General features: G+C 59.2%; 59 protein-coding genes and 3 tRNA genes (1 of these 62 running past the window's edge). 33 read left to right on the top strand and 29 right to left on the bottom strand.

Going from position 1 to position 53561, the window contains the following annotated elements; all coding sequences use genetic code 11:
- A protein-coding gene (locus tag ACVWZJ_RS04705; RefSeq protein ID WP_238376855.1) for a VOC family protein crosses the window boundary here: on the bottom strand, positions 1–213 show its beginning. Its footprint begins 447 nt before the window's first position; the window shows 213 of its 660 coding nt (coding positions 1–213); it begins with the start codon at positions 211–213; its stop codon lies beyond the left edge, outside the window.
- 97 nt (positions 214–310) lie between these two features.
- Between ACVWZJ_RS04705 and cobJ the strand changes: the two genes are divergently transcribed.
- A complete protein-coding gene (cobJ, locus tag ACVWZJ_RS04700) occupies positions 311–2206 on the top strand; it encodes a precorrin-3B C(17)-methyltransferase (RefSeq protein ID WP_457394922.1) in 1896 nt (631 codons plus the stop codon).
- Positions 2207–2222: 16 nt separating this feature from the next.
- Here cobJ and modB read toward each other — a convergent pair whose 3' ends face one another.
- Positions 2223–4010 (bottom strand): molybdate ABC transporter permease subunit, encoded by a 1788-nt coding sequence (modB, locus tag ACVWZJ_RS04695; protein ID WP_457394920.1) that lies wholly within the window; start codon positions 4008–4010, stop codon positions 2223–2225.
- A 37-nt stretch (positions 4011–4047) separates the two neighbouring features.
- Positions 4048–4809, bottom strand: coding sequence for a molybdate ABC transporter substrate-binding protein (gene modA, locus ACVWZJ_RS04690; protein ID WP_457394917.1), 762 nt, complete (start codon positions 4807–4809; stop codon positions 4048–4050).
- Between the two features lie 258 nt (positions 4810–5067).
- Between modA and ACVWZJ_RS04685 the strand changes: the two genes are divergently transcribed.
- Positions 5068–5277 (top strand): TOBE domain-containing protein, encoded by a 210-nt coding sequence (locus ACVWZJ_RS04685; protein WP_011430671.1) that lies wholly within the window; start codon positions 5068–5070, stop codon positions 5275–5277.
- 28 nt (positions 5278–5305) lie between these two features.
- On the opposite strand, the gene ACVWZJ_RS04680 is transcribed toward ACVWZJ_RS04685, so the two are convergent.
- From ACVWZJ_RS04680 to ACVWZJ_RS04615, 14 genes are all read right to left on the bottom strand, one after another.
- Positions 5306–6958 carry a helix-turn-helix domain-containing protein gene (locus ACVWZJ_RS04680; RefSeq protein WP_414419367.1) on the bottom strand — a complete coding sequence of 551 codons (1653 nt, stop codon included), beginning with the start codon at positions 6956–6958 and terminating at the stop codon, positions 5306–5308.
- Between the two features lie 343 nt (positions 6959–7301).
- The gene (locus tag ACVWZJ_RS04675) at positions 7302–7559 is read right to left on the bottom strand and encodes a hypothetical protein (protein ID WP_011432066.1); all 258 of its coding nucleotides are present in this window, start codon (positions 7557–7559) and stop codon (positions 7302–7304) included.
- 94 nt (positions 7560–7653) lie between these two features.
- Entirely contained in the window at positions 7654–7923 is a 270-nt protein-coding gene (locus tag ACVWZJ_RS04670; protein ID WP_238376962.1) for a ferrous iron transport protein A, read from the bottom strand.
- Between the two features lie 137 nt (positions 7924–8060).
- Complete coding sequence (locus tag ACVWZJ_RS04665) at positions 8061–8360, bottom strand: 2Fe-2S iron-sulfur cluster-binding protein (protein WP_414373907.1); 300 nt, start codon at positions 8358–8360, stop codon at positions 8061–8063.
- A gap of 42 nt (positions 8361–8402) precedes the next feature.
- Positions 8403–8768, bottom strand: a complete 366-nt coding sequence (gene nifW / locus ACVWZJ_RS04660; protein ID WP_099883832.1) for a nitrogenase-stabilizing/protective protein NifW — start codon at positions 8766–8768, stop codon at positions 8403–8405.
- The gene (locus ACVWZJ_RS04655; RefSeq protein ID WP_414351585.1) at positions 8765–9028 is read right to left on the bottom strand and encodes a CCE_0567 family metalloprotein; all 264 of its coding nucleotides are present in this window, start codon (positions 9026–9028) and stop codon (positions 8765–8767) included. Before ACVWZJ_RS04655 ends, nifW begins: the two co-directional genes overlap by 4 nt.
- Before the next feature lie 66 nt (positions 9029–9094).
- Entirely contained in the window at positions 9095–9550 is a 456-nt protein-coding gene (locus tag ACVWZJ_RS04650) for a NifX-associated nitrogen fixation protein (protein ID WP_414390674.1), read from the bottom strand.
- A 2-nt stretch (positions 9551–9552) separates the two neighbouring features.
- Positions 9553–9972 carry a nitrogen fixation protein NifX gene (gene nifX / locus ACVWZJ_RS04645; protein ID WP_414342057.1) on the bottom strand — a complete coding sequence of 140 codons (420 nt, stop codon included), beginning with the start codon at positions 9970–9972 and terminating at the stop codon, positions 9553–9555.
- Positions 9973–10046: 74 nt separating this feature from the next.
- Positions 10047–11384, bottom strand: a complete 1338-nt coding sequence (gene nifN, locus ACVWZJ_RS04640; protein ID WP_011432072.1) for a nitrogenase iron-molybdenum cofactor biosynthesis protein NifN — start codon at positions 11382–11384, stop codon at positions 10047–10049.
- Positions 11384–12778, bottom strand: coding sequence for a nitrogenase iron-molybdenum cofactor biosynthesis protein NifE (gene nifE, locus ACVWZJ_RS04635; protein ID WP_011432073.1), 1395 nt, complete (start codon positions 12776–12778; stop codon positions 11384–11386). Before nifE ends, nifN begins: the two co-directional genes overlap by 1 nt.
- Positions 12769–13128, bottom strand: coding sequence for a Mo-dependent nitrogenase C-terminal domain-containing protein (locus ACVWZJ_RS04630; RefSeq protein ID WP_011432074.1), 360 nt, complete (start codon positions 13126–13128; stop codon positions 12769–12771). The genes nifE and ACVWZJ_RS04630 overlap by 10 nt, the downstream gene beginning before the upstream one ends.
- 3 nt (positions 13129–13131) lie before the next feature.
- Positions 13132–13356: a DUF2949 domain-containing protein gene (locus ACVWZJ_RS04625; RefSeq protein ID WP_011430659.1), complete on the bottom strand. Its 225-nt coding sequence runs from the start codon at positions 13354–13356 to the stop codon at positions 13132–13134.
- A 42-nt stretch (positions 13357–13398) separates the two neighbouring features.
- Positions 13399–13944, bottom strand: a complete 546-nt coding sequence (locus tag ACVWZJ_RS04620) for a ferritin-like domain-containing protein (RefSeq protein WP_011430658.1) — start codon at positions 13942–13944, stop codon at positions 13399–13401.
- A gap of 54 nt (positions 13945–13998) precedes the next feature.
- Positions 13999–14292, bottom strand: a complete 294-nt coding sequence (locus ACVWZJ_RS04615) for an Asr1405/Asl0597 family protein (protein ID WP_011430657.1) — start codon at positions 14290–14292, stop codon at positions 13999–14001.
- Between the two features lie 771 nt (positions 14293–15063).
- Between ACVWZJ_RS04615 and nifB the strand changes: the two genes are divergently transcribed.
- From nifB to ACVWZJ_RS04550, 13 genes are all read left to right on the top strand, one after another.
- Entirely contained in the window at positions 15064–16500 is a 1437-nt protein-coding gene (nifB, locus tag ACVWZJ_RS04610) for a nitrogenase cofactor biosynthesis protein NifB (RefSeq protein WP_414332068.1), read from the top strand.
- Positions 16501–16525: 25 nt separating this feature from the next.
- Positions 16526–16819, top strand: a complete 294-nt coding sequence (gene fdxB, locus ACVWZJ_RS04605) for a ferredoxin III, nif-specific (RefSeq protein ID WP_414373898.1) — start codon at positions 16526–16528, stop codon at positions 16817–16819.
- A 39-nt stretch (positions 16820–16858) separates the two neighbouring features.
- On the top strand, positions 16859–18058 hold the full coding sequence (gene nifS, locus ACVWZJ_RS04600) for a cysteine desulfurase NifS (protein ID WP_457394910.1): 1200 nt from the start codon (positions 16859–16861) through the stop codon (positions 18056–18058).
- 59 nt (positions 18059–18117) lie between these two features.
- The gene (nifU, locus tag ACVWZJ_RS04595) at positions 18118–19056 is read left to right on the top strand and encodes a Fe-S cluster assembly protein NifU (RefSeq protein ID WP_457394907.1); all 939 of its coding nucleotides are present in this window, start codon (positions 18118–18120) and stop codon (positions 19054–19056) included.
- Between the two features lie 255 nt (positions 19057–19311).
- Positions 19312–20190 carry a nitrogenase iron protein gene (gene nifH / locus ACVWZJ_RS04590; RefSeq protein ID WP_011430651.1) on the top strand — a complete coding sequence of 293 codons (879 nt, stop codon included), beginning with the start codon at positions 19312–19314 and terminating at the stop codon, positions 20188–20190.
- A 95-nt stretch (positions 20191–20285) separates the two neighbouring features.
- Positions 20286–21749: a nitrogenase molybdenum-iron protein alpha chain gene (nifD, locus tag ACVWZJ_RS04585; RefSeq protein WP_457394904.1), complete on the top strand. Its 1464-nt coding sequence runs from the start codon at positions 20286–20288 to the stop codon at positions 21747–21749.
- Positions 21750–21814: 65 nt separating this feature from the next.
- Positions 21815–23350, top strand: a complete 1536-nt coding sequence (nifK, locus tag ACVWZJ_RS04580; protein WP_457394901.1) for a nitrogenase molybdenum-iron protein subunit beta — start codon at positions 21815–21817, stop codon at positions 23348–23350.
- Positions 23351–23603: 253 nt separating this feature from the next.
- Positions 23604–24791 carry a homocitrate synthase gene (nifV, locus tag ACVWZJ_RS04575; RefSeq protein ID WP_011432084.1) on the top strand — a complete coding sequence of 396 codons (1188 nt, stop codon included), beginning with the start codon at positions 23604–23606 and terminating at the stop codon, positions 24789–24791.
- On the top strand, positions 24781–24930 hold the full coding sequence (locus ACVWZJ_RS04570) for a hypothetical protein (RefSeq protein ID WP_011432085.1): 150 nt from the start codon (positions 24781–24783) through the stop codon (positions 24928–24930). The genes nifV and ACVWZJ_RS04570 overlap by 11 nt, the downstream gene beginning before the upstream one ends.
- The gene (locus ACVWZJ_RS04565) at positions 24927–25190 is read left to right on the top strand and encodes a nitrogen fixation protein NifZ (protein WP_011430646.1); all 264 of its coding nucleotides are present in this window, start codon (positions 24927–24929) and stop codon (positions 25188–25190) included. The genes ACVWZJ_RS04570 and ACVWZJ_RS04565 overlap by 4 nt, the downstream gene beginning before the upstream one ends.
- Positions 25187–25387, top strand: coding sequence for a putative nitrogen fixation protein NifT (gene nifT, locus ACVWZJ_RS04560; protein WP_011430645.1), 201 nt, complete (start codon positions 25187–25189; stop codon positions 25385–25387). The genes ACVWZJ_RS04565 and nifT overlap by 4 nt, the downstream gene beginning before the upstream one ends.
- 152 nt (positions 25388–25539) lie before the next feature.
- A complete protein-coding gene (locus ACVWZJ_RS04555; RefSeq protein WP_011432086.1) occupies positions 25540–26769 on the top strand; it encodes an L-lactate MFS transporter in 1230 nt (409 codons plus the stop codon).
- Between the two features lie 141 nt (positions 26770–26910).
- Positions 26911–26994, top strand: a tRNA-Leu gene (locus ACVWZJ_RS04550).
- Here ACVWZJ_RS04550 and ACVWZJ_RS04545 read toward each other — a convergent pair.
- The gene (locus ACVWZJ_RS04545) at positions 26995–29178 is read right to left on the bottom strand and encodes a glycosyltransferase 61 family protein (protein ID WP_457394897.1); all 2184 of its coding nucleotides are present in this window, start codon (positions 29176–29178) and stop codon (positions 26995–26997) included.
- A gap of 193 nt (positions 29179–29371) precedes the next feature.
- Between ACVWZJ_RS04545 and ACVWZJ_RS04540 the strand changes: the two genes are divergently transcribed.
- Entirely contained in the window at positions 29372–32065 is a 2694-nt protein-coding gene (locus tag ACVWZJ_RS04540) for a phycobilisome rod-core linker polypeptide (protein ID WP_011432088.1), read from the top strand.
- Positions 32066–32117: 52 nt separating this feature from the next.
- Here the strand turns inward: ACVWZJ_RS04540 and ruvB are convergent, their stop codons facing one another.
- Both ruvB and psbA read right to left on the bottom strand, forming a co-directional pair.
- Positions 32118–33254, bottom strand: a complete 1137-nt coding sequence (ruvB, locus tag ACVWZJ_RS04535; protein WP_011430641.1) for a Holliday junction branch migration DNA helicase RuvB — start codon at positions 33252–33254, stop codon at positions 32118–32120.
- A 140-nt stretch (positions 33255–33394) separates the two neighbouring features.
- The gene (psbA, locus tag ACVWZJ_RS04530) at positions 33395–34459 is read right to left on the bottom strand and encodes a photosystem II q(b) protein (RefSeq protein WP_011432036.1); all 1065 of its coding nucleotides are present in this window, start codon (positions 34457–34459) and stop codon (positions 33395–33397) included.
- A gap of 98 nt (positions 34460–34557) precedes the next feature.
- On the opposite strand from psbA, the gene tsaB reads away from it, so the two are divergent.
- From tsaB to ACVWZJ_RS04495, 7 genes are all read left to right on the top strand, one after another.
- Positions 34558–35265 (top strand): tRNA (adenosine(37)-N6)-threonylcarbamoyltransferase complex dimerization subunit type 1 TsaB, encoded by a 708-nt coding sequence (tsaB, locus tag ACVWZJ_RS04525; protein WP_011432090.1) that lies wholly within the window; start codon positions 34558–34560, stop codon positions 35263–35265.
- 36 nt (positions 35266–35301) lie between these two features.
- Entirely contained in the window at positions 35302–35859 is a 558-nt protein-coding gene (efp, locus tag ACVWZJ_RS04520; RefSeq protein WP_011432091.1) for an elongation factor P, read from the top strand.
- Positions 35860–35928: 69 nt separating this feature from the next.
- The gene (gene accB, locus ACVWZJ_RS04515; RefSeq protein WP_011432092.1) at positions 35929–36402 is read left to right on the top strand and encodes an acetyl-CoA carboxylase biotin carboxyl carrier protein; all 474 of its coding nucleotides are present in this window, start codon (positions 35929–35931) and stop codon (positions 36400–36402) included.
- A gap of 394 nt (positions 36403–36796) precedes the next feature.
- The gene (locus ACVWZJ_RS04510) at positions 36797–37726 is read left to right on the top strand and encodes a metallophosphoesterase family protein (RefSeq protein WP_011432093.1); all 930 of its coding nucleotides are present in this window, start codon (positions 36797–36799) and stop codon (positions 37724–37726) included.
- Positions 37727–37802: 76 nt separating this feature from the next.
- Positions 37803–38549: a phosphoadenylyl-sulfate reductase gene (locus tag ACVWZJ_RS04505; RefSeq protein ID WP_414398981.1), complete on the top strand. Its 747-nt coding sequence runs from the start codon at positions 37803–37805 to the stop codon at positions 38547–38549.
- A 3-nt stretch (positions 38550–38552) separates the two neighbouring features.
- Positions 38553–38867, top strand: coding sequence for an antibiotic biosynthesis monooxygenase family protein (locus tag ACVWZJ_RS04500; RefSeq protein WP_414344235.1), 315 nt, complete (start codon positions 38553–38555; stop codon positions 38865–38867).
- Between the two features lie 115 nt (positions 38868–38982).
- Positions 38983–39054, top strand: a tRNA-Val gene (locus tag ACVWZJ_RS04495).
- A gap of 110 nt (positions 39055–39164) precedes the next feature.
- On the opposite strand, the gene ACVWZJ_RS04490 is transcribed toward ACVWZJ_RS04495, so the two are convergent.
- Positions 39165–40106 (bottom strand): phosphoribulokinase, encoded by a 942-nt coding sequence (locus tag ACVWZJ_RS04490; RefSeq protein ID WP_011432096.1) that lies wholly within the window; start codon positions 40104–40106, stop codon positions 39165–39167.
- Between the two features lie 285 nt (positions 40107–40391).
- Between ACVWZJ_RS04490 and ACVWZJ_RS04485 the strand changes: the two genes are divergently transcribed.
- Both ACVWZJ_RS04485 and ACVWZJ_RS04480 read left to right on the top strand, forming a co-directional pair.
- Positions 40392–41159 carry a PspA/IM30 family protein gene (locus ACVWZJ_RS04485; protein WP_011432097.1) on the top strand — a complete coding sequence of 256 codons (768 nt, stop codon included), beginning with the start codon at positions 40392–40394 and terminating at the stop codon, positions 41157–41159.
- Positions 41160–41408: 249 nt separating this feature from the next.
- Positions 41409–41873 carry a pentapeptide repeat-containing protein gene (locus tag ACVWZJ_RS04480; RefSeq protein WP_011432098.1) on the top strand — a complete coding sequence of 155 codons (465 nt, stop codon included), beginning with the start codon at positions 41409–41411 and terminating at the stop codon, positions 41871–41873.
- Positions 41874–41885: 12 nt separating this feature from the next.
- Here the strand turns inward: ACVWZJ_RS04480 and cysQ are convergent, their stop codons facing one another.
- The 5 genes from cysQ to rpsP all read right to left on the bottom strand — a co-directional run bounded on the left by cysQ (position 41886) and on the right by rpsP (position 45444).
- Complete coding sequence (cysQ, locus tag ACVWZJ_RS04475; protein WP_457394889.1) at positions 41886–42713, bottom strand: 3'(2'),5'-bisphosphate nucleotidase CysQ; 828 nt, start codon at positions 42711–42713, stop codon at positions 41886–41888.
- Positions 42714–42728: 15 nt separating this feature from the next.
- The gene (gene hisF / locus ACVWZJ_RS04470) at positions 42729–43490 is read right to left on the bottom strand and encodes an imidazole glycerol phosphate synthase subunit HisF (RefSeq protein ID WP_457394886.1); all 762 of its coding nucleotides are present in this window, start codon (positions 43488–43490) and stop codon (positions 42729–42731) included.
- Between the two features lie 61 nt (positions 43491–43551).
- Positions 43552–44655 carry a Get3/ArsA fold putative tail anchor-mediating ATPase NosAFP gene (locus tag ACVWZJ_RS04465; RefSeq protein ID WP_457394883.1) on the bottom strand — a complete coding sequence of 368 codons (1104 nt, stop codon included), beginning with the start codon at positions 44653–44655 and terminating at the stop codon, positions 43552–43554.
- A complete protein-coding gene (locus ACVWZJ_RS04460; RefSeq protein ID WP_414341712.1) occupies positions 44652–44912 on the bottom strand; it encodes a KH domain-containing protein in 261 nt (86 codons plus the stop codon). Before ACVWZJ_RS04460 ends, ACVWZJ_RS04465 begins: the two co-directional genes overlap by 4 nt.
- Before the next feature lie 52 nt (positions 44913–44964).
- Complete coding sequence (gene rpsP, locus ACVWZJ_RS04455) at positions 44965–45444, bottom strand: 30S ribosomal protein S16 (protein ID WP_011432103.1); 480 nt, start codon at positions 45442–45444, stop codon at positions 44965–44967.
- A 246-nt stretch (positions 45445–45690) separates the two neighbouring features.
- Here rpsP and ACVWZJ_RS04450 point away from each other — a divergent pair, with 246 nt between their 5' ends.
- Positions 45691–46137 carry a TerB family tellurite resistance protein gene (locus tag ACVWZJ_RS04450; protein WP_414350341.1) on the top strand — a complete coding sequence of 149 codons (447 nt, stop codon included), beginning with the start codon at positions 45691–45693 and terminating at the stop codon, positions 46135–46137.
- Positions 46138–46259: 122 nt separating this feature from the next.
- Here the strand turns inward: ACVWZJ_RS04450 and ACVWZJ_RS04445 are convergent, their stop codons facing one another.
- Positions 46260–46655, bottom strand: a complete 396-nt coding sequence (locus ACVWZJ_RS04445; protein WP_414341707.1) for a metal-sensing transcriptional repressor — start codon at positions 46653–46655, stop codon at positions 46260–46262.
- Between the two features lie 114 nt (positions 46656–46769).
- On the opposite strand from ACVWZJ_RS04445, the gene sds reads away from it, so the two are divergent.
- Complete coding sequence (gene sds, locus ACVWZJ_RS04440; protein WP_041436149.1) at positions 46770–47741, top strand: solanesyl diphosphate synthase; 972 nt, start codon at positions 46770–46772, stop codon at positions 47739–47741.
- A gap of 28 nt (positions 47742–47769) precedes the next feature.
- On the opposite strand, the gene lepB is transcribed toward sds, so the two are convergent.
- Complete coding sequence (gene lepB, locus ACVWZJ_RS04435; protein WP_041436160.1) at positions 47770–48456, bottom strand: signal peptidase I; 687 nt, start codon at positions 48454–48456, stop codon at positions 47770–47772.
- Between the two features lie 161 nt (positions 48457–48617).
- Here lepB and ACVWZJ_RS04430 point away from each other — a divergent pair, with 161 nt between their 5' ends.
- Positions 48618–48974: a hypothetical protein gene (locus tag ACVWZJ_RS04430; RefSeq protein ID WP_011432108.1), complete on the top strand. Its 357-nt coding sequence runs from the start codon at positions 48618–48620 to the stop codon at positions 48972–48974.
- Positions 48975–49005: 31 nt separating this feature from the next.
- Here the strand turns inward: ACVWZJ_RS04430 and ACVWZJ_RS04425 are convergent, their stop codons facing one another.
- Complete coding sequence (locus ACVWZJ_RS04425) at positions 49006–50052, bottom strand: ATPase, T2SS/T4P/T4SS family (RefSeq protein WP_414332177.1); 1047 nt, start codon at positions 50050–50052, stop codon at positions 49006–49008.
- 168 nt (positions 50053–50220) lie between these two features.
- Between ACVWZJ_RS04425 and ACVWZJ_RS04420 the strand changes: the two genes are divergently transcribed.
- The 5 genes from ACVWZJ_RS04420 to ACVWZJ_RS04400 all read left to right on the top strand — a co-directional run bounded on the left by ACVWZJ_RS04420 (position 50221) and on the right by ACVWZJ_RS04400 (position 53544).
- Entirely contained in the window at positions 50221–50940 is a 720-nt protein-coding gene (locus ACVWZJ_RS04420) for a pyridoxine 5'-phosphate synthase (protein ID WP_011432110.1), read from the top strand.
- Positions 50941–50954: 14 nt separating this feature from the next.
- Positions 50955–51587: a DUF3318 domain-containing protein gene (locus ACVWZJ_RS04415; protein WP_011432111.1), complete on the top strand. Its 633-nt coding sequence runs from the start codon at positions 50955–50957 to the stop codon at positions 51585–51587.
- A gap of 12 nt (positions 51588–51599) precedes the next feature.
- Positions 51600–52433: a biotin--[acetyl-CoA-carboxylase] ligase gene (locus ACVWZJ_RS04410; RefSeq protein WP_011432112.1), complete on the top strand. Its 834-nt coding sequence runs from the start codon at positions 51600–51602 to the stop codon at positions 52431–52433.
- A gap of 17 nt (positions 52434–52450) precedes the next feature.
- The gene (locus ACVWZJ_RS04405; RefSeq protein ID WP_148202680.1) at positions 52451–53380 is read left to right on the top strand and encodes a M23 family metallopeptidase; all 930 of its coding nucleotides are present in this window, start codon (positions 52451–52453) and stop codon (positions 53378–53380) included.
- Between the two features lie 83 nt (positions 53381–53463).
- Positions 53464–53544, top strand: a tRNA-Leu gene (locus tag ACVWZJ_RS04400).
- Positions 53545–53561: the final 17 nt, after the last annotated feature.

Raw genomic sequence — 53561 nt, 5'->3', positions numbered from 1 at the left:
GCCGTAGTAGTACTGCAGGGGCAGCTCCGCTTCCGGCAGTTTCAACACCTTCTCGTAAAACCCTCTGGCCTGCTCCAAGTCCGGCACGATGATGGTGTGGACGCGGGGAGCGCCGCTTAAGAATGTCCACATGGCCCCCCCATAGGCCGATAGCAGCAAAAACATCAGCCCCTTCGTGGAGAGCAAAACCTCCAGGGGGATTAGGGGCAGCATCAGTCCAGGTGGGATGACCATCGGCACTTGTCCCTTCGCGGGTGGCTCTATGTCCAGTATAGGATCCGGGGAGAATCCTGGCCTTGGCCCACGCTCGATGAAGCTTGCTCTGTTTGCCCCCAGCCCGCGCGCCCGCCGGTTGGCCAACTCTCTGATCCCGCTCTTGGGCAAGGAGGTGAGCTGCTGGAGCAAAGCTGACCCGCAGGGGCTGCCCTCCCCCTGGCAGGCTTACGGGGATCCCAAGGATCCCACAGCGCCAGGCTCCCTAGCAGAAGCCGTTGCCCAAGCCTGGCCCCAGGTGCAGGGCTGTCTCTTCATCTTGGCCGCAGGGTCGGTGGTGCGGCTCATTGCCCCCCTCTTGCAGGACAAGCAGCGGGATCCAGCGGTGGTGGTGGTGGACGAAGCCGGTCGCTGGGCTATTAGCCTGTGCGGGGGACATGTGGGGGGGGCCGATGCCCTGGCGCGGCAGGTGGCCGCTACCTTGGGAGCCCAGCCGGTTCTCACCTCTGCTTCCGAGGGGCTGGGGATCCCGCCTTTGGATTTGCTGGGGGATCCCTACGGCTGGCGGCGGGGCGCTGGAGATTGGAACGGGGTGGCAGCCGCCTTGACGCGGGGAGAGCCGGTGGCCGTTCACCAGACCTGCGGCACGCGGCTTTGGCGACAAGCTTGGCCGGCAGATCATCCCCTAGTGGCCTCCTCTCCTCCCCATCCCGTTGCCCAGATCTGGATTGGGGAATACCTCTCCCCTCCCACGGGGATCCCGACAGTGCACTGGCATCCGCGGGTGCTCTGGGTGGGGGTGGGCTGCGAGCGGGGCACTACCCGCGTTTGGCTAGAGGGATCCCTGCGCCGCCTGCTGCAGGCCCAGGGGCTGGCGTTCGAGGCCATTGCCGGCCTGGCCACCCTAGAGCTCAAGCAAGACGAGCCAGGTCTTCTGGAGCTGGCCCAAGCCTATGGCTGGCCCATTGAGTTTTTCTCGGCAGAGGCTTTGGCTGGGATCCCGGTTCCCCACCCTTCGGAGGCCGTTCGGCAGGCGGTGGGCACTCCCTCCGTAGCCGAGGCGGCTGCTCTTTTGGCGGCTCAGATCTGGGGAAGAGGTGACCGAGCTTTTGAGAGGCCCTCTTGCGTTGCGGAGGGGAAGGCAACTCTTCTCTGCCCCAAGCAGGTCTTCACGTCAGAAACCGAAGGGGCCTGCACCCTGGCCATTGCCCGCGCGGCGCAGGAGTATTCCCCTCGCAGCGGCCACCTCTGGCTCATCGGCACTGGTCCTGGGGATCTGGGTCAATTGACTTTGGCTGCCCGTATGGCTTTAACTCAGGCCGATGTGGTTGTTGGCTACCAGCTTTATCTGGATCTGGTGGATCCCCTTTTGCACCCCGGCCAAATCCGGGAGGCCTCTCCCATTACCCAAGAGCTGCAGCGAGCCGAACGGGCGATTGCTTGGGCGCAGCAGGGGCTGAAGGTGGCGGTGATTTCTTCGGGGGATGCCGGCATTTACGGCATGGCGGGCTTGGTGCTGGAGTGCTTGGTCCGCTCTGGCTGGGATGGGATCCGCCCTTCTCTGGAGGTGCTGCCGGGGATCTCTGCCTTCCAGGCGGCTGCTGCCCGGCTGGGGGCTCCGCTGATGCACGACTTCTGCGCCATTTCCCTCTCGGATCTGCTTACCCCCTGGCCAGTGATTGCAAAACGCCTGCAGGCGGCTGCAGCTGCCGATTTTGTGGTGGCCCTCTACAACCCCCGCTCGCGGCAGCGGCTGGATCCCTTCTTCAAGGCTCTACAGATCTTTCTGCAGGCCCGACCCGCCCATACCCCCGTGGCTTTGGCCCGCAACCTCTACCGCCCCGGCGAAACCCTCCACCTCACCACCCTAGGGGAGCTGGATCCAGAGCAGGTGGACATGCTCACCCTGGTCTTTATCGGCAACTCCCAGACCTTTCGCCATGGGGAGCGGCTGATTACCCCGCGGGGCTACCGCTTGGGCGAGCCCACCTGACTCCTGGGCTCCAGACTCAAAACACCCTCAGATGCCGGGGATCCAACTGCAGCCACCAGGGGGATCCCCAAGTCTCCACCTCGCGCCAGCGCTCCCGCCACACCTCAGCTTGCAGGTGATAGTCCTGGCGGTGGGCAGGAGGGCTGCCCAGCTTAAAGAAGAGGGTCAGCCGGTGGGGGGTCTCGCTCCACTTCACCAGCCAAGCGGGAAACGTGTTGGGCAGCTTCCCGTCGGGCCGGAAGGTGAGGTGGTGGGCGCGGATGGCGATGTATTCTCCCGCTGGGGATCCCTGTACCTGCAGCTCACAGCCCCAATCCAAGGCCAGCACCCGTTGAGGGCCCAGGAGCTTGGCCCGCGAGATGTTTTTGCAACCCGTCAGTTGCGCCACACTAAGGCAGGGGGGAGCCTCAAATAGCTGACGCTTGTCCCCCTGGGCAATGATTCGCCCCTGCTCCATTACAGCCAGATCCCCGCAGAGGCGGAAGGCTTCCTCGATGTTGTGGGTTACCAAAAGCGTGACTCCCTTGTAGCCCGCTAGGATTTCCCCCATCTCCTGCTCCAGTTGGCTGCGCAGGTGGGCATCCAAAGCAGAAAAAGGCTCATCCAGCAGCAAGATCTCCGGCTCAGAAGCCAAGGCTCGCGCCAGGGCCACCCGCTGCTGCTGTCCTCCGGAGAGCTCCGTGGGATAGCGGTTTTCCCAGCCCTTCAGCTTGACCAACCGCAGCTGGGCCTGGATCCGCTCTTGTTTTTCCGCTTCGCTCAAGCCCGCAGGGATCCCAAAAGCGATGTTCTGGGCGACGGTGAGGTGGGGAAACAGAGCGTAGTTCTGGAAGATCACCCCCACCCGCCGCTGAGCCGGAGGCAGCCGGATCCCCTGTTCGGCGTCAAACAACGCCCGCTCGTTGAGCAAAATGCGCCCACCATCCGGGGTTTCGATCCCGGCAATGCAGCGCAAAAGTAGGCTTTTGCCGGATCCAGAGGCCCCCAGCAAGCCCAGGGGTCGCCCGTCGCAGCTCAGTTGCGCCTGCAGCTCAAATTGGGGCAGCTTCTTGTCAATGTCTACCCAGAGGCGAGGGGCCGGAGTTGAGAAATCCGGATCCCTTCTGGCCAGAACCCGCAGGGGGCGAGGGGGAAGCTGCTGCAGAGGCTGTCGCTGAAACCAAAGGTTAACTGCCGTCATCACCCCCAAGGACAACCCCAAGACCAGGGCCGAGCTGATGGCCGCCCCCCGCATATCCCCCGCCTGAACGGCAAAGAAGATGGCCATGGACAGGGTTTGCGTGCGGCCTGGGATGTTGCCTGCCAGCATCAAGGTGGCGCCAAACTCCCCCAGAGCGCGAGCAAAACTGAGGGTAACCCCCGCTAGGATCCCCGGCAAGGCCAGTGGGATCAGCACCCGCGTAAAAATCTTGGCCCTACTTGCTCCCAGGGTGCGGGCTGCCGCCACCAGCGTCGGGTCGATCTGCTGGAAAGCTCCCAGGGCCGTGCGGTACATCAGGGGCAGGGCCACCACCGCTGCCGTGATCACCCCGGCATACCAGGTGAAGATGACCGACAAGTTCAGCGAGGCCAAAAGTTGTCCCAGAAGGGTTCGCCGGCCAAACAGCAGCAGCAACAGGAAGCCCACCATGGTGGGCGGCAACACCAGCGGCGCCAACAAGAGGGCCTCGATGAGAGAGCGCCAGCGACCTCGGTAGTGCAACATCCCGTAAGCCGCCAGCGTCCCCACCCCAAAGGTGATGCCCGTGGCCAAGCCGGCAATCCGTAGGGAGATCCAAAGCGGGGATAGGTCGTAGTCGCTCATTTGGAGTAACTCATCCGCGCCATTGCAGAGGGATCCCTCACAGGCGGATAAAGCCGTACTTCACAAACACCTCTGCCGCTTCCCCTGAGGTCAAAAACTCCAAGTAAGACCGTCCGGCGGGAGTATCGCGCACCAAGGCCACCGGGTAGATAATTGGCGTAATGGGATCCGCCGTAGCCACTACTCGCACCCGATTTGAAAGCTGAGCATCCGAGGTAAACAGGATCCCAGCGTCAGCATTGCCCTGTTCTACCGCCGTTAAGATTTCCCGCACCGTGCTGGCAAACACCATCTTGGGCCGCAGCGTCTCAAACACCCCTGCTTGGGTGAGAATTTCCTGGGCATAGCGTCCGGCGGGCATGGCCTGCAGATCCCCAATGGACAGAACCCGGATCTCTTCCGCCACCAAGTCGGCAAAATCCTGAACCTTGGTTCTGGCATTGGCAGGCACAATTAAAGCCATGCGATTGCTGAGAAGATCTCGCCGGGATCCCTCCACCAGCAGGTTTTGCTTGGCAAGGGCGTCCATAAAAGAGGCGGCTGCGAAAAATACCACGTCCAAAGGCGCCCCCTGCTCCACCTGTTGCTGGAGAGAGCCGGAATTGGCGAAGTTGTACTCAACCTTGATGTCGGGATAGCGGGCGGTGAACAACCGGTCGATTTCCGTTAAAGCCGGTTGCAAGCTCACCGCAGCCCCCACCAAAATGGGCTGAGATTGTGCCAAGCCGGGAGCCGACCCCCACCTCAAAGCCAGGGCGGCCAGGATCCCTAGGAATAACATTGCAGTTCTTCGTTTCATAGCCATTTTTCTTTGACCCGTGACAACTCTCAGAACAGGAAAATCCGCCAATGGTTCGGTGCTTTTGACTGTCGGAATTGGGTTGTAATTTGTATCTGTAGATACACACCTAGACTATCGGCAGCCATTCCTCCCCAGAGGCAACGATAAGCATCTGATAGTATTGAAACCAATGTTGAATGGCCATCTGCCGAGATCCCTTCTTGTTCAGTTTGGTCAACACCCCTGTTGCTTTAAGTGTTCAACAAAGGAGAAGTCATGCAAATCAGCACTCGCAACTTTTTTAAAGGAACTGTAAAAAGCTTCCAGGTGGGCATGGTCAATGCCGAAATTGTTCTGGAAGTTGCACCAGGCATAGAAATAACAGCCATTATTTCTAAGCACTCTGCCGAACGGTTGGGTATAGCAGTTGGAAAAGAAGCGTATGCTGCCATTAAAGCCTCAGATGTGGTCATCGCCGTGGATTAGTGGTGGATTAGCAAATTGAGTGACTGGCCTAGACTTGCTGTTGCCTGGGATCCAAATACAGGGCTTTGATAAGGCGCTGGCGATCGTTTAGGCTGATCTGAAGCCGCCCATTCTCTACATCCCGCACCCAGCTCTGGCTGCGCCCCAGCCTCTGGGCCAATTCCCGCTGGCTGATTCCCTTTTGCTGGCGTGCCGCCGAGATATCCGCTCCACGCAAAGCTTTGCTTGAGGGGAAGTCTTTTGGGTTTTCGGGAGGGCCAGGGAGATCCGAGTCTGTTGCAACAGGCGCAGACTTTGCCCTACGCTGCCGCCGAGATCCCGATTCTCGGGTTGGGGATCTGGCTTCTTGAACTACTCGACGATGCCAGTCGGAGGGCAGATGAAATCGTTGAATGCGAGCCTGCATCAAGAGTCCCCACTTGCCCCGTGGCCCGGCAGCCGTCAGCAGGCCGCCATTGTTGGCATCTTCAATCCAAAAGTTCAATGCCTCGTCCGCATCCTCGGGCACAGCTTCCAGGCGAGCCCACAGGGGTTGAATGGAAGAAGGATAGGTGAGGGGATCGAACTCCGGCTTGAGGCCGTAGTGGTTGAGAACCTCCAGATCGCTTTCAAAGGTGCGCACCAGCCGTTTGCGTTCTTGGAGATTGAGATAAGCTTCCTGCAGTCGCTCTTCCCCGTAGGCCACTCGCATCAGGGTGGGCACCGTCAGACGCTGTTGCCGCCCCATCCTCACTTTGAACAACAGCCACAGCAGCAGGCGCATGGCTCCTTCATGGTGTTGCCAATGGCTCATCACGGCCTGCAGCAGGGATAGGGGCAGGCTGCTGTACTGATAAAAGGCTTGCCCCTGGCGGCACCCTTGTCGATTGAGAAAGTACCGTGTCCATTCGCCGGGCTGAATCGCCCAAGTCAGGCCCACCAGATGGTTGCAGCCCTGCTCATCTTTTTGAAAGTGGCGATGCATCTTGAGCAGCCTCCACAGAGGGCCAGCCGGTACCGAAAACCCCTTCACCCGCCCCTGATCCGGCCAATCGATGGAGACTTGAATCCGACAGAGCTGCTCTATCCAGGTCATGAACAGGTGGAGACGGGTCATCTTGCTCAGATCTTTACGTTTATCCCAGCCCAAATAGGACTCCAATTGTGAGTCGGTGAAAACAAAGGATTCCTTCCAGGGGCTATCCAACCCGGCGGCATAGGCAGCAAAAATAAGATGCAAACAGGCAGTTCGCACATCGATCGGAGCACTTTGTGGGATCCCGTCCAAACATAGAGTTAGGGTCAGAGATCCCTGGTTGTGGCCAACAGATTTCTGATAGCAAACCTGGTTATCTCCCTGCTTTTGCAGATTGAGAGATTGAAATTGAGATAGGAAATTGCAAGCTTCCCAGACCACAATTGACGAAGCAAAAGCCTGGCTATGGCCGTTCAAAAATAGAGGTGGACTGCTGCGAATGCGGGCCGTGACCGTGCGGTTGCGCCCCTTCATGGCTTCATAAGGCTGCGGGGCAGAACCGGGACACAGGCTAACGCACTGAGGTTCTGGGAAGAAACCTTCGCAGTCATTGCACAACAGAGGATTAATCCAGTATTCCCCATCCTGGACAACGATAGCTTTTGTAGGACAGCTATCTACGCAAGCGTGGCAACCGATACAATCCCCTGAGATTTGATAAGCCATAGCCCTCAAACTCCATAACGTTTCCCTGTAGCTCTCCCTCGTTCACACCTGCTATCGCATCTGCAAAACCCTAAACCCGGCCATGGAGACCTTCCTCGCAAAGCCGTGGCAGCCCGGCGAGAGACCTTAGTTTAAGGTCTGTTTCCTAAGCTCAATTCGTGAACTGGATTGAACGATACCTCAAAAGATCCCCGGCAGGCCAGGGAGATTTGGTCTAGGGTGAACCTTCTGGAAAGCTTTGTTTTCTCTTAACTTCTAATGTTTGCAGTGAACTTTTGAGATGGCTTTGCAGGCTACTCCTCCCCCCTTGAGAGCCTTTTAGGGATCCGAACTGCAACAAGTGTCAGGCGAAACGCTCAATAACCAAGCCGACACAAGGTCGTCCGCCCACCCAATACGTCGATTCATCGGCAAGGTTGTGGCTTGGCTCCAGATGCCAACCCAAGGGATTGGGTTCTAGCTCCAGCGCCCGCACGATTTCCTCTGGGCTTAGTCCTGTGCAGAGTTGGATGTGTTGCAACTTGGGAAATGGCTTTTCCACAAGGCTAAGCTCTTCAGCAGCTTTAAGGATGGAGCCCAGGTGCAACAAACAGGTGTTCATGGCTTTGCTCCCAAATCAAGATAGGTTATGAAGAGATGTGCTTACCTTGAGTGTCTCTCATTGCAAGTTAAAAATTGGGTAAATAGACTACATTTTAGAAGGCTCTTGGCAAATTTAAGATTGTTTTCTTATTCGGTTCTTGGGTAGACATCAAGGCGCAACGGGGATCCATGTAAACCCAGATGGGTTTAGCTAAATGAGCAGGAAGGGAAAGTTGGCCACTGGGTAGGAGTAGGATCCACTCAGGGTGACGTTGGATAACCTGGAGATAGGTACCTGGAGTGAGACCCATTTGCTGCAATTGGGCGCAAGCAGCTTCGGATCCGCGCAGTTGGTAGATGCGACCTTCTTCTCCAACCTTCATGAGTTGGAGAGGAGATATGGTTATTGAGATCTTAGGGACGGTGGGCGGTGCCAACATATAGGGATCCCTAATTCTAGAAAAAAATAGAAAAAAGGCTGCTTAAGCCTATCGGCGAGCAACTGGAGAGCAGCCGTCTATCAAACCAAGTAAGCTTCCTGGTGAGTGCGAATCGTACAATTGGAGCGAGGTTTAGCCACGCAGAGCAGCACAAATCCTTTAGCTATTTGCTCCTCATCCAGAAAGGTTTGCTCCGATTGATCGACTTCTCCTTCTACCACTTTGGCCACGCAAGAGGAACAACTACCGGAGCGGCAGGAAGAGGGCAAGTCCACATCTTGATCCTCAGCCGCTTCTAGGATGGTTGAATCTTCATCTACTGAGATATAGGTATCAAGCTGTCGTTTTAGGTTAACCAAGTGAACTGTGTAGGTAGCCATGATGGAGTCTCCAGAGAGCTGACGAGGGGTAAACAAGAGATCTTAGGCAGGGATCCCAGGGCTGCATTCGCCCCGCTCTCCCGAAGAGCTGCAGCCGGCACAGCCGCCAACGGGATCCGGACAACCATAGTCTTGAAAGACTCGGAAGAGCTTCTCCTGCTGCGGGGTAGAAGTGAGAAAGGTTTGATACGCTTTTTCCAGCGCTTGCCGGGCTTGCTCCAGCCATTCTTCTTCGCTGCCCTGGAAGTGCTCCAGAGGAGCCAGATACTGAGCGAATTTGCGTAAGATATGCAGGCGATTCACGTTGACCACCCGCGGATCGTAGGGGAGCTCGAAAAAAGCGAAATAATCCTCGGCATTGACTAGGGCTTGGAAGTCTTTCCAACGGCGGTTGCGGTTCCAACTCATCGGCAGGTCTCCAGGGTTTTCAAGCGTTGTCTGAGGGTGTGCAGCCGGGCAAACAGGGCATAGGTGCGGGCTGCCAAGTCGGGGAGTCGCTCGAACCCGTCGGGTAGCCCCTCGGCCAGATCGTGCAGATCCATTTTCAGTTGGCCTGCTTTGCTGTTTAGGCGCTTGATCTCGCTGCGGAGCTGGTCGGCAGAGAGGTGTTCGAAGGGCTCGAAAGCCAGGTCGTTCACAACATTCTCAACGTCACTCTCATTCAACATGGGCAAGGCACTCCTAATTACTGAAGAAAAAGAAGAAAAAATGGCTGCCGGGACGGAGACAAGCGGCTACAGTCGGCCCACCTCAGGGTAGGTTCGGGCCAGTTGGATCCCTTTGTCGATAAGGGCAGTAGCTTTTTCAGTGAGCTGTTCGAGAGACTCGAAACCGAAGCGATGGGCATCCCGCAGGGTGTTGACCACCAACAACAACCGCCCTGAGAAGACCAGCACCCAACCAAAGCCTTCGCTGTTGAGATCCAGCACCACCTGAGCTAGGAGGCCCGTTTCCTTTTCAATCAGGGCGGCAATGGCGCGGTAGTAGATGAGAATGCGGCTCCGCACTGCCGGATCCACCTCCCCTTCCAGGGATATTTGGCGCTTCTGGGCTTTGGTGACGACAAAGGGCTTGAGCAGCAACTCATCCCTCCAGGTGCGGTAGGTGCCGTAGGGATCCGCCGCCCGCATCTGGCGAACGATCTCCTGCAGGATGGGGCTGGTCGAGGGGGAAAGAGGGGTAACCGTCATGGCTAAACCTCCGCAGGGGAAGTAGAGGGATTTGGGGCTTCGGCTTTGCGGGCGCGCTCGGCCAAGAGCACTTTGCGCAGCCAGGGGGGAGGATTGTGCAGGGTGGTTACCAGGCGCTGCAACAAGCTCTCGATGGATTCTTCTTCCGACTGCACTTTGATGGGGGTGATGCGGCGGTTGATCAGGCGGGCGGCGGCACTGCTGCCAATGGCAGCCACGTAGATGAGGGTGACATCGGCCAAAGCCTGCAGCTTGGGCACCAGCTTGTCCTCGTTGCCATCTGCCTCCAAGTTGCCCCCAAAGGTGAGGGTCTTACAAAATCGGTAGCCTTCGGGGGTGACTTCGTAGAGGTCGATCTGGTTGGCCCAGCCAAAGTGGGCATTGACGTGCTTGCCGTCGCGGGTTGTAAAGGCCACTTGCATAGGCGTTCTCCTTAGAACCGTGAACTTGAGGGTTTAGGGGAGCTAGGGGGATCTAGCTCGAAGCTCTGGATCCCTTAGAATCCATGCCCAGAAACCTGGGGTGGGCTGGGGTGACGGGCTTCCTCCTGCTCCATCAGCAGGTTGCCGACAGCAAACAGTTGGGATAGGGTGCCGCGATAGCCCACCTGACAGAGGTGGTTGGCCCCCAGCCGGTCGAAGATAGGGATCCCCATTCGATGCACTGGGATCCCCAGCCGCTTGCCCAGGCGCGCCACGTGGGAGTTGCCCACCAGCAGGTCAGCCCCGGGTGCTAGCTCCTCCAGATCCCCCAGATCTCCCACCCGCACTGCCTCAATGGGAAGGGTGGTCAAGTGGGGATCCGGTGTGGGACTGATGGCCGCCTGGATCTGACAGCCCATATCCAGCAGCCAGTCCACCCACCCCCAGAGCAGATCGGCTTCTAGGGCCAAGGCAATCCGCTGGTTGCCGAAGAAAAAGTGGCAATCCAGGAGGGCATCCTGGACTTGGCTGCGCTGGCGGCGGTAGCGAGAGGGCACCGGCTGCTGGCTGTGATCGGCCAAGGTTGCCAAAAAGGGATCCACAGCCTTGAGACCGGTCAGGTGGGGGAAAACCCGATAGGGGGTGCCAAAGCGCTGGGCCAGGATCTGAGCGGCAGGGCGCATGCTCTCGCCGACAGCTATGGTGAGGCCGGAACGCCCGAGCTGGCGCAATTGCTCAAGGGTGGTGCCGCCGTCTGGGGTCGCCCTAAAGCCGGTGCCCAAGTGTCCGTCCAGGGAACCCGCGGGATCCGGCACCAGGATCGGCTCTAGGCCAAAAGCCTCCGCCATTTCTTTGATCTCCTGGGCGTCGGCAGGGGTGAGGGCAGGCCCGCACAGCACCGTTACCTGGGCAGGGCGGACGGATCCCGACGGCGATTCCGGCAGGGTGCTGACCAAGCTGTTGACGGCGATGGCATAGCCGTCTTGCAGGGATCCTTTAAAGTCAGGCGTGGAGGCCAAGACGATGGGCAGATCCTGCAATTGCGGCTGGCGTCGGCGCAGCTCCCGCAGGATGCGCGGCATATCGTCCCCGCGGGTTTCCGTGAGGCCGGTGGTCAGAAGACCAATCAGCTCCGGCTGGGCCTTCTCCACCAAGGTGAGGATGGCAGCTTCGACATTCTCCTCCCCCCCCAAGATGGTGTCCACTTCGGACATGGCAGTGGTGGACATGGGAATGGCCTCGCGGAAATGACGTACCAGCAGCGCTTTGGCAAAGGCCGTACAGCCTTGGGAACCGTGGAAGAGGGGCAGACAGCCCTTGATCCCCAGAAAGGCCAGGGCCGCTCCCAGCGGAGCGCTGAGTTTGAGGGGGTTGACGCTGAGAGGCTTGCGTTCTTGGATGAGCTGGGCCATCATCCCACCTCCTCTTCGGCTGGAGTCTCCCAGGGGGCAGGCCGTCGCAACTGCTCCCAGATGGGGCTGTGGAGGGCGGCATCGATCTCCCGCGCCAAGTTCACCAGGCCGCGATAGCCGGCATAGGCATGGTGCCGCTCCTGGTTGATGTCCAGAAAGGGGATGCGGGCCTTGAGGGCGGTGTACTGGTTGCGTCCGCCGGCGATGAGCAAGTCCGCTTTCGTGCGCTCCACCACCTTGAGCAGCTCTTGAGGGCTGCCCTTGTCCAAGAGAATGCCATCCTGGCCGAGCAGCTCGCGGATGCGGGCTTTGTCTTCTTCGGTGCTTTTGCGGGTGCTGGTGGCCGTTACCTGCATCCCCAGATCTCGGGCAGCAGAGATGATCGACCAACTTTTCACGCCGCCGGTATAAAGGACAACTCGTTTGCCCGCCAGCCGCTGCCGGTAGGGGGCCAAAGCCGCCTCGGTGGCGCGAGTTTCCCGCTCGATGAGGGCCTCGGTACGCTCCTGCAGTTCGGGATCCTTCAGCCCTTGGGCAATGGCCCGTAGGCAGTGGTTCATCTCCTGCAGCCCGTAAAAGGAAGCCTCAATGTAGGGGATCCCGTAGCGCTCCTGCATCTTGCGGCCCACATTGAGCAGGGCTTTGGCGCAGATGAGGACGTTCAGCTTGGCCCGGTGGGCGGTACAGATCTCGCGGTAGCGGCCATCGCCGGTGATCTTGGCCAAGATGCGGATCCCCAGCTCGTCAAACAGAGGCAAGACATCCCACAGCTCGCCGGCAATGTTGTACTCGCCGATGAGGTTAATGTCGCGGGGAGTGGTGTACTCCGGGGAGGCGGTGCCGATAACATAGTCCAGCAGGGCTTCTCCGGCCAGACGGTTGCCTAGGTTTTTGCTGCCCACAAAGCCGGGCGCATTCACCGGAATGACCGGGATCCCAAGCTGGCGGCTGGCCCGCTGACACACGGCCTCCACATCGTCGCCAATGAGGGCAGTTACACAAGTGAGATAGACAAAAATGGCGGCAGGCTGGTATTTGGCCTGCAAGTCAAGGATGGCCTGGAACAGCTTCTCCTCCCCACCGAAGATGATCTCGTTCTCGCTCAGATCGGTGGTGAAGCCCACCCGATAAAGCTGGGGGCCAGAAGAGAGGCTGCCCCGCGTCCCCCAAGAGTTGCCGCTGCAGGCGATTGGCCCATGTACTAGATGGGCGGCATCGGCGATCGGCACCAGGGCAATCGAAGCCCCGTCAAAGGCACAGCCTCCCTGCGCTCCTCCTGGCTTGGCTTGCTCGGCACAGACTTTGTTTTTGCCTTTGCCGTCTTTCTTGTGGTTGTGCTCGCAGGCGGTCTCGTTGAGCAGCTCCGCCACTTTAGTCCGGCTGATCAAAGGCATGATGGGATCTCCTGAGAAGAGGGGGGCTGGGGTTGAGCCGCAGCTTCGGCCAGATAAGCCGCCGCCCGTAGCCGCAGGGCGATGATCTCCTCGTAGAGGGGGTTGATGCGACAGAGGGCCGGAATGTGGATGGTGCGGGATCCCAGTCGGATATCCCGCTCAAAGGGACAGGAAGCCGGGATCAAACGACAAATCCAACGGGCCTGCCGGGATCCCCGAATTTCAATGCTGTTGAGCCAGCGGCGCGGCCACTTCAGGGCGGATCTGAAAATTGAGTTCAAAACCAGGCCGAGCCATCCCAAAGGGTTGCCGACTCTGGGAAAGGGAAGAGAAGGGTAGGGATAAGTCATGGCTTAAACCTCCGAATGGGTAGAATTGGTAACAAGAGGAGGGGGAGCACACCATTCAAAAATCTGCTCCAGTTGCTCCAAAGAAATCAGCCCGTAATGCCAAAGAATCATGGGCAAAGGGCCCTGTTCACACCCATGCCGTTTCAGGGCGAAGGTGAGGGCGGATTCCGGGATCCCAAGCTCAACTTGCAAAAACTGCAGCAGCGGCGCCCGATCGGGGGTAAGCATGGCAGAGTCTCCCAAAACGAGGGGTGGGCGTAGATGGGCAAGCTAGGATGGGGACAAGCCCAAAACCAAGCTGTCGGCAGCCAGAAAGTGGGCCAGGTGAAAGGCCCGTTCTTCCGTCCGCAGCAAAATCTGCTCGTAGAGGTGACGGGTGGCGCGATCCCCAACACTTTCCGCCAGAGCCGCCTGGCGACGCAGCAGATCGATCAGGCTTTGCTCGGCCCGCAAATCCGCTTCCAGCATGGGCCGCACGGCCAATGCATCGTCCCCTTCCGGGCTGAAGCAGCACAGCTCCGCCAGCTTGGCAAAGCTGGAGGCCGGGATCCCACCCAGGCCGTTCAGGCGCTCCCCCACCTCATGGGCGTGGTTCTGAACTTCCTGTAGACTTTCGTTGAAAAATTGATGAATTGAGTAGAACTCTGCTCCTTCGACAACCAGATGGTGCTTCAGATACTGCAAATACAGCCCCTGAAGACTGGCCCAAACTAGGTTGAGGCCCTCGCAGATGGGAACCGTGATCTCCCGTCCCAGGTGAACGGGGTTGTCTCGGACTTGTTGGAAGGAGCGAGTCGAGGGGGATGGAGTGCTCATTGGCGCTACCAAAACGAGGTGAACAGGAGAAGCAAGGAGGCAAACGGCAGAGGTTCAGGGGTGGTCATCCCCTCCTGCAGATCTCTCAGGGGGATCCCAGGTTTGGAGAGACCAGCAGCGATCCAACCAATTCAGCCAGCCAGAGCGGTCAAGGGCGAAAAGGCGGAGCACACTGTGGACGAGGAGGGCTTCGGTGGGGGTGCGAATCATCACCCACAGTTGGCCGGTCGGGGTACAGCCACAGGTCAAATCCAGCTCCTGCAGACGGTAGAGAATCCGCCAGCGATCGCAACGGGGCACCTGCAGCACTTCAGCCGTTTTCGGTGGGGGAGAAACAAGGGGGGACATAAGCTCACCGGTTGGGAAGCAGGAGGGAGTCTCAGCAGAGGGCAGAACCGTTGGGTTTCTGTTCCCCCGCTTATATCCCCCGCTTATAGCAAGCGGCTGCAGGGGCTCAGGCTTGGCAGCGGGCGATCAGGATTGATTGAGTTATTGCCGATGTACTCAAACCCTGGAAGCTTGGCCCAGAGGGCAAAAAAAGTTTTTCTGAGGGCAGGGGGTTGAGTCTTTTGCCCGCAGGGATCCGGTATTTTTGGGGAAGGGTATGGGTATTTGAGCGAGTACATCCCCCCTGTCACAACAAGAAAGTCCGACGGCCTGCCGCCGCAATAGTCTTCACTTCCTTGGCGAGGACTTTGCCCCAGGGGGATCTTTCCTCAAACTCAAACGGCTATTTTCAATACACTTTTGGGCTGATACGATATTAAATCGTAGCAATTGATGCAAAACGCAGCCGAGGCTGCGGCGCTTGAGTGCATCTGAGCAGATTTTTAGTATTTCCTAAGCATTGCCCCAAGCCCTTGTCGAATCAGGGATTTCGGGGATCCTCCCCACAGCCGGATCCCCCGCCCCTTTGGGTCAAAATACGGCATCCCCGGCCTTGAAAAACCAGACCCTTGACCCCTAAAAAAAGTTGGATTTGGCCTGCCATCAGGCTTTGCAGGTCTTGAGTACAAAGCCAATAAACTCGATCAGTTCTACCGGGCTGAGTGCAACGGAGCGGGCAGAGGGCGGTTGATATAACCGCCAGTAACGTTCTATCCCCTGGTTGACCCCACTATGCCGCCCCTTTCAACTCCGCCCCGCCAGGGATCCCCTTCCCCATCGGCCTGCGCTTGCAGCAGCAGCCCCCGCCAGGCTCTCCCCCCTCATCTGCAGCAACGCATCGCCACCCATCCCTGCTACAGCGAAGCAGCTCACCATCACTACGCCCGCATGCACGTGGCGGTAGCCCCCGCCTGCAACATCCAGTGCAACTACTGCAACCGCAAGTTCGACTGTGCCAACGAGAGCCGGCCCGGTGTGGTCAGCGAGCTGCTTACCCCGGCGGAAGCCGCCCACAAAGTGCTGGTGATTGCCGGCAAGATCCCGCAACTGACGGTGGTGGGCATTGCTGGGCCTGGGGATCCCTTGGCCAACCCCAAGCAAACCTTCGAGACCTTTGCCCGCATTGCCGAGAAAGCTCCGGATCTCAAGCTTTGCCTTTCCACCAACGGCCTGATGTTGCCGGACTACATCGACGAGATCAAACGGCTGAACATCGACCACGTCACCCTGACCATCAACATGGTGGATCCAGAGATCGGAGCCAAGATCTACCCCTGGATCCGCTGGCGGCGCAAGCGCATTCGAGGGGTGGAGGCAGCCCGCATCCTGCACGAACGGCAGATGGAAAGCCTGGATCTGCTGCGGGAGGCAGACATCCTCTGCAAAGTCAACTCCGTTCTCATTCCCGGCATCAACGACACCCACCTCTTGGAAGTGAACCGGGTGATCCAGGAGAAAGGGGCTTTCTTGCACAACATCATGCCCCTGATCTCGGCGCCTGAACACGGCACCTACTTCGGCCTTATCGGCCAGCGGGGCCCCACCCCTCAGGAGTTGAAAGCCCTGCAAGATCGGTGCTCCGGCAACATGCGGATGATGCGCCACTGTCGCCAGTGTCGGGCGGACGCGGTGGGCCTTCTGGGGGAAGACCGCAGCCAAGAGTTCACCAAGGAGCGCTTTATGCAGATGACCCCCGAGTACGACCCCGAAAAACGCCGCCAGGTCCAGGCAAGCATTGCCCAACTGCAAGCTCAGCAGCAGGCAGCCCCGACCCACTGGACAGCCGACCTGCCTCCCGACAGCCCCTCCATCCTGGTGGCCGTGGCCAGCAAAGGCGGTGGCTTGGTCAATCGCCACTTCGGCCATGCGCGGGAGTTTTTGATCTACGAGGTCAACGCCCGTGGGGCGCAGTTTGTCGGCCACCGCAAGATCCCGCAGTACTGCCACGGGGGATCCGGCGAGGACAACAACCTAGAGCAAATTCTGGATCTCATCCGGGATTGCCGAGCTGTATTGGTCTCCAAGATTGGCGATTGCCCCATGAAGCGTATTCGCGAGGCCGGCATCGAAGTGGTGGAAGACTACGACCTCATTGAAACGGTGGCCCTCAAGTTTTACCGCACCTGGTTGGTCAACCAGGCCCTGGACAGCAAATCTTCCCGATCTTGAGACCTCATCTTTTGGAGACGCGGCTATGGCTACTGCAACTGCTCTCACCAAAGGCGGACTGCCCTGGATCCCACAGTTTATCGAAAGCCTGGATATCACCCGCTGCCTCGGCTGTAGCCGTTGCCTCAAGGTCTGTGGCCGGGGTGTGTTCGCCCTCAGAGCCCTCAACGAAGACGGCGAGTTTGTCGACAACGAAGAGGAAGAAGAAAGTGAGCGCAAAGTGATGACCATCCTCAATGCCGCCCTCTGCATCGGCTGTCAGGCTTGCGCTCGCATTTGCCCAAAGCAGTGCCATTCCCACGCTCCGCAAGCCGTTTAACGTTGCCCAACCCCTACCTTGTATCGATTCGGAGCCTGTATGAACCCCGTGATCTACCTGGACAACAACGCCACCACCGCCGTGGATCCCCTGGTTCTGGAGGCGATGCTGCCCTATTTGCAGACCTTCTACGGCAACCCCTCCTCGATGCACAGTTTTGGCGGCCAGGTGGGGCGTGCCCTTAACCAAGCCCGCGAACAGGTGGCAGCCCTTCTGGGAGCCGACCCGACGGAGATTGTCTTCACCAGTGGCGGCACCGAAGGCAACACCACGGCCATTTATGCAGCCTTGGCAGCCCAACCCCAGAAGCGCCACATCATCACCACGCAGGTAGAGCACGCCTCGGTGCTCAACGTCTGCAAGCACCTGGAAAAACAAGGCTACCGCGTCACCTACCTCTCGGTGGATGAGCAAGGCTGCCTGGACTTGCTGGAGTTGGAAGCAGCCCTGACCGGCGATACTGCCCTGGTGAGCTGCATGGCCGCCAACAACGAGACGGGCGTGCTCTTCCCCATCGAGGCGGTGGGATCCCTGGCTCGCAGCTATGGGGCTGTTGTCCATGTGGACGCAGTACAGGCGGTGGGCAAGATCCCTCTCGATCTGCAGCGCCTGCCGGTGGATCTGCTCACGCTTTCCGGGCACAAGCTGCATGCCCCCAAGGGGATCGGCGCTCTCTATGTGCGGCGGGGCTTGCGCTTCCGTCCGTTGCTGCTGGGAGGGCATCAGGAGCGAGGCCGCCGCGCCGGGACGGAAAATGTGCCGGGCATCATCGCCCTGGGCAAAGCGGCTGAGCTGGCCCAAGCCCACCTGGGAGATCCCCATGAGCGGCTGCTGCGGGATCGCTTGGAGCAGGGCTTGCTGCAGCGGATCCCGGATATCCAGGTTAACGGCCACCCCACCCGGCGGCTGCCCAACACCACCAACTTGGGCTTCAAGTTCGTGGAAGGGGAAGCGATCCTCTTCTGGCTGAACAAATACGGCATCTGCGCCTCCTCCGGCTCCGCCTGCACTTCCGGATCCCTGGAGCCCTCCCATGTGCTGCGGGCCATGGGCCTGCCCTACACCGTTTTGCACGGCTCAATCCGCTTCAGCCTCTCTCGCTTTACCCAGCCGGCAGAGGTGGAGCGGGTGCTGGAGGTTTTGCCGGGGATCATCGAGCATTTGCGGGCCATCTCCCCCTTCAGCCACGAGGCGGAAGACTGGCTGCAACAGCAGGAGCGGGAACTGGCTCGCCGCTGACCGCCCGGCTCAAACTCATCTTCGCTCGACCGTTAGCATCCTCAACTCAGGATCCAGCCATGTGGGACTACAGCGAAAAAGTTTTGGAACTCTTCTACCACCCCAAAAACCAAGGGGCGATGGATCCCAGCTCCGAGCCTGGTGTTCGGGTGGTGGTGGGAGAAGTGGGCAGCATCACCTGCGGCGATGCCCTGCGGCTCTACTTAAAGGTGGACGAGGCTAGCGAGCGGATTTTAGCTGCCAGCTTCCAAACCTTCGGCTGCACCAGCGCCATTGCCTCTTCCTCGGCCCTGACGGAGCTAATCACCGGCCTCACCCTGGATGAAGCCCTGCAGATCGACAACCGCCAAATCGCCGATTACCTGGGCGGCTTGCCCCCCGCCAAGATGCACTGCTCGGTGATGGGGCAAGAGGCTCTGGAGGCAGCCATCTACAGCTATCGCGGCCTTCCTCTGCCTGACCACACGGATGATGACAGCGCTTTGGTCTGCTCCTGCTTTGGCGTCAGCGAGCAAAAGATCCGCCGCTTGATCCGGGAAAACCACCTCACCTCCGCTGAGGAAGTAACAGCCTACAGCAAAGCGGGTGGTGGCTGTGGTTCCTGCCTGGCCCAGATTGAAGACCTGATTGCCGCCGTTCTGGCCGAGACCGACACGATCCCTTCAGAAGATTCAAGAAATTCAAAAGGGAACTCCCAAAACCAGACAGAGCCCTCTCCTGCTGCTCCCCCTCCTGTCTCGGCAACAGCGACACCCCCTCCCCTCACCACCTTGCAAAAGATCGCCCGCATTCAGGCCGTCCTGGAGGAGGAAGTTCGCCCGCTGCTGTTGGCCGATGGCGGCGATGTGGAGCTTTACGACCTGGAAGGGGATCAGGTGTGGGTGCGCCTCAAGGGATCCTGCACCACCTGCCCCAGCCAGCAAAACACCCTGCGGTTGCTCATCGAAACCCGCCTGCAAGAACAGGTGTGGCCCACCTTAACCGTGCATGCCCTCTAGTTCCCCATTCTCGATAAGCCTGAGAGCCCTATGAACTGCCCCACTCCTGCTTGCCATCGCTTTTCACATCCCCTGCTTCGCTCCGGGAGGGCTCCACCGCTCGACCGGTTGACTTCCGGATCCTGCAAGGGTTCGAGGCTGCTTTCCCCTGAGCTGAAACCCTTTCGAGTCAGGACTCCGTCCCGCTGAAACGACCAGTTGCACCCGTTTGCAAGAGATTTCTAACCCTTGAGTCTTAATTAGGAGACCTGAACCATGAGACAAATTGCATTCTACGGCAAAGGCGGTATCGGCAAATCCACCACCTGTCAGAATACCGTTGCCGGTATGGCCGAATTGGGGCAGCGGATCATGATCGTCGGCTGCGACCCAAAGGCCGATTCCACCCGCCTCATGTTGCACTGCAAAGCCCAGACCACCGTCCTTCACCTGGCGGCTGAGCGGGGATCCGTAGAAGACGTGGAGCTGGAAGAAGTGGTGCTCACCGGCTACCGAGGGGTGCGCTGCGTGGAATCCGGTGGCCCCGAGCCTGGTGTTGGCTGTGCCGGACGAGGCATCATCACCGCCATCAATTTCTTGGAAGAAAACGGTGCCTACGAGGATCTGGACTTTGTCTGCTACGACGTGCTGGGGGACGTGGTCTGCGGCGGTTTTGCCATGCCCATTCGGGAGGGCAAGGCCCAAGAGATCTACATTGTTTGCTCCGGCGAAATGATGGCCATGTATGCGGCCAACAACATCGCCCGCGGCGTGCTGAAATACGCCTACTCCGGCGGCGTGCGTTTGGGTGGCCTGATCTGCAACAGCCGCAAGGTGGATCGCGAGATCGAGCTGATCGAAGCTCTGGCCGAAAAGCTCAACACCAAAATGCTGCATTTCATCCCCCGCGACAATGTGGTTCAGCACGCAGAATTGCGCCGCATGACGGTGATCGAGTACTCCCCCGACTGCAACCAAGCTGACGAGTATCGGGCCTTGGCCAAAAAGATCATCAACAACACGGATCTGAGGATCCCCACCCCCATCTCTATGGATGAGCTGGAGCAGTTGTTGATAGAGTTCGGCGTTTTGGACGACGACCAGAAAATCGCCCACCTCATCGGCAAAACCGAAAAAGAGTTGGCCCCTGTCTGATCCCCGAAAAGACGGGCTGGGGGTAGCTGGTTTCCTCCCTCAGCCCCCCCTCGCACTGTGGCTTTTATCCATGACACCCAATAGCTGAGGTTCTCATGACTACTCTGAAAAGTACCCTCAAAGAGGAAACCCGGAAAATCGTAACGGAGGTTCTGGAAACCTACCCCGAAAAAGCTCAGAAAAAGAGAGCTAAGCACCTCAACGTCTATGACGAGGGCAAAGCAGATTGCGGAGTAAAATCTAACATTAAATCCATCCCCGGCGTCATGACCACCCGCGGCTGTGCTTACGCCGGTTCCAAAGGAGTGGTGTGGGGGCCGGTCAAAGACATGATCCACCTCAGCCATGGCCCCGTGGGCTGCGGCTACTACTCCTGGTCGGGAAGGCGCAATTACTACGTCGGCACAACCGGGGTAGATACCTTCGTTACCATGCAGTTCACCTCCGATTTTCAGGAGCGAGATGTGGTGTTCGGGGGGGACAAAAAACTGGCCAAACTCTTGGTGGAAGCCAGCGAACTCTTCCCCTTGGCCAAAGGCATTACCATCCAGTCCGAATGCCCCGTCGGCTTGATCGGGGATGACATCGAGGCAGTGGCCAAGAGAGTTTCCAAAGAAATTGGCAAGCCGGTGGTACCGGTGCGCTGCGAAGGCTTTCGGGGGGTTTCCCAGTCCCTGGGCCACCACATTGCTAACGATACAGTGCGGGACTGGGTTCTGCCCATTGCCGACAAGAAAGCCAAGGAGGGATCCCTCAATTTTGAGCCCGGCCCTTATGATGTGGCCCTGATTGGGGACTACAACATCGGCGGCGACGCCTGGTCTTCCCGGATTTTGCTGGAGGAGATGGGCCTGCGGGTAGTGACCCAGTTTTCCGGCGATGGCACCTGGAACGAGATGCTGCTTGCCCCTCGGGTGAAGCTGAATCTCATCCACTGCTACCGCTCCACGAACTACATCTGCCGCCACATGGAGGAAGCCTACGGGATCCCCTGGCTGGAGTTCAACTTCTTTGGCCCCACCCAAATTGCCAAATCCCTGCGGGCCATCGCCCAGCGGTTTGACGAGACCATCCAGGCCAAGGCAGAGCAGGTGATCGCCAAGTACAAGCCCCAGAGCGAGGCCATCATTGCCAAGTACCGTCCCCGCCTGGAGGGCAAGCGGGTGATGCTGATGGTGGGCGGACTGCGGCCCCGCCACGTCATTCCGGCCTTCCGGGAGCTGGGCATGGAGGTGATTGCCACCGGCTACGAATTCGGCCACGGCGACGACTACAAGCGCACCACCCAGTACATCGACGACGGCACCCTCATCTACGATGACGTGTCCGGCTACGAGTTTGAAGAATTTGCCAAGAGGTTGAAGCCAGATCTCATCGCCTCCGGCATCAAGGAGAAGTACGTCTTTCAAAAGATGGCTTTGCCCTTCCGCCAGATGCACTCTTGGGACTACTCCGGCCCCTACCACGGCTACGACGGCTTTGCCGTGTTCGCTCGCGATATGGATTTGGCTTTGAATAGCCCCACCTGGGATCTGGTCAAAGCCCCCTGGAAGTCTTAGCTTGCAGCCGGGATCCCAGACGCCAACGGCCCTTCCTTCCCCTGCCCCTCATTAGGAGACCGACCATGCCGCAAGATATCCAAGACATCAAAGATCATGCCCGCCTGTTTCAAGATCCGGAGTATCAGGCGCTTCTGCAGTGCAAGCAAACCTTTGAAGATCTCCCTTCCCCGGAAGAAGTGGCCCGGGTGGCCGAATGGACAAAATCTTGGGAATACCGGGAGAAAAACTTTCAGCGGGAAGCTTTGACGATAAACCCTGCCAAGGCTTGCCAGCCCTTAGGGGCCATCTTCGCCGCTGTCGGCTTTGAGGGAACTCTGCCCTTTGTCCATGGATCCCAGGGGTGCGTGGCCTATTTTCGCACCCATCTCACCCGCCACTTTAAGGAGCCCTTTTCGGCGGTCTCCACCTCGATGACGGAAGATGCGGCGGTGTTTGGCGGCCTCAAAAACCTAATCGAGGGACTGGAAAATGCCTACGCCCTCTACAAGCCCAAGATGATCGCCGTGTGCACCACCTGCATGGCGGAGGTGATCGGGGATGACCTGGGGGCCTTCATCACCACGGCCAGAAATGAGGGAGTGATTTCCCGCGACTTCCCGGTGCCCTATGCCCACACGCCAAGCTTTGTGGGATCCCACATCACCGGCTATGACAACATGCTCAAGAGCATTCTCAGCACCCTCACCGAGCCGGTGGGCCGCACAGGCAGCAATGGCCACATCAACGTCATCCCTGGCTTCGATACCTACGTGGGCAACTTGCGGGAGATCAAGCGCATCTTCGGCTTATTCGGGATCCCGCTGACCCTGCTGGCGGACAACTCCGACTATTTGGATTCGCCCAACGACGGCACTTTCCACATGTATCCCGGCGGAACCCCTCTGGAGGTGGCCGCCCAATGCTTGAACGCCGAGGCCACTTTTTCCTTCCAGCGCTACACCACGCCCAAGACCCTGGAGTTTCTAGCAGAGGCCTCGGGTCGGCCCACCCTGACGGCGCGGCCAGTGGGTATTCGGGGCACGGATGAGTTTTTGATGCAGCTATCTCAGCTAACCGGCAAGCCCATTCCCCCCGAGCTGGAGATCGAGCGGGGCCGGGCGGTGGATGCTTTCACGGACTCCCAAGCGTGGATCCACGGCAAGCGGGTAGCCCTGTATGGGGATCCGGATCTGGTGATGGGCTTGCTCAGCCTGTTGCTGGAGCTGGGAGCGGAGCCGATCCATGTGGTGGTGACCAACAGCAACGAGGAGTTCGAAGCCGAGGCGCGGGCACTGCTGGCCTCCAGTCCCTATGGGCAGGGGGCAACCGTCTGGGGGGGCAAGGATCTCTGGCATCTGCGCTCTCTGATGTTCACCGAGCCGGTGGATCTGCTGATCGGCAATTCCTACGGCAAATACCTGTGGCGGGATACGGGCACACCTTTGGTGCGCATCGGCTACCCCATCTTCGACCGCCACCATCTGCATCGCTATCCCACCTATGGCTATGTGGGGGCGCTCAACCTCCTTAACTGGCTGGTCAACACCCTTCTGGATGAGGCAGATCGGCGCAGCATCATCCCCGGCAAAACCGACATCTCCTTCGACTTAATTCGTTGATGGCCAGAGCAGCGGGATCCCAAAGGCCGGACTTTGTCGGACTTTGTCAAGGATCCCCTGCTCCAAAGACTCCACCCCGCTAAGAGGAACAGCCAAGCCTTACAGGAATCTGATGAATTCTGCGGCAACTTGGTTGAGCTTTCTACCCTGGACATGATTGCCCTGACGCAACCGGGGTCCCGCTAGCGGTGCGGAGCACCATCGACGGTTACCGATTGCCTAGGCGGGCCGTAGGTCTTGGAGGATGGATCCCATGAATTCCTCTATCACCATCAACGACACCACCCTACGCGATGGGGAGCAAGCGGCAGGGGTAGCCTTCCAAATCCCCGAGAAAATCTCCATTGCTGCCCTCTTGGATGCCATTGGCGTGCCCGAGATCGAGGTGGGGATCCCGGCCATGGGCGCCGTGGAAACGGAAGCCATTCGCGCCATGCTCAGCCTGGGGCTGCGGGCCCACCTGCTGGGGTGGAACCGGGCTGTGCCCAGCGATATCCTCGCCTCTATTCGTTGCGGCCTCAAGCGGATCCACATCTCCGTGCCGGTCTCGGATCGGCAAATCGCTGCCAAGTTCCAAGGGGATCGCCCTCGGCTGCTGCGACAGTTGCGCCAATGCGTGGAGATGGCCTTGGAGCAAGGGCTGTGGGTCTCGGTGGGGGCAGAAGATGCCAGCCGCACCCCCCTGGAGCAGGTGATCGAGTTGGCCCAAATGGCCCAAAGCTGGGGCTGTCGGCGCTTCCGCTACTGCGATACAGTAGGCGTTTTGGATCCCTTTAGCACCTACAAGCAGATTCGCCGTCTGGTGCGGGCCATCGATATCCCTGTGGAGATGCATACCCACGACGACCTGGGCATGGCCACTGCCAATGCCTTAGCCGGGATCCGCGCCGGCGCTCAGTCGGTGAACACCACCGTCAACGGCTTGGGGGAACGGGCCGGCAATGCCCCCTTGGAAGAGGTGGTGATGGCTTTGCGCTGCACCTTGGGGATCGATGTTGGGGTGGATACCCGCCGTTTGCGGGAGCTGTCTCAACAGGTGGCACGGGCCAGCGGTGCTCCCCTCCCCCCCTGGAAGGCCATCGTTGGCGACAACGCCTTTGCCCACGAGTCGGGCATTCACGCTGCAGGGGTGCTACGGGATCCCCAGACCTATGAGCCTTTCCCACCAGAGGCGGTAGGCAGCCAGCGGCGGCTGGTGTTGGGCAAACACTCCGGCCGGCATTTGCTGCTCCAGATCCTCAAGGAACAGGGGATCCCTGTCGAGCAGATCCCACCTGGCCAACTGGAAAAGCTCCTGGAACAGGTGCGGCAGCACGTCACCCACTGCAAGCATCCGATCCCACCGGCGGAACTGGCCCGTTATTGCCGCGCAACGCTGACGCAATGGGCGCAACACACTCCAGAACCCATCCCAGAGGAGAGCCATCCCGATGTTGTCTAACCGCTTGTCCGGAAAGGAAACTTCCAAATCTCAGGCCATTTTGGCAGCCGTGTCTCGACGGGCGCGCCAAGTAGGCCGCAGCCTAACCCGCCAAGAGCTTTGTCAGGTGCTGGCAGAAATCACAGGAGGTACCCCATGAGCGACGAACTGGAGCTGGATCGCCCTCCCCAATTTGAGCTGGGCGACAAAGTCCGCATCCGTAAGGTCATCCGCAACGATGGCACCTTCTTCGGCCAGCCGGTGGGGAAAATCTTGGCCGTTCCGGGCGACGAAGGTTACGTGATTTCCATTGGCACCTTTCTACAACGGTTTTACGTCTATGCCGTCCACTGCTTGGCCAAAGGCTTGGTGGTGGGGTGCCGTGCCCAAGAGCTGGAACTTGTGGAGAAAGGGCTATGAAAGTCATCCTGCACGAAAGTGCCTACGGGCATTTGATGGTCTACGTTCCCAAAAAAGATCTGGAAGAATCGGTTGTGGCCACCCGTTCAGAGGCCGGGGAAACCATTTTCACCTTGAGCAACGGTTGGGAATTGTCCATCCCGGAGCTGCCGGAGCCTTTGTCTCTGCCCAAGACGGTAGAGGCCAAACGCCTCTAGCCAACGGTTGGCTGAACAATTCAAGCAATTCTATTCCTATCGGCTCATCCCCGAAAGGGCTGAGAGAATGGGTTGAACTCAGCTCCAACAAGCTCTAGATACCCATGAAAAGGGTTGGATTCCCCGTTACTTTGTATGGACAACCGGCCCATATGGGGAGATGGCTTTTCATCCTCCAGGGGCTCCTGGTTCTTCTTTGCTTGGGAACCGTCTATTCCTGGAGCATTTTCCGCAAGCCCCTGGAAACAGAGCTGGGGATTGGGGCCAGTGAGAGCCTGCTGCCCTACACGGTTGCCCTCGTGTTCTACGCTACCCTCATGCCCATCACAGGGTTTGTCATCCCCCGCTGGGGATCCCGCCGAGTACTGGCTCTGGGGGGCAGCTTGGTGGGTTTGGGCTATGGGCTGGCTAGCTTTGCCCCTTCTATTGGGTGGATCACCCTCTGCTATGGGGTGATTGCCGGTAGCGGAGTAGGGGTTGCCTATGGGGTGCCGATGGCCGTGGCAGCCCGTTGGTTTCCCGATTGCAAGGGATTGGCCGTGGGATCCACCATTGTCGGCTTTGGCCTATCCCCCCTGCTCACTGCTCCCCTGGCCAACTGCTTGATCGAGGCACTGGGGGCTCGGCCTACGCTGCTGATTTTGGGGATCCTCTTTGCAGCGGTGATCTTGGGGATCGCAACCCAACTGAGATTTCCTCCCCCCGATTGGATCCCTTCCTCACCTTTTCCAAGAAAATCCACGAATGGCCCAGATCGCTCTCCGTTGACTTCTCGGCGCTCTCTCCCTCTGCTGAGAAACCCCTCCTTCTATGGCCTGTGGATCTGCTACGCCATCGGCACTCTGATCGGTTTAAGCGCCATTGGGATTTCTGGTCCTGTGGGGGAAGAGCTGATCGGCCTGGATCCCCCTGCGGCTGCCAACAGCGTGGCTCTCTTCGCCATTTTCAACGGGCTCAGCCGTCCTCTGTTTGGCTGGTTGGCCGATCGATTACATCCCCATCAGGTCACTACGGGCTCCTATGGGCTGATCCTGCTGGCCTGTGGGCTAATGCTCCTGCCTCCTCAGGGATCCCTTCTGGCCTACTGGGTAACTTTTTCCTTGCTTTGGTTTTGCCTGGGGGGGTGGCTGGCCATGGCTCCCGCCCTGACCCTGCGCTTGTTTGATCCCGAACGCTACGCCCAGAACTACGGCATTGTGTTTACCGCCTATGGAGTTGGGGCCTTGGTGGGAACGATGATCGCGGGGCAAATTCGCGATAGGCTGGGCAGCTATAGCTATACCTTTTATGGGATGGCCGCCTTGGCGGTGGTGGGGATCTGGGTGGCCAACGCTTTTTTGAAGGAGAAGCGGAAGTTAACGCGGCAGGGATCCCATAAGTAGAGGCAGCAATCTGGCGCTAGGCACTGCTAGCGCGAGCGGCGATTTCATACTCCCCACTGCAAGGCTGAGTGAACCAACTTAAAGACTTGCCCCCCCACGGCGAGCAGTTTGGTAGAGTAGTACGGCTATTGCCGACAGATTGGGATCGTGGCGGAATGGTAGACGCTACGGACTTAAAATCCGTTGTTCCTCAAGAACGTGAGGGTTCGAGTCCCTCCGATCCCATTATCCCCTGATCCCTGTCTGTTCCAGCACATTCAGCAAGTCCGGGATCCGAACCCAGGCATCTTCTCGATCCAAATCGGGGCTGGAAAGAAGAGCCACCAAAGCCGGATCGCAAACAGGCGCCACCAAGGGGAAATACCTTAACCCTGCCACCTGAGCAATACTCCAAAAATAGGGAAGCACTGCATTGCTGGGCAAGATCTCGATGACGGTGGTGCCGGGTGGACAAAAGGCGAGGTTGGTCAGGCCCGCCCCGTGGATCCCGATCACTGCCTCTGCCCCTTGCATTAGGGCTATTTGCTCGGGAAGAGAGAGGGTTTCCATCTGCACCGGTACAAATCCCCAGGGGCGCAAGCAGGCCAGCACCTCCGCTTCGTTGATCACCCGCCGCCAGCGGGCAGAGCGACGGCTGATGTAAATCCGCCGCGGTTGTAAGGGGTCAATGGATAAACTCGGCTGGGCCAGTTGCCGCAGCACCTCCAATCCCCTAGGCGTCAAACACCCCACCGGAGCGCCTGCTGAGGGCACGATCAGGTTCTGGGCTTGCAGATGGGATCCCCCCAACTGCTCAAAGCTGAGGATGCGCTCGGCTGGGATCCCCAAAGCAGCCAAGCTCTGCACCTGAAAGGGCTTTCTTTGATACCCGTGGATCAAGATGGGGATGTCCTTTTCCAGGGCGCCCGACCGCTGCAGGATATCGAGGGCCGGCAGAATATCCACCATCCAGTGAAAGTAATTAACTGCCCCCAAGGGCAAAAGGGCAACGGGGCCATCCAGTGGGATCGGTGGGGGGAGATGGGGCAAGCCCAGCAGGGGGTGGTGTCGCAGGTGATCTGGCCTGTAGTCCCAGTCGAGGAACTCCGGCGGCGGCAAGCTCAGGGATAGATCGGCGAGCAATTCTCCCCGGCGGGTGAGCACCCCGCTGGCAAAGCTGGCGTAGAGGTGGCGGGGATAGTGGCCCACGTGGACGGATCCTCGGGGGATCTGGGCGACAAAGGTCTCTGCCAAGGGGATGCGCTGCGGGCGCAGCTTTTGCAAAATGGCGGGATCAGCCGCAGGGGGCGCTTTTAGACAGAGAACCCCCCCTGGATCCAGCAGTTGGTAGTCCCCTTCGCCCGTGGCCTGATGCCACTGTCGGGTGGTGAGGTAGCCTTGGGTTGGCACTGGCCAGAAGTCAGTTGTAGGGGGAGTGCTCTGGGAAAAGGAGTCTGCTGGAGGGGCAACGCCTTCTGGAGCCCAACGCTGCCGCCAAGCCGAGTACAGCAGGCAATCGGGGCCCTCCCCTCTGCATGCCTGCTCCAGTCCAGACCGCAGAGGGCTTTCTCCGCCGCTGCCCTCGCACCACGCCTGCACCCAATTCCGTTCCGCTGCCACCGCTCGGCAAACCTTCTCCCAAGCCGCCTCAGGGTGAGCCAACCGCACTTCCGCTTCCGCCCAGTAGCTGTAGAGCTGCGCTGTCCCGGTGCCCCGCGCCTCAGCCGCCTGGAAACACCCCACAGCCTGAACTGGATCCTGCAGATCCAGCCACGCCAGGCCCATCTGTACCCAGGGATCCCCCCACTCAGGGCGCAGCCGCGCAGCCTCCTGCAGAGGGGAAATCGCCTCTCGCAAACGGCCCAGCTTCATCAGGGCCAAGCCCCAGCGCCAAAAACTCTCTGCCGCCGTCGGATCCTGCTGGCAAGCCCGCTCAAACCACTCCGCTGCCGCAGCCCACAGCCGGCTCCGCTCTTGGGTCAGGCCAATGCGGTGAGCAGCCAAAGCCTGGCCAGAAGACAGCTCCAGCTGTCCATCCCCCAACTCCAGAAGCTGCCGATACAGAGCTGCTGCCTGCGGCCAATGGCCCTTCTCCCACAGGCTTTCCGCCAAAGCCTGCAAGCTCCTCAGCAGGTGGTAGACGGCCTCGGATTCGGCCACCCCCCCCGCTTGCAGCATTGCCAAGCCCTCTTGCCACACCAGCTGCGCCTCCAGTTCCCGACCCAGCAGGAGATAGGCGGCTCCCAGCTCCCAATACAGCTCTGGAGAGGGGGATCCCTGCTCGAGCTGTTGCTGTAAAACCTGGGTAACGCGTTCGTAATGTCCCTGCTCCCAATCCTCAAGGAGAAAAGCGGAAGACAACAGATGGGAGGGTAGAGCTGGGTTGAGAGCCATGTCTTTGTGGATGAGAAACAGTGTTACAAACTGCAACAACCTCCCCACTCTGGGCCCGTGCCCCTAGTATTCTAGGCTTGGCTTCCCCCTCAGGGATCGGGCATCGATCCTTCTCAGCTTAGAGAGGGATGCTCCTCCAGTCGTGGGTCAGCCTCTTCACCCCCTTCGATGGCACTGTCCTCGGCCTTTGTCGGCAGTTTTTTCGATCAAAACGGAGTTTAAAAGATCGATGGGTATCAACGTATCCGCTGGCGCAGTCGTTTCCAACCCCCGTCTCTACCAAACCGTGCCTGTATCGACCATCTCCCAGGCGGAACAGCAGGATCGCTATCTGGGACGCACCGAGCTGGATCGCCTCGAGGACTTTTTCTCCAGCGGCCTGAAACGGCTAGAGATTGCCGAGGTCATTGCGGCCAATTCGGAAATCATCGTCAGCCGGGCAGCCAACCGCATCTTCACAGGGGGCTCGCCCATGGCCTATCTGGAGCGGCCAGAAGCGACCCAAGACGAGAAAGAAGCCTTCAAGCTGGGTACTGCCTTCTACGTGGAATCCACCGGCGGATTCATTGAGGCCATCCGCAACATCTTTAGCGCCAGCGGTGTGGAGATTCCCCCCAATTTCCGCCCCATCAACATCTCCCGCTACGGAGCTGCCAACATGCGCAAATCGCTACGGGATCTGAGCTGGTTTTTGCGCTACGTTACCTACGCCCTGGTGGCCGGGGATCCCAGTATCATCGCCGTCAACACGCGCGGCCTGCGGGAGATCATCGAAAATGCCTGCTCCGCCGAGGCCACCATTGTCGCCATTCAAGAGATGAAGCGGGCAGCGGCTGGCTACTTCCGCAAAGATGCCGAAGCAGTTGCCATCATCAACCAATACTTCGATGTTTTGCTGAGCGAGTTCATCGCTCCCGCCCCTTCCGACAAGCTGCGGCAGCGCAATGCCAGCACCGCCGACGGGATCCCTCTGCAAGGGCTGCAGCTACCCCAGATCTACAACTTGGCTGCCGAAAAAGTTCCCGTTTTTGCCATGAAGCCGGGGCTGTCCAACGCCGAGAAAGAAGAAGTCATCAAGGCCGCCTACCGGCAGGTGTTTGAGCGGGATATCCGCCGCGCCTACGGCCTCAAGCTTTCCGACCTGGAGTCGAAGGTGAAAAACGGCGAGATCTCCATGAAGGAGTTCATTCGCCGCCTGGGCAAATCGGAGCTGTATCGCAAGCAGTTCTACGAGCCTTACATCAACAGCCGCGTCGTGGAGCTGGCCTTCCGCCACTTCCTGGGGCGGGCTCCCGAAACCCGCGAGGAAGTGCAGACCTACTTCTCCATCATCTCCAGCAAGGGTCTGGCTGGCCTGGTGGACGCGCTGGTGGATAGCCGCGAGTACGGAGACTACTTCGGCGAAGAGACGGTACCCTACCTGCGCAAGCTGGGGGTAGAAGCGCAAACCAGCGCCAACTGGGGGGCCAAATTCGACCTCTACAACTACGCTGCCCCCCGCCGCAAGGTGCCCCAGTTCATTACCCTCTTTGCCCGCTACAACCGGCCCCTGCCGGATCAGCATGCCTATGGCTCCGGCAATGACCCGCTGGAGATCCAATTTGGGGCCATCTTCCCCAAGGAAACCCGTTCCCTCAGCGCCCGCCCTGCTCCCTTCAACAAAGATGTCAAGCGCATCCTCATCCGGCGCGGCTTTGCCCTGACCAACGAGCGCACCAATCCCAGAGCAGCAGGGGATCCCGGCAGCCTTGGCCCCAAAGTCTTCAAGCTCACCCAAACTCCCGGCGATCGCAGCCGGCGGCTAGGGGTGCGGGCGGGGATTGTTGGCAGCGAAGTCTCGACGCAAGCGGTGATCCGCGCCTGCTACCAGCAGGTGTACGGTTACATGCCCTACGAAGGCCAACGGCTAACCCGTTGGGAGATCAAGCTGGAGTCGGGGGAAATTCCCGTCAAAGAGTTTATTCGCCAACTGGCCAAGTCGGATCTCTTCCGCAACAAGTACTGGTCCAGCTTGTATGTCTGCAAAGCCATCGAGTTCATCCACCGCAAGCTACTGGGCCGACCCACCTACGGACGGCAAGAGATGAACCGCCTGTTTGACATTGCCTCCAAGCAGGGGTTCTACGCGGTGGTGGATGCCATCTTGGACGGCGAGGAGTACCAGCAGGTCTTCGGGGAAGATATCGTGCCCTACGAGCGCTACCTCACCCCCGGCGGCCTGGCGCTGCGGCGGATGCGCCCCGGCTCCACCGACATGGCAGTGACCAAGCCCATTCGCACCGACGACGACATCCCTCTCTTTGTCAAGTTGGGTCAGCCTCGGGATATGCCTTCCGGCGAGCTGGAAATCCAGCGGCGGGCCCAGCAGGGGGTGCCCAAGGTACGCCAAGAGATCCCTGTCTTCAAGCTCACCAGCCTGGCCAACAAAGCGGAAGTCAACAACCTCATCCGCGCCGCCTACCGGCAGGTCTTCGAGCGGGATATGGACATCTACAACATCAGTGCCGAGCTCAGCTCCGCCGAGTCCAAGCTGCGCAACGGCGAGATCACCGTCAAGGAGTTCATCGAGGCCCTGGGGTGTTCCGAGCTGTACCGCTCCGAGTTCTATGCCCCCTATCCCAACACCAAGGTGATCGAGCTGGGCACCAAGCACTTCCTGGGCCGTGCTCCTCTCAACCAGCAGGAGATCCGCAAGTACAACCAGATCTTGGCCACCCAGGGGGTGAAAGCCTTTGTGCGCGCTTTGCTGAACACCCAGGAGTATCGGGATCTCTTCGGCGAGGACACGGTGCCCTATCGCCGCTTCCCCACCTTGCCGGCGGCCAACTTCCCCAACACGCAGGAGCTGTACGGTCGCCTTACCAAGCAAAACCGCGAGCTGGTGGTGCCCAGCTTCAGCCCTGTGGGCAATGACCGCAGCTAGATATGGAGCTCTCAACCCCTTCTCTCCTTTTGTGGGAGAAGGGAAAGACGAATTAGCTCCACAAAGGCAGAGGAGACTGGGCTTCATAGCCCAGATGCCGTAGCGCAGCAGGGGTAACCACTCGACCCCGGGGCGTGCGCTGCAGGTAGCCGATCTGCAGCAGATAAGGCTCATACACTTCTTCAATGGTTTGGGGATCCTCACCCGTCACCGCGGCCATCGTCTCCAAGCCCACTGGCCCTCCACCGAACTGCTCCACCAGCACCGTCAGCAGCTTGCGATCGATCCAATCCAAACCCATGGGATCCACCTGGAACAGCTCCAGAGCGGCTGCTGCCACTTCTTGGCTAATGTGGCCATCCCCTCGCACCTGGGCGTAATCTCGCACCCGCTTGAACAGGCGGTTGGCAATGCGGGGCGTGCCCCGAGAACGGCGGGCGATCTCTGCAGCCCCTTCTGGATCGGTGGAGACATTTAAGAGGCGAGCCGTGCGCAGCACGATCTGCACCAGCTCGTGAGGCTCGTAAAAGCGCAGCCGTTGCACGTGGCCAAAGCGATCCCGCAGCGGAGAAGTGAGGGCGCCAATGCGGGTTGTGGCCCCGATGAGGGTAAAGCGTTCCAAGGGCAGAGAGGTGATGCGAGCAGAGCGACCTTTGCCAATGGTGATATCAAGACGAAAATCCTCCATCGCCGGATAGAGCAATTCTTCTGTAACCTTGGGCAGGCGGTGGATCTCGTCAATAAACAACACATCCCCCCGCTTCAAGCGCACCAAATACCCGGCAATGTCGCGGGGGCTCTCCAAAGCCGGCGCGGTGGTCATGTAGAACTGGGATCCCATTTCTGCCGCCAGCACTGCTGCCACCGTGGTTTTGCCTAGACCAGGCGGGCCGTAGAACAGCAGGTGATCCAAGGGCTCTTGGCGAGCGCGGGCCGCTGCAATGGCAATGGAGAGCACTTCTTTAAGTTCCGTCTGGCCAATATATTCCGCTAGGGTGCGCGGGCGCAGGGATTCTTCCTGGGCTTCGCCAGGGTGGGCTTGCGGCTGCAACAGGGCAGAGGGATCCGCTCCCCTTTCCCCAGCAAAGCTCAACTCTCTGCCTTCTTTTCTCCAGGCTGAAGACTTTTGCTGCCGCCGCTTGGGGCCCTCAGCGTTCTGGCCTGTATCCCGAGAAGAAATGATTGCCATATCCCTAAGTCACAGAGGCAATGGCCCCAATTTAACTCTAGAAAAGCTCTGGGAAAGATCACCCCAGCAAAGAGAACAAAAAAATCCCCCAGACCAAGCCGGGGGATCCACCAATGCTGTTGAAGCGTCAGGTCAGGCCATCAGCCACGCACCGCAGGCGCTACCTCCACCGCCGCCAAATCCAGCGGGAAGTTGTGCGCATTCCGCTCGTGCATCACTTCCATCCCCAGGTTGGCACGGTTCAACACATCAGCCCACGTCCCAACCACTCGACCGTTGCTGTCCACAATCGACTGGTTGAAGTTGAACCCGTTCAGGTTGAACGCCATGATGCTGATCCCCAGCGCCGTAAACCAAATCCCAATCACCGGCCAAGCCGCCAGGAAAAAGTGCAGGCTCCGGCTGTTGTTGAACGACGCATACTGGAAAATCAACCGGCCAAAATACCCGTGCGCCGCCACAATGTTGTAGGTCTCTTCCTCTTGCCCAAACTTGTACCCCAGGTTCTGAGACTCCTCTTCCGAGGTCTCCCGAATCAGGCTCGAGGTCACCAACGACCCGTGCATGGCACTAAACAGCGCACCCCCAAACACGCCAGCCACGCCCAGCTGGTGGAACGGGTGCATCAGGATGTTGTGCTCTGCCTGGAACACCAGCATGAAGTTGAAGGTCCCCGAAATCCCCAGGGGCATCCCATCCGAGAACGACCCCTGCCCAATCGGGTAAATCAAAAACACTGCTGTGGCCGCTGCCACGGGCGCCGAGTAAGCCACCGCAATCCAGGGCCGCATCCCCAAACGGTAGCTCAGCTCCCATTCGCGTCCCATGTAGCAGAACACCCCAATCAAAAAGTGCAGCACAATCAGCTGGTACGGACCGCCGTTGTACAGCCACTCGTCCAGTGAGGCGGCTTCCCAAATCGGGTAAAAGTGCAGGCCAATGGCTGCCGAAGAGGGCACTACAGCCCCAGAAATGATGTTGTTCCCGTACAGCAAGGAACCAGAAACGGGCTCGCGGATGCCGTCAATGTCCACCGGCGGAGCCCCAATGAAGGCGATGATAAAGCAGGTGGTGGCAGTCAGGAGGGTGGGAATCATCAGCACCCCAAACCAGCCAATGTAAAGGCGGTTATCGGTGGAGGTGACCCACTCGCAGAACTGCTCCCACACGTTGCTGGTTGAGCGACGTTGGATAACAGTAGTCATGAGGACAAACTTCCCTAAGGAAGTGCGAAGATTGACAACCTAAACTTAAAACATCCGTTAAGTTTCGTCAACCACCTTTTTTGATCCTGAGAGAGGCCATGTCGCTTGTCCGCTGGATTTTAGGGATCCACACCACCACGCCCGTTTTGGGCCTGGCCCTGCTGCCGTTGGAGCCAGGGTTGGGAGAAACCCGCAGTCAGAGCTGGTGGCTGGATCGGGAGATGGCAGCGCAGTTGCACCCCTGCTTGAAAGTCTTCTTGGCCGGTCAAGCTTGGTCGCAGATAGCTGGGATCGCTGTAGCTTTGGGGCCGGGCAGCTTTACGGGCAGCCGTTTGGGGGTGAGCGTGGCCCGTCTGCTGGGCCAGCAACTGGGCATTCCCGTGTTTGGCTACTCGGCTTTGGCCGTCCTCGCCCGCCAGGTGTGGCAGGAGCAGGGATCCCCGCCCCAGCCCTTGACGGTGGCGGTGCAGATGGACGCCAAACGAGGAGAGCGGTATGGCGGCGTGTATCGGGTGACAGAAGAGGGTGTCGCTGCAGAAGTGGCCGATCGGCTCTGGGAGGAAGAGGCTTGGCAGGCAACTCTCCGACAGTGGCCGCAAGCTCTATCCGTGAATGCCGCCGATTTTGTGGATTCTGCACCTGTGGTGGCGTTGGCAGAATTGGCCCGCGCCGATTTTCGGGCCGGATTGCGCCCTCAGTGGCAGGAGGTGTTGCCCCTCTACGGTCGCCAGCCCCCGATTGATCTCAGAGGGCTGAATCGGACTCCGCCTCCCCAGCGCGAACGGAGTGCCCCATCGTCACGGTAATATTGGGAAGTCTAAGCAACGGATCCCTCTGCTGACATGATCTCAAGCAACGATTTGCGCCCTGGCGTCTCTGTAGAAATTGACGGAGCTCCCTACAAGGTGATCGAGTTCCTGCATGTGAAACCCGGCAAGGGGGCAGCCTTTGTGCGCACTAAGCTCAAAAACATGCAGACTGGCAACGTTGTGGAGAAAACCTTCCGCGCCGGTGAAACCCTGCCCGCAGCCACCATCGAAAAAGTCGAGATGCAGTATCTCTACGCGGAAGGGAACAACTTGGTGTTTATGGACATGGAGACCTATGAGCAGGCTCCAATTACCGCCGCCCAAATTGGCTCCGCCGTGAAATATCTGAAAGAAAACATGCAAGTGTCAATCTTGCGCTGGAATGGGCAGGTGATCGATGTGGAGCTGCCCAACACCGTTGTTCTGGAAGTGGTGGAAACAGATCCAGGGGTGAAAGGAGATACCGCCACTGGGGGAACCAAGCCGGCCAAGCTGGAGACCGGTGCTGAGATCCAGGTGCCTTTGTTCATCAAGGTTGGAGAACGGATTCGGGTCGATACCCGCACCGACACCTATCTGGGCCGGGAGTGAGTTCTCCCTCTCCTTTTCGGTTATGGATTTCTGTTGTGGACAGGTGATGCATCAGGAGTGAACCTTCCCTTGGATGTTGTCAATTGGCAGGAAATTCGTCTTCTCCTGGCCGCTCTGCAAGAGAGCGATGTTACCGAGCTAACTCTGGAGTTCAAAGATTTTCGCCTCACCTTGCGCAAAGGGATCCCGACTGAGCTCTCCTCCACCCCCGCCAGTCCGGTTATTGTCTCCTCTGCGCCTCCTCCTGCTCCTGCAGAAGCGCCCCCTCCTCCCACTGCTCCCAAATCCACCCCCAGCCATTGGATAGACGTGACGTCACCAATGGTGGGCACTTTCTACAGCGCCCCAGCTCCAGGTGAACCTGACTTTGTGCGGGTTGGCCAACGGGTGAACAAGGGCCAAACCCTGTGCATCATCGAGGCCATGAAGCTGATGAACGAGATCGAGGCCGAAGCGGCAGGCGTGGTGACCGAGATTTTGGTGAGCAATGGGCAATCGGTGGAGTTTGGGCAGGTGTTGATGCGGTTGGATCCCACGGCTTGATGGGCAAGGGGGTAAACCGGATTTTGGCGACCCAATCTCCCTTGCCTGTGTATACACCAGAGTTGAATCGGATTGAGGGGATGTGGTCGGTGTTGAAGCACTGTATCCGTCAGTTTTCCAGAGCCGGGAAGTATGGGATGGAGCAAAGGATACAGACCGCTTTACTACTCATCAATCCATTCAATCTCTCCTGCTGGGAGAGAAGTTGGGGGTGACAGCCTGGGAAACCCTCTCAGACCAATTTGACCAGTCTGCGCGCCCCTTTCATAGCCCTACCTGTCCTCAGTTCCCAATAGGTGCTCGCCAGATCCGGCTGAGGTTAAGAGAATCCCATAGCCCCCCAGCCCATCATTGACTATGATGCGGGCGTGAGGTGTGAATAAGTACCTAAACAATGGCAACCCAACGCATTTGCTTTGCTCAAGTCTCAGATGTCCACCTGATGCCCGAGACGGGGTGCCGCTGTTGGTGGATGTCCGATTCCCCCCGCCGCCAGTTGGAAGCCGCCGTTGCCCATCTCAACCAGGTGCCCGATCTGCACTTCGTGGTGTTTACCGGGGATTTGGTGGATCAAGCGGATCCGGAGAGCTTTCAATCTTTCCAGGAGATTGTTGCCCAACTGCGGGTGCCCTATTACCTCAGCCTGGGCAACCACGATATCGACACCCTGAGGAGAAAGGGACGCTTTAACCGAGATCAGTTTATCCGTTGGTGCCAAAGCCAATTTCCCCTGTCCCTGGCTCCCACTGGTTACGTCGATTACAGCCTTTCCCCTCTGCCCGGGATCCGCTTGATTGCCCTCGACGCCAGCTTAGGACGCTTCCCTTTGCCTCAGGGCGTGCTCCGCCCCTCCCAACTGCACTGGCTGGGCGAACATCTGCAAACGGTGCCGGAAGAATGGCTGATCCTGCTGATCCATCAGCCGCCCTTCATTGCTCCCACTCAAATGGACGCGGTTTTGTTTCGCAAGTACCGGCTCCTCAGCGAACCAGCCTCGGCGCTACACGCTCTCTTGGCCCGTCACGGACGGGTGGTGGCGGTGCTGAGTGGCCACCTGCATGTGCCGAAGGTGTATGTCCGCGATGGGATCCCCTACCTGACAGCACCTCCTCTGGTGGGGCCGGTTTCGGCTCTGCGGGTGTTTGAGCTGGAGGTGAACCCACGGCGAGGGGTGTTGCGCTACCACTGGGTTAAGTTGCCGGCATTGGATCCCAGCCCCCTCTGGCACGGCTTGGTGATGGGGATCCGACGGGATCGCTGGGGACAAATCCCTCTCCGGGCCAAGGGATCCCGCTCTCTCCCTCTGCCCGCTGCCGCCTGGTAATCAAAACCCCTAAAGCTTGACCGAATTAGTGTAGATTAAAAAAAGCAAAAATCGTCGAGTTCGGTGTCTTCCCCCTATGACAGCAAGCCTTTCTCCTTCTAGCCGCTGGGAGCTGGCGGCTCAAGCGCTGCGGGAGCAGTATCAACCTCAAGTGGCGTCCCTGAGCGAACGGTTTGAGCCTTTGTCGGCGAGCGACCTGCTCACCTGGGCGGTTGAAGAATTTGGAGATGGGCTGGTGCTGGCCTGTAGCTTTGGCCCGGAAGACCTAGTGCTGATCGATCTGCTCACGGCGATTAACCCCCGTGTTCGCGCTTTTTTTCTGGACACCGATTTTCACTTCCCGGAAACCCTACAACTGCGGGAGCAGGTGTTGGCGCGCTACCCCCACTTGCAACTGCAGATCTTCAAGCCCTTGCTTACCCCGGAAGAGCAGGCAGCTCAATACGGGCCAGAACTGTATCGCTCTAACCCCGACCTCTGCTGCAACATCCGCAAGGTGGAGCCCTTGAATCGTGCTCTGGCCGGTTGCACCACTTGGATTACAGGGATGCGTCGGGAACAATCCCCCACCCGCGCCGATATCGGCAAGGTGCAGTGGGACGGCAAGCGCAACCGCCTCAAACTCAACCCGCTGGCTGACTGGACAAATGGCCAAGTTTGGAAATACATCCTTGACCACGGGATCCCCTACAATCCCCTGCACGATCGCCACTACCCCAGTATCGGCTGCATCCACTGCACTGCGCCTGTTGAGCCAGGGGCGGATCCCCGCTCTGGACGCTGGAAGGGCACAAGCAAAACCGAATGCGGCCTGCATACCTAACCCATGACTGCTTCCTCCATCCTTGAGGTGGCTCAGTTTGAAATTACCCCCGGCTCTGAAGCCGCCTTTGAAGCCGCCATCGCTCAAGCTTTCATCTATTTGCAGCAGACCGACGGCTACCAAGGGCACCAACTGCAGCGCTGTCTGGAGCACCCTCAGCAATACCTACTGCTCGTTCAGTGGGGATCCCTAGAGGCCCATCTGGTCAACTTTCGCCAATCGGAAAACTTTGTCCGCTGGCGTGCCCTCATCGGGCCCTACTTTGCTCGCCCACCCCAGGTTCTGCACTACCAGTTGCTGACCGGATCCCCTTTTTGATTTGAAATAGGGCACCTGTCCACTCTCCACCTAGGTTGACCCCAATGGGACAGGTTAAGATGTGATATTATCTGTTTCCGACCTTCAGGTAGATGCGCGGCAGCATCGCTCATAGGGGCTGTTAACTCAGTGGTAGAGTACCACCTTGACACGGTGGGAGCCGCTGGTTCAATTCCAGCACAGCCCATGTCCTTGACAGAAGCTCACAAGACTCTGCTCTGGGAGCGGGTTACCGTGCTGGGCCGAGCCTTACCCTGCAGGTCTTGCGAAACTGGGGATCCCTCACCGCCACGGATTCTACTGGTAGATATGGGCCGCTTTTAGCATGTGGTAGGTGATCAGCAACTGAGTCAAAGCCAGGGGATAGCTCTGGAGCAGCTCGCCGGTGGTGCCGATCAATTGGCCGATATTGGGGTTTCCCTCTAAGCTACAGAACTTGCCCAGGTAAGGGATTTCGTTGCAGAGCATCCGCTCCAATTCGATCACTTGGCTGGCCGTAGCATGGGCATCAATCTGCAAAACATCGACGGGCTTGCCCATATCCCGATCCAAATCCAAACGAATGGCAGAGCTAAGGTGATTGTCGCGGGCATTGAGGATTTGCCAAAAATCTGGGTGAGGAATGGTGGGGCGCAGCACCAAGCGTGCATTCAGCAATACCTCGTCTTGGTCGGATCCCTCTTGGGGCGGGTAAAAGGTGACCACTACATCGGCCCATTGGCGCTGTGGACGAATAAAAGCCTCTGAGTCGGGTTCGCGCTTTTTGAGCTCTTCTCGCACTTGCTCTTCGGTATATCCGCGCTTGCGGGTGTCCCGCTTAATCTTCCAGAGGGCGCGTAGATGTTCGGGAGGGGCCAAATAAACCTTGACATCGTAGCTATCCCGCATACCACGGGTAAAGTAGCCCAGCAGCCCTTCGACAATCACGTATTTGTTGGGCTTGACATACTCTGGCGGGTCAAAGGTGCCGGTGCTGTGGTTGTAGACGGGCTTTAGGATCGGCTGGCCGGTGCGCAAGAGCGTCAGGTGCTGCTGAACGATATCCAGGTAGTTGCAGTCGGGATGGAGGGCTGTAATCCCCAGTTCAGCGCGTTGTTTGCGGTCGTAGCGGTGGTAGTCGTCGGTGCAGATGACAGTGACGTTTTCTTCCCCCAAGACTTGGGCAATGCCACGGGTGAGGGTGGTTTTTCCAGCAGCACTATCACCAACAATACCCAGAATAATCGGGCGCTGAGCCACGGATCCCTCTCCTGAATCGTGAACCTGGGGCGGAGAACTCCCAACAACACCGGCCAAACTCAACTTCGTTTCGACCTGCGGATGGCCCCGATCAGAGAACAGGGATTGTCGGTCAGCAAACGAAGTTAAGCAAGCATTATCGGCTCTGGAGGGTATTGGGGCAAGAGAACGTTACAGCTTTTTTCAGCGGAGCCCTATGGATCCCTATACTGGAGTAGAAGCACTGGAAGGCATCAAAGCAGCAAGGGTAGCATTAGGTCAGACCGCTAGAGGGGGAAGCAACCGATGGGATTGTTCGATCGGGTCAGCCGAATCATTAGATCCAATATCAATGCGCTGGTCAGCAGCGCCGAGGATCCGGAGAAAATCCTGAACCAGACCATTCAGGACATGTCTGAGGATCACTACCAGATGCGGCAAGCGGTTGCCCAGGCCATTGCTGCCCAGAAGCGAATAGAGCGACAGTACGAGCAAGCGCAGCAGAGTGTTGACGAATGGCAAAGACGCGCCGAGTTGGCCCTGCGCAACAACAACGAAGCCTTGGCTCGGGAAGCGCTGGTGCGCAAGAAAACCTTTGCCGAGACTGCCCAAAGCCTGAAGCGGCAGTTGGATGAGCAGACTAAGCAGGTGGAGATCCTGAAGTCCAACATGACCAAGCTGGAGAGCAAGATCGCTGAGGCCAAGACCAAAAAAGACATGCTCATCGCCCGCGCCCGCGCGGCCAAAGCTTCTCAACAAATCAACCAGGTCATCGGGCGGGTGGACGCCACAAGCGCCTTTGCCGCTTTTGAGCGCATGGAGGAGAAGGTGAACTCCCTGGAAGCTCAGTCGGCGGCAGTGGCAGAGCTGGCGGTGGACAATTTGGAAAACCAGTTTGCCGCTTTGGAGGCGGGTGGCTCGGATGTAGATCACGAGCTGCTGATGCTCAAGGCGTCGATCCAGGGTCAGTTGCCCTCTGGAGGGTCAAAGTCCTCAGGCCAACCTTCCACCGCAAGTGAGAGCGAGGTCGATCTGGAGTTGGAAAATTTGCGCAAGGAGATTGACCAGCTCTAACAGGCGGAATGTCGCTCTCCTCCGACTCTCAAGGCTTGCCGGGCTGAGTTTGGGCCGGGGGGTGGTAAGCTAACCAACAAGAACTCTGACAGCCCTTCTGCCGACCAGCAGGGCAAAGTCTGTCAGTAAAGCGTTCCACCTCGAGTGGCAGGGATCCCCAGAGGGTAATCAACCTGCGAAAGGGTCACAGCCTGCTTCCGGCAGGGCTGAGGTTAGTTTGCCTACGGTTTTGTGAGAGAACAAGCAACAATGACAACAGCAAGTATCAAGCCTCTCTTGGATGCCAAGCAACTGTTGCAGGCTTATGCGTCTGGCCAACGGGATTTTTCGGGCTCCAACCTGAGTGGAGCGCAGTTGAGTGGCGCGAATTTGAAGGGCATTATCCTACGGGATGCCGACTTGAGTGGGGCAGATTTGCGCGAGGCGGATTTGTCGGGAGCAGATCTCTCGGGAGCCGACCTGCGCGGAGCCAAGCTGCGACGGGTGAACCTGATTGGGGCTAAGTTGGTGAAGGCAGATTTGCGGGGGGCCAACCTCTACCGGGCCAAATTGCTCAGGGCCGACCTCAGCGAAGCCGAGCTGAACCGAGCCGATCTGCGGATTGGGGCCGATCTGCGCGGAGCCATCATCACCAACACCCATTTCCGCGGTGCCCTTTACGACGAGTACACCAAGTTCCCGGATGGCTTTAACCCCACAGAGATGGGCATGTAGCCGGGGCTTCGCTCAGGGGATCAGGTTCTGCCACAGTTGGGCCATGCCTTCGGCAGCCGCTACAAAGGGCGGGTTGTGCAGGTCGGGCTTGTTGTAGCGCAAGGGATCCCCTACCAGATCGGTAACCCTTCCCCCCGCCTGCTCCACAATGCACTGGGCAGCGGCAGTATCCCACTCCATGGTGGGGCCGAAGCGAGGGTAGAGATGGGCAGATCCTTCGGCCACAAGGCAAAGCTTTAGGGCACTGCCCACAGACTTCACTTCCAGAGAGCCACAGCGCTGCCGCAGCCGCTCGAGGAACTGCTCCGTCTCCGGGTTGCTGTGGGAACGGCTGGCCACCACTTGTAGGGGTTCTTGGGCGTAAGGGCAGGTGCGGATGGGCTGTTCGTGAACGCAGGACGGAGTCCTTTCCCTCTTGCAGGCCCCCAGCTTTTGCGCAGCCGCGTAGGTGAGGCCCAGAGCTGGGGCATGGACGACCCCCAGGATGGGGATCCCCGCCTCGACAAGGGCAATGTTGACGGTGAACTGGCCGCTGCCTTCGATAAACTCGCGCGTGCCATCCAAGGGATCCACCAGCCAAAACCGCTCCCACTGTTGCCGCTCTGGGTAAGGGATCCCGCCCGATTCTTCCGAGAGCACCGGGATCCCTGGGGTCAACTCTTGCAAGCCTTGCAGGATCAGGTGGTGGGAGGCCAGATCCGCCTCTGTAAGGGGAGAGGCATCTGCTTTGAGTTGGATCGGCAGCGATTTTTGCCGATAGAAGGGCAAGATGGCCTGCCCTGCTGCTTCTGCCAGGCGGCACACCTCAGGCAGGAGAGCGGCCAGATCTTGAGCCTGCACGGATCCCTCCCCAAGCTAGAAACGCACCGGAATGGCATGGGCGGCCAAGTCGGCTTTGATTTGGGCAATCGTCAGCCGGCCATAGTGGAGCAGCGAGGCCAATAGAGCCGCTTCCGCCCCTCCCTCCTGCAGAGCTTGGCGGATATGAGCACACTCCCCTGCTCCTCCTGAGGCAATCACCGGCACCGACACCGCCTCAGCCACCCGCCGGGTTAGCTCCAGGTCATAGCCGGCCTGGGTGCCGTCGGCGTCCATGCTGGTGAGCAAGATCTCCCCTGCCCCCCGTTCGGCCACGGTTTTGGCCCACTCCACCGCGTCTAGCCCCGTCGGCTGCCTCCCCCCGCGCACGTATACCTCCCATCCCCCTCCCTGCGGCTTGGCGCGAGCGTCGATGGCCACCACAATGCACTGGGATCCAAACCAGCGGCTGGCCTGAGCCACGAGATCAGGATCCCGAACCGCTGCCGAGTTGAGGCTGACCTTGTCTGCCCCGGCCCGCAGCAGTTGTCGGATCCCCTCCAGATCGCGGATCCCCCCTCCCACCGTGAGGGGAATGAACACCTGCTCTGCGGTGCGCCGCACCACCTCCAGCAAGATCTCCCGCTCTTCGTGGGTGGCGGTGATGTCCAAAAAGACCAGCTCATCGGCCCCTGCCTGATCGTAAGCCTGGGCCAGCTCTACCGGATCCCCGGCATCCCGCAATTGCACAAACTGGATCCCTTTCACCACCCGCCCTGCCGCCACATCCAGACAGGGAATGATCCGTTTGGCCAACATCGCTCTCTCCCAAGGACTCCATCCCGTTGACGCGAACAGAGGGGAACACCTGGGGATCGTTTTAGCCGAAGCTGATGACCAGGAAGGGTTCTTGAAACTTGGCCCCAGTCACCTGCCGACCTGCCAAGCTGGGGGGCAAGAACAAATTGCGCCGCTGATCCCCGGCGGTGATGGTCAGCTCCGGGCCCGACTGGCTCAGCTCGATTTGCGCCTTGCTGAAGCCGGGAATAAACAGCTTGACTGTACGGGATCCCTCGTCGATGGCCACGGGCGGCGGCACATCCGGCACGGCGAACATCCCTCCTACTGCCGCTTCCAAAGCCGACCAATCGGATCCCTGACGCAGGGGGAGTGTTCGTAGTGTCAGCGGGAAAAAATCGGCGGCCGAGACCTCCCCCGGAGCCAGAGGGGTAACCCAGAGGCCACCCACCGTCAGCCCCACCATCTGAGCACTCCCCCAAAGGTAACGGGCGGTTTGCACGGCCATCGGGTCAGGGGTGGTCACCAGGTGGGCCAACACACGGCGCGGATCGGCAATGGCCTGTCGTCCCTGCTCCAAGAGGTTAGTCATGCCCCCCAACCGCTCCGGCAGATCCTCCAGAGAGGAAAACTCCACAGTGCTCACCGAACGCAGCAACGGCTCGGCAAAGGGTCGCAGGGTTTTGGCCAAGTCGGATCCCAAAAAAGCCTTGGAAGCCCGCCGCCAGTACCAACTGGCCACCTCCGGGATCCCAAAGGCCCGCAAGGTGGTCAGATCCCCCGGCCCGTCGTAGAGAATGCAGTCGTATTGGCCGCTGGCATCGTAACGGCGCAGAGCTTCCAGGGCCAGGGCCTGATCCATGCCCGGCAACACCCCCAGTTCCTGGCCGTAGATCTCCCGGAAAAAGGGGGTGCGCACGTATCGGGCTTCCAGCTCTTTGGCCGCCGTCCAGAACTGCTCCAGCAGCTGGGTTGTCCGCAACTGCACCACGCTCAAGTTGGCAGCAATGGTCACCGGCTCGCCGGAAAGCGGGATCCCGCCCAAAAGCATTTCCAGCCCTGGCCCCGCCTGATGGCCCACCAACAGCACCCGCCGCCCCTGCTGGGCTGCGGCCCGAGCTGCCGCCACGGCCAAGGTGCTCCGACCTGTGCCCCCCTTGCCCAGAAAGGTGAGAATTTGGCTCATTCCCGCTCTCCCGCTTCTCCGTAGATGTCGATGTACAGAGATTGGCCCGCCAACTGAGCTGCAGCCATCATCACCTGTCGAATCGCCTGCAAGGTACGCCCGCCTCGCCCGAACACCCGCCCGCGATCCTTCGGGTCAAAGGCCAGCCGCAGCCATACCTTTCGCCCGCCACAGGTGGTTTCCACATCCATTTGAAGAGAGGCGCTGCTGAGCAGCGGTTCGATCAAAAGATGGGCGAGAGCCTTGTAGTCTGGCATAGAGAGCTAGACGACAGGAGGGAACAACTGGCCAAGCCAAGCTTAGCCGACCCTAGGCCTCAACCGCTTCCTCAACCTGAGGCTTTTCAACTTCAGCTTCTGGAGGACTTAATTCTGCCGCTGCTGTCTCAGTGGCAGCTTCGCTCAATTCAGACTCGGGAACATCGGCGACCTCAGCCTCGGCCACGGATTCTGTTGCAGGGGCCTCTTCTGCCGCCTCAGGGATCCCAGCTTCAGGCTTGGCCATGGCCGGGATGCGAATCGAGGCAACCACTCCGCCTTCCCCTGCTTTCAACATCTCGTAGATGCCGGCCTTTTTGAGGAGACTGTCCACGGTCTCTGTGGGCTGAGCGCCACAACGCAACCACTTCAGCAAGCCTGCCGTTTGCAAAACCGTCTCCTTGGTGCGCGGGTTATAGTAACCCAGTTCCTCTAGCGGACGGGCTTCACGACGGCTTTTGCTTTCAATGGCGATGATGCGATAGCTGGGTTGCCGCTTTTTTCCGTAGCGCTTGAGCCGCAATTTGACCATGGGGTATCCACTCCTTGGGGGACGCTCCGCAAGCTGTAAAGATCCAAATCCAACAAAGAGTTCACGCAAACCCGCCAAGCATGCTGAAGCCCCAGAACCTTACCCGGAGTCTCGCCGCTTGGCCGGTAGACATAGGCTTTTTATTTTAGGCGATCTTCCCCTCGACTGGAAAATGTCGGATCCCGGTTTGGAGGGCAATCTTCATGGCAGAGTTAAAGAGAAAACCCACACTCAGCGACGACCCCCATGATCAACTACGCCGATTTGACAGACGAGCAGCGCCAGCTCTACCTCAAGGCCCTGATCGCGGTGGCCCGAGTGGATGGCCAGTTGGACGAAGAAGAAACCTCTTTCTTCATGCAAATCGCAGAAGGGGTAGGCATCGAAGCGCCACTGGCCCAAACCTATCTGGCCGATGAAGCAGGTGCACCTTTGGATATCAGCGGGATCCCGCCCATGCGCAATGCGGCAGGGGCCTTGATCCTGCGGGATTTGGCAGCAATGGCGGTGGTGAATAGCCAGCTGGTGGAAAAAGAAGAGGAGCTAATTTTCGAGATCGGCAAAGCCATGCAGTTCAGCGCTGAGGAGATCAACGAGTTTATCGACTGGGCCTTCATGGGACTGCAGTGGCAACTCAAAAGCGCATCTCTGCTGGAGCGCTATACCCAGCCCTCCCCCCAACCTTCTGAATGACCTGGGGTACTAGGCAGCATCACAACGGCCAGCCCCCGCTGCAGATATTGACAGCCCCGCTTGGCGTTCCCCTGAGCCAAGCAAGGGGAGACTTTCATCAAGTTAAATCTGGCCATTGAGACTTAGCCGATAAAGCGATCCAGAGCCCGCTGCAACTCCTCCAGCTCTACTTCGATATTGCCGGTCTCGATGGCATGGCGGATGCAGTGGCGAATGTGATCGTCCAAAATCAGCCGCGCCACCCGATCCAGCGCTCCCTTGACGGCGGCAATTTGCAGCAGCACATCTGGACAGGGCTGATCCTGCTCGATCATGGAGCGGATCCCACGCACATGCCCTTCGATGCGAGCCAAGCGGTTGGTCAACTTGCGCCGAGACTGGGGATCATGATGGTGAGGCTGGGCCCGCCCAGACAGCGGCGGCTTTTCCAGCGCCAGCTCCCACTCCTCCTCCCAATCGGGTTCTGAAGGGAGCGGTGGAACGGAATGAGATCGAAGTGGGGGAACGGGATCCGACATGAGAAGGGCAAAGGACTGCCTGCATGATACTGCCTGGTTTTCCCCGAGAACGATGGGGTACTCTACAATAGAAAAAGATGTGAAATTTTGTAAAACCTCTCATACTTTGGCTCCATGACCTCTGTGCTCTCCCCCTTTGGCCCTGTAGAAGCGGATCTGGAGCGTTTACGCCAGAACCTAACGCGGTTGGTCAGTGCCAAGCACCCCATCCTGGCCATGGCTGCCGAACATCTGTTTTCGGCGGGAGGGAAAGGGATCCGGCCAGCCATCGTGCTCCTCATTGCCCGTGCCACCACCCCAGATGGAGAGATTACCCCACGGCATTGGCGCTTGGCAGAGATTACTGAGATGATCCACACGGCCAGCTTGGTTCACGACGATGTCATCGACGCTGCCGACGTGCGACGGGGCATCGATACGGTGAATACCCTCTTCGACAATCGGATAGCCGTGCTGGCGGGGGATTACCTCTTCGGCCAAGCTGCTTGGTACTTGGCCAATCTGGACAACCTGGAGGTAGTGAAGCTCCTTTCCAAAGTAATCATGGATTTGCCGGAGGGAGAGGTGCGCCAGAGCCTCACCCGCTTCGACCCGGATGTGTCGATGGAAGACTACCTGGCCAAGAGCTTCTACAAAACGGCCTCCCTCATGTCCGGCAGTTCCAAGGCTGCTGGCCTGCTGAGCGGGGTTAGCGAGGAAGTGGCGGATCGCCTGTTCGATTTTGGGCGGGATCTGGGCATTGCTTTTCAGATTGTCGACGATCTGCTGGATTTCACCGCTTCGGCAGAGACGCTTGGCAAGCCTGTGGGATCCGACCTCATCCAGGGCAACCTCACTGCACCCGTTCTGTTTGCCCTAGAGGAATTTCCCCAGATGCGAGAGCTCATTCTCAGGGAGCTGTCCAACCCGCAAGACCTGAAGCAGGCCCTGGAGTGGGTGTATCAAAGCGAAGGGATCCCACGCTCTCGTCAGTTGGCCCGCGACTACGCCCAGCGGGCTGCCGAAGCGCTGTATAGCCTGCCGGACTCTGCGGCGCGTCGTGCTTTGTTTCAGATGGTGGACTATGTGCTGGAGCGGCTGCACTGAGCAGTCCCGACAGGGTCAAGCTGGCTTTCTACCGGGCTGTGTTGCCCAACACTTGGGCCTCTGGAAGAAGCTCAGGATATTCTGGCGGGGCGAAAAAGTGTAGGCGATTTGGGGGCCAAAAGCGAAAAATGGTGTTGCCGATGATGTTTTCTTCCGGCAAGAAACCCCACACATGGGAGTCTTGGCTGTCGTTGCGGTTATCCCCCATCACAAAATAGGAGCGGGGAGGAACCACGAATTCGGATCCCTGATTGGGAACTCCAGGACAGCGCTCGCCAGGGCAAGAATAGTCGGGGGGGGCATAGATGTAGTCTTCCCGCAGCGGGATCCCGTTGATGATGACCTCACCGTTGGCGATGCGAATGCGATCTCCCGGCAGGCCGATCACCCGCTTGATGTAGGCCCCGTCGAAGTTCAGTTTGGCGGGAGGGTTGAAAACAATAATATCGCCTCGTCTGGGCGAACCAAAGCGGTAGCTGACCTTTTCCACCACCAGCCGATCCCCTTCTTCCAGAGTGGGCAGCATCGAATCGGAGGGGATCCAACGCGCCTCTGCCACAAAGGTGCGAATGCCGAAGGCCAGCAACAGAGCCAGCACCACCGTCAGAAGGTTTTCCCGTTGCGCCTGCCACCAGCTGCGGGATCCCGAGCTGGCAGGGGTTTCCCCTGATGGCGACTGGGGCTTGGGCAGAGGAGTTGGATCTTTTGACGGCATGGAAGCTAACGAACAAGACTTCACGATCTCAAGATTACCGCACCCAATCCAGGGCAGCAGAATGGGAGGCCCTCCCATTAAACCCCTGCCGGAGAGACGAATAGCCGGCAATAGCATAGGATGGGTATTCTGGTGTACCGTACTCGCGACTGTTAGCCCCTATGACGATTTCAACAGAAGAGCGCCTAGAGCGAGTCGAGCGCCTGGTCGAGGCCAATAGCCAAGCAATAGCTCGTCTCACCCAACAACAAGAGGAAGTTTTGAGGCGGATCGATCGGCTCTCAGGGGATAGCGAAAAACTCTCGGAGCGGGTTGAAAAGCTCTCGGGCGATGTCGAAAAGCTCTCGGGCGATGTTGAAAAGCTCTCGGGCGATGTCGAAAAGCTCACTTTTAAGTTCGACACCTCACAAACCATCGGGGAACGGCTGGAACGTCTGGCCACCAGCCTGATTGCCGGTGCCACCATCAGCATCATTGCCGGAGTGATTTTGGTGCTGCTGCGGGAGGGATCCCGTTGAAGGGATGTTGCTCGGGGCTGGTTTTGGGGGGTCAACTGCCGGAATTGAGTTTTTCCCAGTCCTGCTGGTGGATGGCGATCATCTGGGCTTGGGCTTGAATAGCTGCCAACACCTCCGTCATCAGGGGCCAGTCGCTCCGCGGCGGACTGGGGTACTGCTTAAGCTTGTCAACTGTGTTGCTGAGAGCACTTTGCAATTGTTGCAGCAGTTGATAGGTCTGTTGGGCCAAAGCTAGGGTCTCAGAGACGCGGAGGTTATTCTGGCCTTGTTGATATTTCTGGAGAGCTTCCCCTCGCAGGATGCTCAAGATGGCCCCTTCTCTAGAGGCGGCAGTCTGGCCACTTTTGGAGCGCTGCGGTATGATGCGCAACTGCAACACCAGTGGCTCCCCCCGGTACATCCGCTCCACCTCTGCCTGCTGCGGCTCCCCGATCAACTCCGGATCCAGCGCCATCATCCGCTTCATGGCGGTGATCAACTTCGCTCGTATGGACTCGGAGAGATCTTTGAACAGATCCCGCAAAATCCCCTGCTGGCGGTAGCGCACTCGACAAGAAGGCCCCTCTTGAGGCTCCACGAAAATTTGCTCGGCTTTCTCATCCAAAGCCCGCCGCAGCATCGAGTTGAGCAACTGCTGCACTGTCTCTTCTGATTCGTCGGCGGGGACGGACGGAGGCTGGGTTGGCCTCAACTGCGTGGGTGGCCCCGACACGGGAGCAGGAACCTCCCGAGTCACCCGGTTGGCTTGGGCCTGGAGGCGCAGCCGCTCCACCTCTGCCGGGTCGGGGGGATGGCTGAAGTAGTAGGCAATTAAATCCTGCTGCTGCTGAGCGGTGAGAGGGATTGGCTGGACGGAAATCTGGGAATAGGCCAGCATTTTGCTCACATAGTCCAGCGCCGCCAAATCCTGGGGATCCACCATGCCCAAGATGAGGCTGTCGGTATCCAGGGCCAAGGGGACGACTTGGTAGTAAATGCAGATCTCCACCGGCAAGTACTGGGCAATTAGAGCCGGCACTCGCGCCCGGTCAACAATGGAGTGTTGTCCCACCGCCAGAGAGGCATCTGGATCAGTCATGGCAAGCCCGGAGTGGATCCCGCACAGGCGAGACGTCGCTACCTGATCATAGAGTAAAGCCTACACCCTCGCGGCCTGAGGCCCATGGCATCCTGGCTCATCTGACCGGCGTAAATTGAATAATGTAATACTAGGGGTATTCTCCTCTACACCCAAAGCAGTAAAGCCTTGTTAAGTCTTGGAGTTAACATCGACCACATTGCCACCCTTCGACAGGCACGCCGCACGGTGGAGCCAGATCCGGTAGCGGCAGCGGTGATTGCCGAGCTGGCGGGGGCAGATGGTATTACAGTGCACTTGCGCGAGGATCGCCGTCACATTCAAGATCGGGATGTGCGGCTGTTGCGGCAAACCGTGCGCACCCACCTCAACCTGGAGATGGCAGCCACCGAGGAGATGGTGGCGATTGCCCTGGAGGTCAAGCCCGACTACGTCACTTTGGTTCCCGAGCGGCGGGAGGAGATCACCACCGAAGGTGGGTTGGATGTGGCGGGGCAGGTGTCGCGCCTCAGGGATGTGGTCGGCCAACTGCAGGGATCCGGCATTCCCGTCAGCTTGTTTATCGACCCAGATCCGACCCAAATTGCCGCTGCTGCCCAAGTGGGAGCCCGCTGGGTGGAGCTCCACACGGGGCGCTACGCAGAAGCCTCATCCGCAGCTCAGCGGCAGGTGGAACTTGACCACCTGGAAAAGGCCAGCCAACAGGCCCTTCAGCTGGGCTTGCGGGTGAATGCGGGACATGGTCTTACCTACTGGAATGTCGGCCCAGTGGCGCGGATCCCTGGCATGGAGGAGCTGAACATCGGCCACAGCATTATCAGTCGAGCGGTGCTGGTGGGGCTGGATCGGGCGGTGCGAGAGATGCGTCAGGCGATGGGACTAAGCTGAGGAGCAGGCCCGGCATGAACTCGGAATACTACGGCTACGAAAACTACGTTCTGGATCAGGCGGAGATTGAGCGCCTGTTGGATCTGCTGCCAGCCAGTATGCGGGAGAGTGTGAAGATCTTGCCCGCCTCGGAACGGCAAACGGTGGTGATCAAAGGCCGTCGGCAAATGCCCTGGGAACGGCAGATGCGGCTGTTCATCAAGCCCTACGAGTGGCGGCAATTTACCCCCCTGCAGCGGGCGGGGCTGTTCCTGCACAAGGTGGGCTACTACAGTCGGGCGGTGTCGCGGCAGATCGACTTTTACCTGGCCATAGCAGCTCTGGGGGGGTTGAGCTTGATCTTCGAGGCCGTACAACAGGATCCCGTGGGAGCAACCGTTTCGGGTGGTTTGAGTGGCTTGGCCCTCTGGCAGTTGCGCCGCGACCAAACCAATGACCGTCGTCTGTTGGCTGCTGACGCCTATGCGGTGGATCGCCTGGTGTTGCGCGGGATCCCGCGGCTTCAGGCGGTGGAGGCCCTAGGGCAGGCGCTGCATGTGGAGGCCCGTCTGGAGGGGCGCTCGGGCAATGATCTGCTGGACATGTTGCGCTACCAAAACCTCAAGCGGCTGGCCCAGCGTCCGGCGGAAGACATTGTGTTGAGCTAATCCCGGGTAGAGATGCTTTCTCCCTCGCGGCTGGGATCCCAGGCGGGCCGGTGGGGCCGCCATCTGCTGCAAGTGGCGGTGACCGATTCCACCAATCGGCTGCTCTTGGACTGGGGCCGTCGGTTCCCACAGCCGCTGCCAGTGGGCACAGTTTTGGTCAGCACCCGCCAACGGGCTGGGCAAGGTCAACATGGGCGGGTGTGGCACTCGCAGCCGGGGGGACTATACCTGTCCGTTTGGCTGGGATCCCCGCCTTTGCATTACTCGCTGCTGGAACTGACCCTGGCCTTGGGCTGGGGCATTGCGGGCCGTTTACGGCAAAACCTTGGGATCCCGCTGCGGCTGAAATGGCCCAACGATTTGGTGGTGGTGGACGAGCAGCGCCCGGATTCTCTGCTCAAGCTGGGGGGGATCCTGGTGCAAAGCCGCTTTGGGGGGAGCGGGCAACTGCTGGGGTTGGTGGCCGGTGTGGGGGTGAATGTCAACAACCCCGTTCCCATTGGGGCAATCACCTTAGCCCAAATTTTGGGATCCCCTCTGCACCGCTCACTCGACTGCACCGAGATTGCCGGCTGGGTTCTGCAGGGGATGGAGCAGGGATTCCACGTCTGGTTGCAAGGGGGATTTGCCCCCGTTCGCTCAGAGTACGAAGCCTGGATGGTTAGGCCACAAATTCAATTTCAATGGCCGGAAACAAGCCCCACGATCTTGGGCCTTGCCGAGGATGGGAGGATGCGAGTACAAACACGGGGGGAGCGACATTGGCAACAGCAGCCATCCATTCTGACGCTTACACCCGACCAAGTTCGCTTGAGCTATCACATGCCGGCGGGCGATAGCCTGTAATTTCTCTTGTGTTTTTTATGTGGCCTGTGTTGAACTCGGTGATGAAGCTTTTGGTTATGGCAGCGCGCCTTTTCTCCCCCCGAGCTCGGCGGCTGCGCTTTTGGCTGAAGCTGGGGCTGGCTCTGCTCTGGTTTTATCCCACTGCTCTGCTGGCCCAAACCCAACCAACCCCTTTGCCCCCGCCGCCTGTGGTGGAACCGGCCCTAGACACGCCTGGGGCGGCAGCCCTGCTGCTGGATGGAGCCATTCCTTTACGAGAGGGCAGCCCTGCGACCCTTGAGGCAGAAACCCGCACAGAGACGGTCATGGGCCGTGAGATTGTGATTGAGCCCCAGAAGAACCATGACCGGGTTCCCCATGCTCAGCCTGAAAGTGGGGTGCCGGTGGTGCTGATGGAACGCAGCTCCGGTCGCCGCATCATCCTCGCCCCTGGCCAAGAGATTCGCATTGAGGATCCCAGCCAGCCCCAAGCTCCTGAACCGGGAACGCCGACGTTGCCTGAACTGGCCGTAGGTGAAGAACGACTGCTCTATCCCTTACCTCACCCGGTGCCGATCACTTCTGGATTTGGCATGCGAATTCACCCCATCCGCGGAGAGCCAGAGTTTCATGCCGGGGTGGATTTGGGGGCCAGCATGGGCACGCCGATCCTGGCCTCTTTAAGCGGCAAGGTGGTCACTTCGGGATCCCTGGGGGGTCTAGGGATCACCGTTGTGCTGGAGCATGCCGGCGGTCGGCGCACTCGCTATGGCCACATGTCCGAAGTTGCTGTAACACCGGGGGAAGTGGTAGAGCGGGGATCCGTCATCGGCTACGTGGGGGCGACCGGAGCGGTAACTGGGCCGCACCTCCACTTTGAGCTGTGGAAGCGGGCGGTGGGGCAAGGTTGGGTGGTTCTGGACGCCACAGATGATCTGAAGGTTGCTGTTGCCCAGCTGCCGGGTTAGCCAGAGCCGGCTTGGGTTAGCATAGGTGGGCGGGCTCCAACTGGAATGCTGGCGCAGGTAACCAGTTGGGTCATGCAGGTTTTGCGGACGTGGCGGAACGGCAGACGCGCTAGACTTAGGATCTAGTGCCGCAAGGCGTAAGGGTTCAAGTCCCTTCGTCCGCATGAGAATCCCCTACTTC

The sequence above is a fragment of the Thermostichus sp. OS-CIW-29 genome (assembly GCF_054058195.1).
Note: the sequence above shows the minus strand (reverse complement) of the source record. Positions and strands in the feature narration are given on the sequence as shown.

What these genes read in the sequence shown, in the direction of transcription:
- cobJ (WP_457394922.1), top strand. Translation starts at nt 311, where the DNA reads ATGAAGCTTGCTCTGTTTGCCCCCAGCCCGCGCGCCCGCCGGTTGGCC.
- modB (WP_457394920.1), bottom strand. Translation starts at nt 4,010, where the DNA reads ATGAGCGACTACGACCTATCCCCGCTTTGGATCTCCCTACGGATTGCC.
- modA (WP_457394917.1), bottom strand. Translation starts at nt 4,809, where the DNA reads ATGAAACGAAGAACTGCAATGTTATTCCTAGGGATCCTGGCCGCCCTG.
- ACVWZJ_RS04685 (WP_011430671.1), top strand. Translation starts at nt 5,068, where the DNA reads ATGCAAATCAGCACTCGCAACTTTTTTAAAGGAACTGTAAAAAGCTTC.
- ACVWZJ_RS04680 (WP_414419367.1), bottom strand. Translation starts at nt 6,958, where the DNA reads ATGGCTTATCAAATCTCAGGGGATTGTATCGGTTGCCACGCTTGCGTA.
- ACVWZJ_RS04675 (WP_011432066.1), bottom strand. Translation starts at nt 7,559, where the DNA reads ATGAACACCTGTTTGTTGCACCTGGGCTCCATCCTTAAAGCTGCTGAA.
- ACVWZJ_RS04670 (WP_238376962.1), bottom strand. Translation starts at nt 7,923, where the DNA reads ATGAAGGTTGGAGAAGAAGGTCGCATCTACCAACTGCGCGGATCCGAA.
- ACVWZJ_RS04665 (WP_414373907.1), bottom strand. Translation starts at nt 8,360, where the DNA reads ATGGCTACCTACACAGTTCACTTGGTTAACCTAAAACGACAGCTTGAT.
- nifW (WP_099883832.1), bottom strand. Translation starts at nt 8,768, where the DNA reads ATGAGTTGGAACCGCAACCGCCGTTGGAAAGACTTCCAAGCCCTAGTC.
- ACVWZJ_RS04655 (WP_414351585.1), bottom strand. Translation starts at nt 9,028, where the DNA reads ATGTTGAATGAGAGTGACGTTGAGAATGTTGTGAACGACCTGGCTTTC.
- ACVWZJ_RS04650 (WP_414390674.1), bottom strand. Translation starts at nt 9,550, where the DNA reads ATGACGGTTACCCCTCTTTCCCCCTCGACCAGCCCCATCCTGCAGGAG.
- nifX (WP_414342057.1), bottom strand. Translation starts at nt 9,972, where the DNA reads ATGCAAGTGGCCTTTACAACCCGCGACGGCAAGCACGTCAATGCCCAC.
- nifN (WP_011432072.1), bottom strand. Translation starts at nt 11,384, where the DNA reads ATGGCCCAGCTCATCCAAGAACGCAAGCCTCTCAGCGTCAACCCCCTC.
- nifE (WP_011432073.1), bottom strand. Translation starts at nt 12,778, where the DNA reads ATGCCTTTGATCAGCCGGACTAAAGTGGCGGAGCTGCTCAACGAGACC.
- ACVWZJ_RS04630 (WP_011432074.1), bottom strand. Translation starts at nt 13,128, where the DNA reads ATGACTTATCCCTACCCTTCTCTTCCCTTTCCCAGAGTCGGCAACCCT.
- ACVWZJ_RS04625 (WP_011430659.1), bottom strand. Translation starts at nt 13,356, where the DNA reads ATGCTTACCCCCGATCGGGCGCCGCTGCTGCAGTTTTTGCAAGTTGAG.
- ACVWZJ_RS04620 (WP_011430658.1), bottom strand. Translation starts at nt 13,944, where the DNA reads ATGAGCACTCCATCCCCCTCGACTCGCTCCTTCCAACAAGTCCGAGAC.
- ACVWZJ_RS04615 (WP_011430657.1), bottom strand. Translation starts at nt 14,292, where the DNA reads ATGTCCCCCCTTGTTTCTCCCCCACCGAAAACGGCTGAAGTGCTGCAG.
- nifB (WP_414332068.1), top strand. Translation starts at nt 15,064, where the DNA reads ATGCCGCCCCTTTCAACTCCGCCCCGCCAGGGATCCCCTTCCCCATCG.
- fdxB (WP_414373898.1), top strand. Translation starts at nt 16,526, where the DNA reads ATGGCTACTGCAACTGCTCTCACCAAAGGCGGACTGCCCTGGATCCCA.
- nifS (WP_457394910.1), top strand. Translation starts at nt 16,859, where the DNA reads ATGAACCCCGTGATCTACCTGGACAACAACGCCACCACCGCCGTGGAT.
- nifU (WP_457394907.1), top strand. Translation starts at nt 18,118, where the DNA reads ATGTGGGACTACAGCGAAAAAGTTTTGGAACTCTTCTACCACCCCAAA.
- nifH (WP_011430651.1), top strand. Translation starts at nt 19,312, where the DNA reads ATGAGACAAATTGCATTCTACGGCAAAGGCGGTATCGGCAAATCCACC.
- nifD (WP_457394904.1), top strand. Translation starts at nt 20,286, where the DNA reads ATGACTACTCTGAAAAGTACCCTCAAAGAGGAAACCCGGAAAATCGTA.
- nifK (WP_457394901.1), top strand. Translation starts at nt 21,815, where the DNA reads ATGCCGCAAGATATCCAAGACATCAAAGATCATGCCCGCCTGTTTCAA.
- nifV (WP_011432084.1), top strand. Translation starts at nt 23,604, where the DNA reads ATGAATTCCTCTATCACCATCAACGACACCACCCTACGCGATGGGGAG.
- ACVWZJ_RS04570 (WP_011432085.1), top strand. Translation starts at nt 24,781, where the DNA reads ATGTTGTCTAACCGCTTGTCCGGAAAGGAAACTTCCAAATCTCAGGCC.
- ACVWZJ_RS04565 (WP_011430646.1), top strand. Translation starts at nt 24,927, where the DNA reads ATGAGCGACGAACTGGAGCTGGATCGCCCTCCCCAATTTGAGCTGGGC.
- nifT (WP_011430645.1), top strand. Translation starts at nt 25,187, where the DNA reads ATGAAAGTCATCCTGCACGAAAGTGCCTACGGGCATTTGATGGTCTAC.
- ACVWZJ_RS04555 (WP_011432086.1), top strand. Translation starts at nt 25,540, where the DNA reads ATGGGGAGATGGCTTTTCATCCTCCAGGGGCTCCTGGTTCTTCTTTGC.
- ACVWZJ_RS04540 (WP_011432088.1), top strand. Translation starts at nt 29,372, where the DNA reads ATGGGTATCAACGTATCCGCTGGCGCAGTCGTTTCCAACCCCCGTCTC.
- ruvB (WP_011430641.1), bottom strand. Translation starts at nt 33,254, where the DNA reads ATGGCAATCATTTCTTCTCGGGATACAGGCCAGAACGCTGAGGGCCCC.
- psbA (WP_011432036.1), bottom strand. Translation starts at nt 34,459, where the DNA reads ATGACTACTGTTATCCAACGTCGCTCAACCAGCAACGTGTGGGAGCAG.
- tsaB (WP_011432090.1), top strand. Translation starts at nt 34,558, where the DNA reads ATGTCGCTTGTCCGCTGGATTTTAGGGATCCACACCACCACGCCCGTT.
- efp (WP_011432091.1), top strand. Translation starts at nt 35,302, where the DNA reads ATGATCTCAAGCAACGATTTGCGCCCTGGCGTCTCTGTAGAAATTGAC.
- ACVWZJ_RS04510 (WP_011432093.1), top strand. Translation starts at nt 36,797, where the DNA reads ATGGCAACCCAACGCATTTGCTTTGCTCAAGTCTCAGATGTCCACCTG.
- ACVWZJ_RS04505 (WP_414398981.1), top strand. Translation starts at nt 37,803, where the DNA reads ATGACAGCAAGCCTTTCTCCTTCTAGCCGCTGGGAGCTGGCGGCTCAA.
- ACVWZJ_RS04500 (WP_414344235.1), top strand. Translation starts at nt 38,553, where the DNA reads ATGACTGCTTCCTCCATCCTTGAGGTGGCTCAGTTTGAAATTACCCCC.
- ACVWZJ_RS04485 (WP_011432097.1), top strand. Translation starts at nt 40,392, where the DNA reads ATGGGATTGTTCGATCGGGTCAGCCGAATCATTAGATCCAATATCAAT.
- ACVWZJ_RS04480 (WP_011432098.1), top strand. Translation starts at nt 41,409, where the DNA reads ATGACAACAGCAAGTATCAAGCCTCTCTTGGATGCCAAGCAACTGTTG.
- hisF (WP_457394886.1), bottom strand. Translation starts at nt 43,490, where the DNA reads ATGTTGGCCAAACGGATCATTCCCTGTCTGGATGTGGCGGCAGGGCGG.
- ACVWZJ_RS04465 (WP_457394883.1), bottom strand. Translation starts at nt 44,655, where the DNA reads ATGAGCCAAATTCTCACCTTTCTGGGCAAGGGGGGCACAGGTCGGAGC.
- ACVWZJ_RS04460 (WP_414341712.1), bottom strand. Translation starts at nt 44,912, where the DNA reads ATGCCAGACTACAAGGCTCTCGCCCATCTTTTGATCGAACCGCTGCTC.
- rpsP (WP_011432103.1), bottom strand. Translation starts at nt 45,444, where the DNA reads ATGGTCAAATTGCGGCTCAAGCGCTACGGAAAAAAGCGGCAACCCAGC.
- ACVWZJ_RS04450 (WP_414350341.1), top strand. Translation starts at nt 45,691, where the DNA reads ATGATCAACTACGCCGATTTGACAGACGAGCAGCGCCAGCTCTACCTC.
- ACVWZJ_RS04445 (WP_414341707.1), bottom strand. Translation starts at nt 46,655, where the DNA reads ATGTCGGATCCCGTTCCCCCACTTCGATCTCATTCCGTTCCACCGCTC.
- sds (WP_041436149.1), top strand. Translation starts at nt 46,770, where the DNA reads ATGACCTCTGTGCTCTCCCCCTTTGGCCCTGTAGAAGCGGATCTGGAG.
- lepB (WP_041436160.1), bottom strand. Translation starts at nt 48,456, where the DNA reads ATGCCGTCAAAAGATCCAACTCCTCTGCCCAAGCCCCAGTCGCCATCA.
- ACVWZJ_RS04430 (WP_011432108.1), top strand. Translation starts at nt 48,618, where the DNA reads ATGACGATTTCAACAGAAGAGCGCCTAGAGCGAGTCGAGCGCCTGGTC.
- ACVWZJ_RS04425 (WP_414332177.1), bottom strand. Translation starts at nt 50,052, where the DNA reads ATGACTGATCCAGATGCCTCTCTGGCGGTGGGACAACACTCCATTGTT.
- ACVWZJ_RS04415 (WP_011432111.1), top strand. Translation starts at nt 50,955, where the DNA reads ATGAACTCGGAATACTACGGCTACGAAAACTACGTTCTGGATCAGGCG.
- ACVWZJ_RS04410 (WP_011432112.1), top strand. Translation starts at nt 51,600, where the DNA reads ATGCTTTCTCCCTCGCGGCTGGGATCCCAGGCGGGCCGGTGGGGCCGC.
- ACVWZJ_RS04405 (WP_148202680.1), top strand. Translation starts at nt 52,451, where the DNA reads ATGTGGCCTGTGTTGAACTCGGTGATGAAGCTTTTGGTTATGGCAGCG.